We start from the raw sequence: 56,295 nt of genomic DNA on the forward strand, positions 1-56,295 counted from the left end.
GGCTCCCTCCTGCACTGGACCCGCAAAATGATCGAAATCCGCCAACGCCACCCCGTCTTCGGCGTCGGCACCTACGTCGAACTCTCCGCCTCCAACCCCTCCGTCCTCGCCTTCACCCGCGAAATCAACGGCGGGGACGGCAACCAGTGGGGCGGCATGGACACGGTCCTTTGCGTGAACAACCTGTCGCGTTTCCCGCAGCCCGTCGAGCTCGACCTTCGCCGTTTCCGGGATTCGACGCCGATCGAATGCATGGGCGGCGTCCAATTCCCCGCCATCGGTGATCTGCCGTACCTGCTGACGCTTCCGGGTCACGGTTTCTACTGGTTCCTGCTGCCGCCGCCCGCGGAGCACGTCCAGGAAAAGGAGTGAGGTAGCCGTGCCGCCGTCCGCCCCTTCCCTCGTCCGGCTGCTGGCCGGCTGGCTGCCCGCGCAGCGGTGGTTCGGCGGCAAGGACGGCCCCATCGACGACCTCACCATCGGCACCGCCACCGAACTCCGCACCGGCGAGCCCGGCCTCCACCACCTCATCCTCGACGTCCACCAGGACGGCACCGTCGACCGCTACCAGGTGCTGCTCGGCGTCCGCCGCGATCTCCCCGACCACCTACGGCATGTCGGGATCGGGCGGCTGACCGGCGAGCAGGGGATCGACGGGCACGTGTACGACGCCGTCCACGACCCCGAGCTGACCCGCCCGCTGCTCGCGCACATGGCGAACGCGAGCACCATCGGCCCCCTCCAGTTCCGCCGCGCGCCCGGCGCGGGCATCCGCACGGAGCTGGACGGCGTGCCCGGCACGGCAGAGCAGAGCAACACCTCCCTGATCTACGGCGACACCCACATCCTCAAGCTCTTCCGCCGCCTCTCCCCCGGCGTCAACCCGGACCTGGAGGTCAACCTCGCGCTCAGCCGCAAGGGCTCCGCGCACGTCCCGGCCGTGCACGGCTGGATCGAGCTGGAATCCGGGACGGACGGCGCCGCGGACGAACCGACCACCCTCGCCCTCCTCTCGGAGTACCTGCCCAGCGGGACGGACGGCTGGCAGCTCGCCCTCACCAGCGTCCGCGACTGGCTGGCGCAGCCCCCGCCGCCCCCGCCGGCCGGGCCCGGAGGCGAGACCGTCACGGCGAGCGACGCGGGCACCGCCGGCGGCGACTTCGCGGCCGAAGCCGAGCGGCTCGGCGCGGCGACCGCCGCCGTGCACCGCGACCTCGCCGCCGCGTTCGGTGTGACGCAGGCGCCGCCCACCATGGTGCGGCACACCGTCTTCGCGATGAACGAGCAGCTCGACCAGGTCAGCGCCGCCGTCCCGCAGATCCGCCCGCACGCCCACGCGCTCCGCGAGGCGTTCGACGAGGTCGCGGCCGAGGCGCGGACGCTGCCCGTCCAGCGCGTCCACGGGGACTTCCACCTGGGCCAGGTGCTGCGCACCGGCACCGGCTGGGTCCTGCTCGACTTCGAGGGCGAGCCCGCCCGCACCCCCGCCGAGCGCCGCGCCCCCGCGCACCCGCTGCGGGACGTCGCCGGGATGCTGCGGTCCTTCGAGTACGCGGCGCGGTTCCTGATCGCGCGGGACGGCGACCTGCCGCCGGGCACCGTCGACGCGCTGGAGCTGCGCGCCCGGGCCTGGGCGGAACGCAACCGGCAGGCGTTCTGCGCCGGTTACGCCGCGGCGGGCGGGCCCGACCCGGCCGCGCACGCGGCGCTGGTGCGGGCGTTCGAGTTCGACAAGGCGGTCTACGAGATCCGCTACGAGGCGCGGAACCGGCCGGCCTGGCTGCCCGTCCCGCTCAGATCCCTCGCCCACCTCACCGCGTAGGACGGATCGCCCGGGGTCGATGGCGTAGTCGATCGTCAGAGGTCGATGGAGTAGTCGAGGACGACGCGGTCGGCGGGGAGCACGATGTCGCGGCAGACCTCCATCACCTCGTCACGCGACAGCAGCCGCCGGGTGATCGCGAGGACGGGCACGCCGCGGGTCATGCGGAGCGTCTCGGCCTCCTCCGGGGTCGGCATGCGGGAGCGGACGGCCTCCTCGACGCGGGTCGGCGGGCGCCCGAGGTAGGCGAGCTGCGCGAGCGTCCCGCCGGGCCACGGCTCGCGGTCCGGGTCGGAGACGGGCGTGTCGCCGACGAGGTCCCACGGCAGGTAGTTGACGGAGATCTGCTGCGGCTCGCCGCGCGAGTAGAAGACGAACCGGCGGCGGAGCAGCTCGGTCCCGGCCGGGAGCTCGAACAGCGCGGCGAGCTCGCCGTCCGCCCGGACCCGGGTGAACATCCGGTCGAGCCGGTACTCCGCCCAGGTGATCTTCTGGTCGCGGGTGAAGGTGGTCTCGGGGACCGCCATGGGCCTGGTCACGGCGCGGTAGCGATCCATCGCCACCCGGCGCGCGGGCGGGACGACCTTGACGAGCGTGCCGCCGCCGCGGCGCGTCTCGACCAGCCCTTCGCCGCGCAGCAGCGCGACGGCCTGCCGCACGACGATCTCCGACACGCCGTGCGTCTCGCACAGCTCGGCGATGGTCGGCAGCCGGGTCCCCGGTGGAAGGCTGCCGTCCCGGATCCCCTCTCGCAGCGTGTCGGCGATGCGCAGGTAGGCGGGACGGTCCGGCACCGGCGTCACCTCCCCTTCTTCCGGGCGCGCCTACCGGCCGTTCGAGTTGGCGTTCGACGCGGCGTTCGATCCTGCTCCGCCCTCCCCTTGATCCATACCTTCTCCGCGCTATCCGCGGGGGCACGGTCCGCTTACGGACAGCTTGACACCTCTCGGCACGAGTAAGACTTTTGTATACAGAAGAGCGGCCTCGGGGAAAGGACGACCTTGATGGGCGACTTCGATGATCTGAAGGCGGCCATCGAGGGAGAGTTCCCGGGCTGGCAGGTGTGGCGCAGCGACGCGGGCCGCTGGTACGCGACGCGCAGCGGCGACCTCAGCGACGCCCAGCTCCAGGCCGGATATGCGATGACCGTGGCCGCCGACGAGCCGATCGGGCTGCGCCGGCTGCTGGTCGACCAGACGCGCGAGGAGCGCGAAGAGAAGTGACGGGACGTCATGGGGAACGGCGCGGCCCGGTCCGCGAGCGGGGGCGGACCGGGCCGGGGCGTTCCGGTACGGCAGGTACCTATGTCGCTGAGGTGACACAGGAATGGAGCCCGCGGCGGTGTGGTCGATGTCACCGCTGGGGCCAGGTAGACGTGGCCGCACGGGCGGCGCTAATCGGCGCGACCCCCTCGACAAAGAGTCGTGCCGTCCGTGCGGTCGCAACACCCGCCTTCCGAGCACACGTCTCCGCGCCCACCGGGCCGAGAACCTCCCGCCGCGGGCGTCCCGTCCCGGAAAGTTTCAAGCTCCCGGAAACAGCGTCCCCGCGGACGTGAGATCGGCGATTCTCGGGGCACCAGTCATTGCATGGCACGGGTCACGCGCGCGGAGATCGACCGGCTCGTCGGCGGCGACCACCACGATCCGCACGGCGTGCTCGGCGCGCATCCGGGCCGGGACGGTGTGACGGTCCGGGCGCTGCGGCCGCTCGCCGAGCGCGTCGAGGTGGTCCTCCCGAACGGCGACCGGCTTCCGCTCCGCCACTTTCACGAAGGTCTGTTCATCGGGACGCTGCCGGCCGGCGCGTCGCTGGCGGGCGAGGACGACGACGCGGCGCCGCTCGCCGTCCCCGACTACCGGCTCGCCGTCACCTACGGGGACGGCTCCGAGTCGATCCAGGACGATCCCTACCGGCACCTGCCCACCCTCGGCGAGCTCGATCTGCACCTGATCGGCGAGGGACGGCACGAGGAGCTGTGGCGGGCGCTCGGCGCGCAGGTCCGCAGCTACGCCTCCGCGTTCGGCACGGTCACCGGGACGGCGTTCGCGGTGTGGGCGCCGACGGCACGCGGCGTGCGCGTGGTCGGCGACTTCAACCACTGGGACGGGCGCGGGCACCCGATGCGGTCGCTCGGCTCCAGCGGGATCTGGGAGCTGTTCGTCCCCGGCGTCGGCGACGGCACCCGCTACAAGTTCGAGATCCTCGGCGCGGACGGCGTGCTGCGCGCCAAGGCCGACCCGATGGCGCGGTACACGGAACCTCCTCCGGCGACGGCGTCGCGCGTCTTCACCTCGTCCTATGAATGGGGCGACGGCGCGTGGATGGACGGCCGCAAAGAACGCGACTGGCTCCACGAGCCGATGAGCGCGTACGAGGTGCATCTCGGCTCGTGGCGTCCGGGGCTCGGCTATGCGGAACTCGCCGACGAACTGACGACGTACGTCCGCGAGATGGGCTTCACGCATGTGGAGCTCCTGCCGGTCGCCGAGCATCCGTACGGGCCGTCCTGGGGCTACCAGGTGACGTCCTATTACGCGCCGACCTCGCGGTTCGGCTCCCCCGACGACTTCCGCCTGCTGGTCGACCGCCTGCACCAGGCCGGTATCGGCGTCATCATGGACTGGGTCCCCGCCCATTTCCCCAAGGACGAATGGGCGCTGGCCCGGTTCGACGGCACCGCCCTGTACGAGCACGACGATCCGACGCGCGGCGAGCACCCCGACTGGGGGACGCTCGTGTTCAACTACGGGCGCGCTGAGGTCCGCAACTTCCTGGTGGCGAACGCGTCGTACTGGCTGGAGGAGTTCCACATCGACGGGCTCCGCGTGGACGCCGTCGCCTCCATGCTGTACCTCGACTACTCGCGCAACGAAGGCGAATGGACGCCCAACATCTACGGGGGCCGCGAGAACCTGGAGGCCATCGCGTTCCTTCAGGAGATGAACGCGACGGTCTACAAGCGCAACCCCGGCGTCATGACGATCGCGGAGGAATCGACGGCATGGCCTGGGGTGTCGCGCCCGACTCATCTCGGCGGTCTCGGGTTCGGGTTCAAGTGGAACATGGGCTGGATGCACGACACGCTCGAATACCTGCGCCACGAGCCGGTGTTCCGGCACTACCACCACAACGAGATCACGTTCTCGCTGGTGTACGCATTCTCGGAGAACTACGTCCTGCCGCTGTCGCATGACGAGGTCGTCCACGGCAAGGGTTCGCTGCTGAGCAAGATGCCGGGCGACGCGTGGCAGCAGTTCGCCGGGCTGCGCGCGCTCCTCGCCTACATGTGGTCGCATCCCGGCAAGCAACTGCTGTTCATGGGGCAGGAGTTCGGGCAGGGCGCCGAATGGGCGGAGGAGCGCCCGCTCGACTGGTGGCTGATGGACAACGCCGCCGAAGGCGCCCACCACCTGGGCATGCAGAGACTCGTCCGCGACCTGAACAGCACCTACAAGGAAGAGCCCGCCCTGTGGACGCGCGACAGCGACCACGAGGGCTTCCGCTGGATCGACGGCAACGACGCCGGCGGGAACACCCTCTCCTACCTGCGCTACGGGACGCCGGTGCCCCAGGACGGCGACCCGCCCGTCCTGGCGTGCGTCGTCAACTTCGCGGGCAATCCGCACGAGAGCTACCGGCTCGGGTTGCCGGGCGAGGGCGGCTGGCGCGAGATCCTCAACACCGACTCGTTCGAGTACGGCGGCAGCGGCGTCGGCAACCTCGGGCGCATCGAGGCGACCGCCGAACCCTGGCACGGCCTGCCCGCGTCGGCGGTGCTGCGCGTTCCGCCCTTGGGCGCGGTGTGGCTCGTCCCTGAATAATGGCGGAATGACCACCGCGCAGCGCCTGCACGTCGTCCCGTCCCAGTTCCTGGTGGAGCACCTTCCGAACGCGACATTTCCCGAGGACGACGAGTGGATCGCCCTGGTGCGCGCCCCCGAAGGGCTCACCGTGGTCAGGGACGCGTCACCGTTCGCTGAGGCGGAGCGCTGGGTCGGCTTCTACGGCGACACGAGCCATGGGCTGGACACGCCGGGAATGCTCGCCGCGATCGTCGGACCGCTCGCCGCCGCCGGGATCTCCGTTTTCGTCGCGTCCACCTTTCACGCGGACCTCGTCCTCGTCCCCGAGCACCGTTTGAAGGACGCGACCACGGCGCTCCGCGACGCAGGCCATCGGGTGGAGACGGGAGCCTGACGCTAGAGGCGTTCGAGGAGCCAGCGGGGGCCGGTGACGGCGGCTCCCGCGGCCCGGCAGCGGGCCTTCAGCTCCCGGTCGGCGGTCACCACCAGCTGGACGGTGTCGGGCCGCGCCTCCCGCACGAGTTCCACGATCCGGTCGTCGCCGCTGCCCGGAGCCGCCACGACCCGCACCCCGCCGCCGTTCCCCGGCTCGTCTGCGACGCCCCGTGCCGCGCCCTCCACCACCAGGACGATCTCCGGGAAGCAGCGGTCGAACGGGACGAGCCCGTCCGGGACGCCCTGCACGCCCGCGTTGAGGGACTTCAGGTCGTCGCGAAGCCGGGCGTTCGCGCCCGCCCGGTCCTTCCACCAGCCGTCGGCGCGGGCGCCCACGACGTTCGCCGCGTCCACGATGAGGATGAGCCCCTTCATCGCGTCCTGGAGCCGCGGCCATGACCGCGCGAACGGCGCGAAGAGCTTCCGGTCGGTGACCTCCTCCGCGCGGACCCATTCCGCGCGGCGCGTCTCCCTCGACGCGGGCTCGACGGGGACCTGCTCGGTCAGCGACCCCAGCACGGACGTGAACGACCATCCGCCGTGGTCCTCGACGCTCGTGCCGTGGACGGTCACGGCCCCGACGTCGAGCGTGCACTCCTCGGACGTCTCCCGCAGGGCCCCGGTCACGGCGTCCTCATGGCTGTGCAGGGCGCCGCCGAACATGCCCCACGTCCCGCCGCCGATCCCCCACCACGCGCGCTGCTGCAACAGGATCCACAGGTCGCCGCCCGCGTCGCGGTGGTAGGCGAGCAGCCCGGACGCGCCGAAGCGTCCCCAGTGCGTGTGCCCGAGGTCGCAGTCCGCCCACCCGTCGCCGTCGCCCATGCGACGACGATATCCGCTGGGCGAGCGGCCCCCCGCGGGTCTCCGTCGGGTGTCCGTCCGGTGGCCGTGACGAAGGGCACAGCGCCGTGCCGGTGATCACCGAATAGCATTCCAATCGTCGAGCCGAGCCGAGGGAGCGAAGTTGAGCGTCGAGGCGGGCCCTGAGGCCCACCGGCGGGCCGCCGAGCTGTGGAACACGCTGTCGGGCGCGGAGCTGATCCAGGCCATGGCGGACGGCGAGTTCCCGGAGATCTCCGACGTCAACCGGTACATCGGGCAGGTCCTGGTCTCCGCCGAGCCGGGCCGGGTCGTCATCTCCTGGACGCCGTCCGAGAAGCTCTGCAACCCCGGCGGTACCGTGCACGGCGGCTACATCGCGATGATCCTCGACAACGCGGTCTGCCTCGCCGCCGCCAGCACCTGCGAGCACTTCATGCCGATGCTGACGCTGAACCTCAACGTCGACTACCTGCGCGCCGTCCGGGCGGGCGAGACCTACACGGTCACCGGGACGTGCGTGCATTCCGGCAGTACCCGCATGGTGTCCAACGGCATGGTCGCCGACGCGCGCGGGCGCACGCTGGCGCAGGCGTCCGCGAGCGTGATCCCGAACAAGGCCTTCGCGCGCTGACGGCCCGCCTCTGCGCGACGGCCCGCCCGGCGGGGCGGCGGGCCCGGGGAGAACCGCAACCGAACGCATAGGCTGGGCCTCATGGTGGATCCCGGCAACGTCGTCAACGTCATCAAACAGGCCCGCGACCGGCGGACGGCCCCGCTGATCCTCGAGCTCGACCTCACCGAGGGCATCGTGGAGGTCGCGCCGTCCGACCCGATCTCGGCGATCATGTCCATGCGCCGGACGAGCCTGCGCGACGTCCTGGACGGGCTGCGCCGCGCCCGCTCCGACGCCCGCGTGCGCGCCCTCGTCGTGAAGGTCTCCGGCGGGATCGGGCTGGCGCTCGTCCAGGAGGTGCGCGAGGCCGTCCAGGCGCTGCGGGACGCGGGCAAGCTCACCGTCGCGTGGGCGGAAACGTTCGGCGAGAGCGGGCGCGGCACCGTCCCGTTCTACCTCGCCACCGGGTTCGACAAGGTGTACCTGCAGCCGACCGGCGAGGTCGGGCTGACCGGCATCGCGATCGAGGAGCCGTTCTTCGCGGGCGCGCTGGAGAAGGCGGGCGTGCAGCCGCGGTTCGCCAAGCGGCACGAGTACAAGACCATGGCGAACACGTTCATGGAGAAGGAGTACACGCCGGAGCACGAGGAGTCGTCGCGCCGCCTGGTCGACTCGCTCGGGGAGCAGATCACCGCCGGGATCGCCGCCGGGCGCGGCCTCACGGAGGAGAGGGTCCGCGAGCTCACCGACCGCGGCCCGCTGCTCGCCGGCGAGGCGCTGGAGGAGAACCTCGTCGACCGGCTCGGCTACCGCGACGAGGTGTACGCCGACCTGCGCGCCGAGTTCGGCGAGGAGGCGCAGCTGCGCTACGTGTCCCGCTACAACCGCGCGCACGGCCTCGCGGGGCGGCTCCCGCAGCCCGGCCGGCAGGACACCGTCGCGCTGATCAACGGGCACGGCCCGATCCGGCTCGGCCGCAGCGGCCGCGGTGGCCCGCTCCCGAACTCCGGTCCCGCGATGGGCTCGGACACGATCGGCGCCGCGTTCCGCGCCGCCGTGAAGGACGACCGGGTCAAGGCGATCGTGTTCCGCGTCAACAGCCCGGGCGGCTCCGCCGTCGCGTCCGACGCGATCTGGCGGGAGGTGGTGCTGGCCGGCCGCGCCGGCAAGCCCGTGATCGTGTCGATGGGCAACGTCGCGGCGTCCGGCGGCTACTACGTGTCGGCGGCGGCCGACACGATCGTCGCGCAGCCCGGCACGCTCACCGGCTCGATCGGCGTCGTCACCGGGAAGGCGCTGGTGAACGGGCTCCTCGACCGGGTCGGGATCGGCCTCGGCAGCGTCACGGTCGGCGACCACGCGCGCATGTCCAGCGCCACCAAGGACTTCAGCGACTCCGAGTGGGAGCGCGTCAACGCATCGCTCGACAAGATCTACGACGACTTCACCGCGCGGGTCGCGGAGGGGCGCGGGCTGTCCCGCGAGCGCGTCCACGAGCTGGCCAGGGGCCGGGTCTGGACGGGCGCCGACGCCAAGGAGCGCGGCCTCGTCGACGAGCTCGGCGGCATCGACCTCGCCCTCGACCTCGCCCGCAAGAAGTCCGGCCTCGCCGCCGACGCCCCGGTCCGCGTGTACCCGCACACCTCGCCGCTGGAGCGGCTCCGCCCGCCGGAGTCCAGCGAGGACCGCACGGCCGCGTCCGCCCGCTTCGACGCCTGGGGCTCGCTCGGCGGCCTCGCCGCCCGGCTCGGCCTGCCCGCCGCCGGGCCGCTGACGCTCCCGGGCACCTGGGAGATCCGCTGACGCCCGGCACCGACTTCGTCGAGGCGGTCGCGGGGTTCGCCACGGGCGTGGTCGTGCTGACCGTCCGCGACGGCCGCGACGACCTCGGCACTACGGTGACGTCGTTCATGTCGGTGTCGCTCGAACCGCCGCTGGTGGCCGCGAGCGTGGCGACGTCGTCGTACCTGACGGAGGTCCTGGGGCGGCGGGAGCGCTGGGCCGCGACCGTGCTGTCGTCCGGGCAGCGCGCGTTGGCCGGTCGCTTCGCCGCCGAAGGCCGCCCGAGCGCCCGCATCCTCCTGGCGAGCGCGCCGCACCACCGCGGCGCGCACTCGGACGCCCTCATCCCGGAGTCGGGCCTGGCCGCCGTCGAATGCGAGACCCGCCAGACCGTCCCGGCGGGCGATCACACCCTGTTCATCGCCGAGGTCCTCGCCGCCGACTACATCGCCCGCGACGAGACACCCCTGATCAGGGTCAACCGCCGCTACCTCACCTCCGGCTGACCGCGCTCGCGGCGGTCAGCCGATCAGCAGCGGGCTCTGCGTCACCTTGACCATGCCGCCGGGCGGGACCGTCCGCACCGTCCCGTCGAGTTGCTCGACGGTCACCGGACGCGGCCCGGCGGACGTCCAGGCCTCGCCCTCGTGCGCCCACCGGATGAAGACGGTGTCCCGGCGCCCTTCGCGCCGGACGCGGAACTCGCACTGCCAGACGTTGTGCGGCAGGCCGCTCTGGACGCCATGGCCGCAGGCGCGGATCTCGGCGTCCGCCAGCCACCGCTGGAGGCGCTCCACGTTCAGCGCCGCCCGCGTCGGCGGGCCGCCCTCCGGCTGGAGCACGATCGGCACGCGGTCGCTGCCCCAGGCGTACAGGTACATGCGCCGCAGGTTGTAGCGGTGGGCGTAGAGGCCGGTCAGGTAGAAGCGTGCGGCGTAGTCCGCGGCCGTGGCCGTGGCCGGCTTCGTCTGGAGGGGGAGGTTGTAGGTGGTGCCGGTGTTCCAGATCTCCGGGTGGACGCCCGCCCGGTGGAATTCGCGGTCCGCCAGCTCCAGCGCCTGGAGCATCAGCTCGGGCGGGTCCACCGCGCGCGGCTGGTACAGCTTGACGCCCGCCGCCGTGCAGTGCCGGTAGCCGCCGAGTTCGGCGAACCGGGCGAGGACCCGGCGGCCTTCCGCCTCCCACAACCGGCTCATGGACGGGCACACGAGCTCCGCCTCCGCGTCGTAGCGGCGGACGATGCGGGCCGCGCGGCGGGTCATCTCGACGAGGGTCTCGACGGAACCGTTGTAGAAGTGCGGGTCGTTCGCCATGACCCAGAGCTCGTAGGCGTCGATACGGCCGCGGGCATGCCGGGCCAGCGCGTCGATGAACCGGTCCCAGTCGCGCAGGTCGTCGGGCGGCGCCGCGCGGGACCCGTCGGAGTAGGCCGCCCTGGGCGCGGCCGGTGCCGCCCAGGCCGGGGTCCCGCCGAGGACGAACAGCGTCGGCAGCCCCGCCTTCCGGGCGCCGTCCAGGAGCCGGTCCAGCGTCGTCCAGTCGTAGTCGCCGCGGGACGTCTCCAGGCTCGCCCAGCGCGTCCCGCCGTCCCAGAGGCGGACGCCGCCGGTGAGGAAGGACGGCATGGCCCCGCTGCCGCTGTTCACGGTGACGCCGAACATGGTGCGGGGGACGGGGTACGGTTCCGTCGCCCAGCTGGGAGCGGGGATCGTCCGCGGTGGAGCGGCCCTGGCCTTCTCCCCCGCACCGCTGAGGTCCCGGACGGGGCCGCCGATGAGCCCGAGGAGGAGGGCGCTCGCCAGGAGCAACCACATCGGAGTGCCCCTGGCCCATCTCAGGACACCCGACCGTCCGGCGGGAGGCGACACGGCCGCCGGCTCCACGGCGGGCGATTCCATGACGGCCGATTCCGCGGCGGGCTCGGCGGAAGGCGATTCCGCGGCCGCGGCATTCCAGTACCGGAGAAGTTCGTTGAGTTCTTCCGGACCGGCACCGCATTCCTTCGCGATGGCCACGACCACCGCGTAGTCGGCCGGAATGCGCTCACCACCGCAATAGCGGTGCAACGCCGCCCGGCTGGTGAAGGTGCGGCGCGCCAGCTCCTGATAACTCAGGCCGCTCCGCTGTTTGAGATCCGCCAATAACGCGGACATGCCCCTGATGGCCGCAGCTCGATCCACGGTGCCCCCTTGATCGCGCGCCAGGGAGGAGTTTCCCACGCCGGGCCGGGCTTTGCCATGGACGTCCCCGTCGCTCCGGAAACGTCCAGTTCAGCGGTACGGCGGGCGTCCCCGCCCAGGCCGGGGACGCCGGTGCCTTGTTCCGCCACCCGGCGCCCACGACTCTGGACCGGTGTCCCGGCGGCCATCGTCCGGCCGGGCGTCAACGGGGTCCGGCCACCGCCGTTCGGACGGTGCCGGCAGGAACCACGCGGGGAGAATCCATGCGGTCGAGAACCATCAGCGCAACCGTCGCCGCCGCCGGCGCGCTCGCCTTTCTGGTGAGCACGCCGTCGCCGGCCGGCGCCGCCGTCGAGAACTGCACGAAGAACACTCTCAAGCTTTGCGGCGAAGTGCGGAACGATTCCAGTTTCACGATGCACACCACCGTCAACCTCGGCAGCGGCACCAACCGTTGTGACGTGTGGAACTACGACGGGGGCACCAAGAACAAGTGGGTGTACGCCAAGTGCACCCAGGTGAAGCTGTCGGCCGGAGACTGGCGGGGCGGCGGCACGGTCGACGTCGACGCGCTGACGTTCAACTACGACGACTACATGCTCGACTTCCACGGCACGCTGCTGTGGAAGACGAAGGGGGTCTGGACGAAGATCCACAACAACGAGACGGCGTCGTGCGGGACCGACATGGGCTTCGGCGTCCCGTTCTGCCGCATCAGCTGGGACAACGGCTAACGGCTCGCTGGGACGGGGCGCCGGCCGTACGGGGGCGGCGGCGCCTCGTCCACCCTCATGAGCGCGGTTCGACCCGGCGGCCGGCCTTCCAGACGGCGGCCGTCTGCGGGACGCCGGGGCGGTAGGCGAGGTGGATGTGGGACGGGGCGTCCAGCACGTGCACGTCCGCGCGGGCGCCGACTCCCAGGTGGCCGACGTCGGTGCGGCGGAGCGCGCGGGCGCCGCCCGCCGTCGCGGACCAGACTGCCTCGGCGGGCGTCATGTGCATGTCGCGGACGGCGACGGCGACGCAGAACGCCATGCTGGAGCTATAGCACGAGCCCGGGTTGCAGTCACAGGCGAGCGCGACGGTGGCGCCCGCGTCGAGGAGGCGGCGGGCGTCGGGGTAGGGCTGGCGGGTGGAGAACTCGACGCCCGGCAGGAGGGTCGCGACCGTGCGGGACGACGCCAGCGCGTCCACGTCGGCGTCGCTGAGGAACGTGCAGTGGTCGGCGGACGCGGCGTCCACCTCGACGGCGACCTGCACGCCGGGGCCCTCGGTGAGCTGGTTCGCGTGGACGCGGGGGCGCAGCCCGGCCGCGATGCCCGCCCGCAGGATCTCGCGGGCCTGGTCGGCGTCGAAGGCGCCGCGCTCGCAGAACACGTCCACCCAGCGGGCGTGCGGGGCGCAGACCGCGAGCATGTCGGTGGCGGCGAGGCGCGCGTAGCCCGCGGTGTCGCCCTTGTACTCGGCGGGGACGACATGCGCCCCGAGATAGGTGACCTCGTCGGCGAACTCCGCCGCGATGCGGACGGCGCGTTCCTCCTGCTCGACCGTCAGCCCGTACCCGGACTTGCATTCGACGGTCGTCGTGCCCTGCCGGGCCATCTCGCCGATGAGACGGCGGACGTTGGCGCGAAGGTCGTCGTCGGAGGCGACGCGGGTGCGTTCCACGGTCGTGCGGATGCCGCCGCCGTCGTACTTCTGGCCGCTCATCCGGGCGGCGAACTCCTCGGCGCGCTCACCGGCGAAGACGAGGTGCGCGTGGGAGTCGACGAACCCGGGGAGAACGGCGCGTCCGGCGGCGTCGAAGGACGCGTCAGCGGCGGGCGCGTCGGCGGCCGGGCCCGTCCAGGCGACCTTGCCGTCCTCGATCACCAGCGCGGCGTCGCGGAGAATGCCGAGGCCGGTGCCGGTGGCCGGGTCGTTGGTGACCAGCTCTCCGATGTTCGTGATGACGGTGCTCACCCTGGCCAGGGTCTCACGTGGCATTCGCGTCACTCCGGGTCGGGTGCGGTGACGGCGGCGATGGCCTCGGCCAGCGCGCCCGGGACGTCGTCGATCAGCAGGTGCCGCCCGTCGTGCACGATCTGCCGCCCGGACACCACCACGTGCCGGACGTCGGCCGCGGTCGCCGCGAACACGGCGGCCTCGGCGGCGTAGCCGTCGCTTCCGGCGGTGCGGGCGGAGTCGAGCGCGACGGTGACGAGGTCCGCGTACGCGCCCGGTTCCAGCCGTCCGGCCTCCGGCCAGCCGAGCCCGTAGTGGCCGTTGGACGTGGCCGCGGCGAGCAGCTCCCCGGCCGTCCAGTGCCCGCGGACTCGGGTGCGGAGCCGCTCGTCCAGCTCGACCGCGCGGGCCTCCTCGAACAGGTCGATGACGGCGTGCTGGTCGGAGCCGAGGCAGACCGGCGAGCCCGCGTTCGCGAGGTCGCGGGCCGGGCCGATGCCGTCGGCGAGGTCGCGCTCGGTGGTCGGGCACATGCACACGCCGGTCATCGTCGTCCCGAGGAGGCCGATGTCCTCGCCGGTGAGGTGCGTCGCGTGGACGGCCGTGGTCAGCGCGCCCAGCGCCCCCGACTCGGCGAGCAGGCGCGTCGGGGTCAGGCCGTAGGCGTCCAGGCACGCCTCGTTCTCGGCGGGCTGCTCGGACAGGTGGACGTGCAGCGGCGCGCGATGCTCCTTCGCCCAGGACGCGACCGCGCTGAGCTGCTCGCGCGGCACCGCCCGGACGGAGTGGATCGCGGCGCCGACGCGGGCGTGCAGCCGTCCCGCCTTGCCGGTCTCCTCGTGGAGGCTGCCGACGCGGCGCACCCAGTTCCCGGCGGTGCCGTCACCGAAGCGGAGCTGCGGGCCCTTGAGCGGCTCGCCGATGCCGCCCGCGAGGTAGCAGGTGTCGAGGAGCGTGATCCGGATGCCCGCGTCGGCGGCGGCGGCGATCAGCGCCTCGCCCATCGCGTTCGGCTCGTCGTAGGGGTCGCCGCCCGGCCGGTGGTGCAGGTAGTGGAACTCGCCGACGCAGCTGATCCCGGCGAGGGCCATCTCCGCGTACACGGCGGCGGCGAGCGCGCGGTAGGTGTCGGGGTCGAGGCGGTCGGCGACCTTGTACATGGTCTCGCGCCACGTCCAGAACGTTCCGGAGTGGGCCTGGACGCGGGAGCGGAGCGCGCGGTGGAAGGCGTGCGAGTGCGCGTTGGCGAGGCCCGGCAGCGTCAGGCCGGGCAGCCGCTGCGCGTTGCCGGGGGCGGGGACGCCGGGCGCGACGCGGGTGATCCGCTCGCCGTCGGCCTCGATGAGCACATCGGCCGCCACGCCGTCTCCGAGCCAGGCGAGCTGTGCATGCCATTGCATACCGGTTCCTTACCCGCAGGCCAGATCGTCCAGTACCGCCGTGAGCGCTTCGACTCCGGCCAGGCAGTCCGCCATTTCGGCGGACTCGGCGGGCGCGTGCGAGATCCCGGTCGGGTTGCGGACGAACAGCATCGCCGCCGGCATCCGCGCCGACAGGACGCCCGCGTCGTGCCCCGCGCCGGTCGGCAGGATGGGGACGCCGCCCAGCGTCGCGCCGATCCGGTCGCGGAGGGCGTGGTCGAAGTCCACGATCTCCGAATAGGACTCCTCTGCGAGATCGACGCTCACCCGGTGCGGGCGGGCGGCGACGCGGGCGGCCTCGTCCACCTCCGCGACCGTCCGCCGGACGGCGTCGTCCGCCGGGCCCCGGGCGTCCAGCCAGCCGGTCACGGACGAGGCGATCGCGTTCACCCCGCCCGGCACGACCCGCACCTTCCCGACCGTCGCGACGGTGCCGTTGCGCTCGGCCGCCTCCCGCGCCGCGATGACCATGGCGGCGAACGGGAGCATGGGGTCGCGCCGGTCGGGCAGCCCGGTCGTCCCGGCGTGGTTTCCTTCGCCGGTGAAGTCGAACCGCCACCGCCCATGCGGGACGATCGCGCTCGCGACCCCGACCGGCTCCCGCAGCGCCCGCCCCTGCTCGACGTGCAGCTCGACCAGGCATCCGATGCGCCCCAGCAGATCGTCGTCGGGGCCGATCGCCTCGGGGTCGAAACCGGCGTTGTGCAGGACCTCGGCGAACGTGCGGCCGTCCGCGTCCGCGAGGCCGCGGGCCCTCGCCGGGTCGATCGCCCCGGACATCAGCCGCGACCCCAGGCACGCCACCCCGAACCGCGCGCCCTCCTCCTCTGCGAACGCCGCGATCCCGATCGGCCGCGCCGGCCTTGCCCCCCGCTCGCGGAGGAGGTCGACGGCGGCGAACGCGGACACGATGCCGAGCGGCCCGTCGAACGCGCCGCCGCCGGGCACCGAGTCCAGATGGCTCCCGGTCAGGACGGCGTCGCCGCGCGTCCCGTCGTCCGGGAGCCACCAGGCGATCATGTTGCCGTTGGCGTCGTGCTCGACGTCCAGGTCGCGGCGGCGCGCCTCGTCCAGGAACCAGGCGCGGCATTCGAGTTCGGGCGGCGTCCACGCGAAGCGGTGGTAGCCGCCGGTCGGCTCGTCCCGCCCGACCGGCAGCAGCGCCGCCCACATCTCCTCGAAGCTCGTGCTCATGCCTGCATCGGGATGCGCACGCCCCGCTCTTGGGCCACCTCCTCGGCGCGCTCGTAGCCCGCGTCGACGTGCCGCATGACGCCCGTGCCCGGGTCGTTGGTCAGGACGCGCCGCAGCTTCTCGCCGGCGAGGGCCGTCCCGTCCGCGACGCAGACCTGGCCCGCGTGGATGGAGCGGCCGATCCCGACGCCGCCGCCGTGGTGGATGGACACCCACGTCGCGCCGGACGACGCGTTCAGCATCGCGTTCAGCAGCGGCCAGTCGGCGATCGCGTCCGACCCGTCCTTCATGCCCTCCGTCTCCCGGTACGGGCTCGCGACCGACCCGCAGTCGAGATGGTCGCGGCCGAGCACGATCGGCGCGCTGATCTCGCCGCGCGCGACGAGGTCGTTGAACATCTCGCCGGCCCTGTCGCGCTCGCCGTAGCCGAGCCAGCAGATCCGCGACGGCAGGCCCTGGAAGTGGACCTTCTCCTGCGCCATCCTGATCCACCTGGTCAGCGGCTCGTTGTCGGGGAACAGGTCGAGGATGGCCTGGTCGGTGCGGGCGATGTCCGCCGGGTCGCCGGACAGCGCCGCCCACCGGAACGGCCCCTTGCCCTCGCAGAACAGCGGGCGGATGTAGGCGGGCACGAAGCCGGGGAACTCGAACGCGCGCGTGTAGCCCGCGAGCTGCGCCTCACCGCGGATGGAGTTGCCGTAGTCGAAGACCTCGGCGCCCGCGTCCTGGAACCCGACCATCGCCTCGACGTGCGCGGCCATCGACGTCCGGGCCCTGTCGATGAACGCGGCCGGGTCCTTGTCGCGCTCGGCGGCCATGTCGCCGAACTCGACGCCGCGCGGCAGGTAGGCCAGCGGGTCGTGCGCGCTGGTCTGGTCGGTGACGATGTCGATCGGCGCGCCCCGGCGCAGCAGCTCCGGGACGACGTCGGCGGCGTTCCCGAGCACCGCGATCGACAGCGCGCGCCGCTCCGCCTTCGCCTCCTCCGCGAGCCGCAGCGCCTCGTCCAGGCTCGCGGCCTCGACGTCGCAGTACCGGTGCTCGACGCGCCGCTCGATCCGGGACGGGTCGCACTCGACGCAGATCGCGACGCCGCCGTTCATCGTCACGGCGAGCGGCTGCGCGCCGCCCATCCCGCCGAGCCCGGCGGTCAGCGTGATCGTTCCGGCGAGCGAGCCGCCGAACCGCTTCTCCGCGACGGCCGCGAACGTCTCGTAGGTGCCCTGGAGGATGCCCTGCGTCCCGATGTAGATCCACGACCCGGCGGTCATCTGCCCGAACATGGTCAGGCCGAGCGACTCCAGGCGGCGGAACTCCTCCCACGTCCCCCACTGCGGCACCAGGTTCGAGTTCGCGATCAGCACGCGCGGGGCCCACTCGTGCGTCCGGAAGATACCGACCGGCTTGCCGGACTGGACGAGCAGCGTCTCGTCCCCCTCCAGATCGGCCAGCGACCTGATGATGCCGTCGAACGCGTCCCAGCTCCGGGCCGCCTTCCCGGACCCGCCGTAGACGACCAGCTCGTCGGGATGCTCGGCGACCTCGGGGTCGAGGTTGTTCTGGATCATGCGGAGGGCGGCCTCCTGCGGCCAGCCCTTGGCGGCGGTCAGCGACGTGCCGCGCGGCGCGCGGACGGGACGTGGACCTGACATCGTCGGCTCCTTCGAGAGCGGGTTCAGGCGAGCGGGTTGGGCGGGCGGGTTCAGGCGGGCGGATTCAGGCGGGCGGGGCCCGCGCTCAGGTGAGCGGGCCGGTGACGGTCTCGGCGGCGGCGATCAGGGAGCCGTCGCGGACCATCTCGGTCGCGGCGGCGATCTCGGGCGCGAGGTAGCGGTCCGGACCCGGCGGCGGGACGGCCTCCCGCAGCTTCGCGACGACCGCGGCGGTCGCCGGACCGGGACGCAGCGGTGTGCGCAGGTCGAGGGCCCGCGCGGCGGTGAGGATCTCGATGGCGACGACCTGCGCGAGCCCCTCCACGGAGCGGCGCAGCTTGCGGGCCGCGTTCCAGCCCATCGACACGTGGTCTTCCTGCATGGCCGAACTCGGGATGGAGTCGGCGCTGGCGGGCGCGGCGCGCCGCTTCAGATCCGACACGATCGCCGCCTGCGTGTACTGCGCGATCATGTGCCCGGAGTCGACGCCGGGGTCGTCGGCGAGGAAGGCGGGCAGGCCGTAGGACCGTCCCTTGTCGAGCATCCGGTCGGTGCGGCGCTCCGACATCGACGCGACGTCGGCCGCGGGAACGGCGAGAAAATCGAGCACGTAGGCAATGGGTGCTCCATGGAAATTGCCGTTGGACTCGACCCGTCCGTCCGGCAGCACCACGGGATTGTCGATCGCGGACGCGAGTTCCCTCCCGGCCACCAATTCGGCATGCGCGAGCGTGTCGCGGGCGGCGCCGTTGACCTGCGGGGCGCAGCGCAGCGAATAGGCGTCCTGGACCCGCGTGCAGTCGGGCCCGCGATGCGACTCCATGATCTCCGACTCGGCGAGCAGCGCCCGCAGGTTCGCCGCCGACGCCGCCTGCCCCGGATGCGGCCGCAGCTCCTGGAGGTCGGCGGCGAAGACGCGGTCGGTGCCCAGCAGGGCCTCGACGGTCATCGCGGCGGCCAGGTCGGCGGCCGTGAGGAGGTTGCGCAGGTCCTCGATGGCGAGGACGAGCATGCCGAGCATGCCGTCCGTCCCGTTCAGGAGGGCGAGACCCTCCTTGGCACCCAGCGTGACCGGCGCGATCCCGGCCTCCTCCAGCGCCTGGGCGGCCGGCTTGAGCACCCCGCCGGCGTCCCTGACCGACCCTTCACCGATCAACGCCAGCGCCACGTGCGCGAGCGGCGCGAGGTCCCCCGAACACCCCAGGCTTCCGTGCTCGAAGACCTGAGGCGAGATGCCGGCGTTGAGGAGCGCGGCCAGCGTCCGCGCGGTGACGGGCTGGACCCCGGTGCGTCCGGTGGCGAGCGTCCGCAGCCTGAGCAGCATCAGCGCCCGGACGACCTCCCGCTCGATCTCCGGCCCCGACCCCGCCGCGTGCGACCGGACGATGTTCAGCTGCAACTGCGCCCGCATCTCCGGCGCGATGTGCCGGGTGGCCAGCGCCCCGAACCCGGTGGAGACACCGTAGACGGGCGTCGGGCGCGCGGACAGCTCCTCGATGTGCGCCCGCGACTCCCCGATCAGCTTCAGCGCCTCGTCGGTCAGCGCGACCTTGGCCCCGCCCCGCGCCACGGCCACGACCTGCGCGAACCCGAGCGCCTCGGGCCCGAGCCGAACACCGTTGTCCCCCATGTCAAACCTCATACCCACCATTCCAGCGCCTCCGCCCGGCGCGGGACGAGGGCCCGCCCGGCGAAGGTGTCTCAGATACGAGACAATGGGCGCATGTCCCAGGTACCGGCCGCCCGCCGCGCCCTGGCGGTCCTGCGCCTGCTGGCCGCCGCGCCCGGTCCCCTGCCCGCGTCCTCGATCGGCCGCTCCCTCGACCTGCCCCGGTCGAGCACCTACCACCTCCTGACCGCGATGGCCGAGGACGGCTTCGTCACCTACGTCCCCGAGGAGCGCCGCTGGGGGCTGGGCGTCGCGGCGTTCGAGATCGGCTCCGCCTACCTCCGGCACGAGCCCCTCGAACGCCTGGCCCGTCCCCTGCTCCGCCGCCTGGTCGACCGTGTCGGCGAGATCGTCCAGCTCGGCATCCTGCACGGCCCGGAGACGCTCTACCTGCTCAAGGAGCAACCGGCCCGGCACGCCGTCCTCGTCACCGACGTGGGCGTGCGGATGCCCGCCCACCTCACCGCGAGCGGCCGCGCCATGCTCGCCCACCTGCCGCCGGCCCAGATCCGCGCCCTGTTCACCGCCCCTGCCCGTGCGGCACCGTTCATCAGCCGCACCGGCCGCGGCCCGGCGACCCTCACCGACCTCCGCCGCGCCCTCTCCGAGGACGCCCGCCGGGGCTGGTCGGTCGAGGACGGCCACATCACCGAGGGCTTCGCCAGCATCGCCGCCTGCGCCTTCGACCACACGGCCCACCCCACGGCCGCCATCACCATCACCTTCCGCCGGGAGGACCACCCCGAGGAAACCTGGCCGGGCCTGGCCGGCCAGGCCCGCGCCACCGCCGCGACCCTCACCACCCGTCTGAACGGACGTCTCCCCCTCCCCTGACCCTGGATAGAGCGGGCTGGTCGATGACCCGGGGGTGCGTAGTGCATTCCTGACGAAAGTCAGGGGTGTGGGGCGGCTTCCGGGCAGTGTGGCGGGGTTTCCCGGCCGCCTAGGTTCGGGCTCGTCATGCCGGACGGCCCCGACAGGAGAACCCTTTGATCACTTTGCGCGGACTGACGAAACGGTACGGGGACAAGACCGCGGTGGACCGGCTGTCACTGGAGGTGGCGGCGGGAAAGGTGACCGGGTTCCTCGGCCCGAACGGCGCAGGGAAATCCACCACGATGCGCATGATCGTGGGCCTGGATCACCCGAGTGAGGGCGAGGCGCTGGTCGGCGGCCGTGGGTATGCGGGGATGCCGCGTCCGATACGGGAGGTCGGAGCGCTGCTGGACGCGGGCTCGGTGCACCCCGGCCGTTCGGCGAGGGCGCATCTGGTGGCCATGGCTCGCAGCAACGGAATCCCGCGGGCCCGAGTGGACGAGGTGCTGGGCCTCGTCGGGCTGGAATCCGTGGCCGGCCGACGGGTCGGCGCGTATTCGCTGGGAATGCGCCAGCGGCTGGGGATAGCGGGCGCTCTGCTCGGTGACCCGGCCGTCCTGATGTTCGACGAGCCGGTGAACGGCCTCGACCCCGACGGAGTGCTGTGGGTCCGGCGGCTCATGCGCGGCCTGGCCGCGGAGGGCCGCACGGTGTTCGTGTCGTCGCATCTGATGAGCGAGATGCAGCGCACGGCGGACCGGCTGGTGGTCCTCGGCCGCGGACGCCTTCTCACCGACGCGCCGATGGCGGAGGTCATCGCACGCGGCCCCGGCAACGCGGTCCGGGTACGCAGCCCCCGAGCGTCCGAACTCGCGGAACGGCTCGCCGCCGTCGGCGCCGAAGTCCACCGGCCGGACGAGACCGAACTGCGAGTCACCGGGCTGCCGATGGACCGGGTCGGCCTCATGGCGCACGAAGCGGGCGTCCCCGTCCTGGAGCTGAGCGCCGTCGAAGCATCGCTGGAGGAGGCGTACATGGACCTGACCGGGACGAGCGTGGAATACGGAACCGGAATGCCCGGGGCGGAGGCACTGCGATGACCACGGCAACGGAACCGGTGAGCGTCGACATCGGAAGAGCGACCGGTACCGCGTCCGGCGGCGGGATGCCGGGCGCACTCGCAGCCGAATGGACGAAGCTGTGGACGGTACGTTCCACCTGGTGGGGCCTGGCCGGCGCGGCCCTGCTCATGGCGCTGCTGTGCGCGGTCATGGCGCAGGTGACGGTGGCCAACAACACCGACGAGCGCGTGGCGGAGCACCCCGGGGTGGTCTCGGTCAGCGACATCGCCACCGGGTCGATGGACATGGTGCAATTCGTGGTCCTGGCCTTGGCGATCCTGATGATCACGGGCGAGTACGCGACGGGAAGCATCCACGCGACGCTCCAGTGGGTGCCTTCGCGGGGCCGGATGCTGTCGGCGAAGGCGGCCGTCGCGGCGGGGGTCGTCTTCCCGTCCGGCGTGCTCCTGGGCCTCGTGGGAACGGCCGTCGCGTACCCCATCCTCGGGAAATGGGGCCGCCTGGACGCCGGGGACGTGATCCACGACGCACTGATGACAGGCATCTACCTCGCGGTGCTGAGCGTCCTGATCCTGGGCGTCGGGGCAATGCTCCGCAGCACCGCCGCAACGCTCACCGTCGCTTTCCTCTTCTTCATGGTGCTGCCGATAATGCTGGCCAACAGCCGTTCGGAACTGCTCATGGACATCGCGGACGGCCTGCCGAGCAGTGCGGGCCGATACCTGCTGAACGGCGACGCCCCCTACCCTGCGGCAGTCGCGGTGGCGATCCTCGCGGCGTGGACGGCGGCGGCGCTGTGGGGCGGGGTGAGCGTCCTGCGCCACCGCGACGCCTGATCGGTCAGGCCGGGCACGAACTGCGGTCGCCACTGTGGTGAAGGCGCTGGCTCAGGATCGCCCCCTCCCATCCGTCCTGGAAGTTGGACTTTCTCCGTCCGGTCTGGACGAAACCGGCCCGCTCGTAGTAGCGGACGAGCCCTTGGTCTCCGCCCGCCCAGCACTGAAGCCTGAGCAGGCCGATTCCCCGCTCGACGGCTTCGGCCCGGGCGTGGTCCAGCAGCGCCTGTCCCACGCCGAGCCCGGCGCACCGGCGGTCGATGACGAGGGCCGACAGGAAAAGCTCCGGCTCCTCCACGGAAGGGATGAATGGAGGAGCGGGCCCCAGCCACATGGCCCCGACCACAGCGCCCTCGTTCTCGGCGACACGCATCCCGCCCGACTCGGCGAAGCGCCGGACCCGCGCCCTGAGCTCCGGCTTCTCCGACCAGGCGTCCGTCCCCCACTGTCCCGACCGGCCGGAGGCGACGAGCCATTCGACCGCCTGATCGTAGAGCGCCAGAACGGCCGGAACATCCTCCATGGTTCCCACCCGGATACGCACCGCTGCCTCCGCCGTTGCCGTGATCGCGTCCTCGCGCGACGTTAGCCGGACATCGGCCGATCTGCTGTGAAGGCGGTCACAGACCTGCGCGGGAAAGGCGGCGCGGGCAATGCGTCCCTTCGACGCCCCGGACCGCGACCGGGTGGCGGTCAGGGGGTCCCCAGCCACTGGGCGGCCAGGCCCACCAGTAGTGCCTGGCAATACGCCGTCGCAACCTGGCCGGGGCCGAAACGGCTCGGGCCCCGCTCCTCGATCGTGAAGCGGGGCCCGAACAGAGTCGAGCTGGTCAGGCCAGGCCGGACTTCTTCAGCCACTCCTCGGCGACCTTCTCCTGGTCGTCCTTGTCGATGGCGATGCGCTTCATCATGTCCAGGAGGTCCTGGGTGGTGAGCTTGGCGGAGACGGCGTTCAGGGCCGCCCGCGCCGTGTCGTTCACGGACTGCTTGTGCACCAGCGGCGTCACGTTCTGGGCGCTGAAGACGTTCTTCGGGTCTTCGAGGACGACCAGCTTGTTCTGCTCGATGGTCGGGTCGGTGGTGAACAGGTCGGCGGCCTGGATCTTGTTCTCGGTGAGGAGCTTCACCAGGGTGGCCTGGGCGCCGGCGTCGAACGGCTGGAACTTCTTGAACTCGAGGCCGTAGGCGCTCTTCAGGCCGACGAGCCCCTGCTGCCGCGTCTTGAACTCCGACGGCCCGGCGATGGTGAGTTCCTTCGCGACCGGCTGCAGGTCGGCGATCGACTTCAGGTTGTACTTCGCCGCGGTCTGCGGGTTGACGGTGACGGAGTCCTTGTCCTCGGCCTGGGCGGAGTTCAGGATCTCGACCTCGGCGGGCAGCTTGGCCCTGAGCGCCGCGTTGATCTCCTCGGTCGTCGCGGCGGTGCTGGCCTTGTCGACCGACGTCGTCAGCAGCGCGCCGTTGTACTCGGGCATGACGCTGATGCCGCCCTTGACGACCTGGTCGTAGTAGACCTCGCGGGCGCCGATGTTGAACTTGCGGGTGATCTTGAGGCCCTTGGCTTCGAGGGCCTGCGCGTACAGCTCGCCGAGGAGGTTGCTCTCGGGGAAGTTGGCGCCGCCGACGGTGATCGTGCCGCCGTCGCCGCCGCCGGCGAGCGGGTTGTCGTCGCCGGAGTCTCCGCCGCCGCAGGCGGACAGGGTCAGGGCGGCCACCAGGCCGACGACCGCGCCACGGATGAGTTTCTTCATTGTTTCTTTCCTCCGGTCAGGACGAACGGGCCGAGCCGAGCAGCCCCGGCGAGACGATGAGGCGGCGCAGGCCCGCGAAGATCAGCTGGACGATCAGCGCGAGCAGCACCACCAGGACGGTGCCGCCGATGACGAGCTGGTAGTCGTTGCGGGCCAGGCCGTCGATGATGTAGCGGCCGAGACCGCCGAAGCCCGGGTAGGCGGCGATGGTGGCGGTGGCGACGACCTGGATCGCCGACGTCCGCAGCCCGAGCAGGATCAGCGGCAGCGCCATCGGCAGCTCGGCCCGCCACAGCACGCCCCATCCGGTCATGCCCATGCCGCGGGCGGCGTCCTTGGCGTCGGCGTCGACGGCCCGGACGCCCTCGAAGGTGTTGACCAGGATCGGCGGGACGGCGAGCGCGACCAGCGCGACCAGCACCGGGGTGATGCTGTACTCGATCACGACGACGAACAGCACCAGGCCGAACGTGGGGATCGCGCGGGCGATGTTGGCGAGGCTGATCGCGAGGAACCCGCCGCGCCCGGTGTGGCCGACGATCAGGCCGAGCGCCAGCCCGATCACGGCGGCGCAGAGCAGCGACACCCCGCTGTAGTAGAGGTGCTCCAGCAGGCGGTGCGGGATCCCCTCGGCGCCCCGCCATTGGGAGGACGCGGTCAGCCACGTCCAGAACAGGTCGATCTGGTTCCAGAGGTCGTTCATGAGGCCGCCCCCCGCGCCCGCGCCCACGGTGTGAGCAGCCGCTGGACGGTGACCAGGATCGCGTCGGTGACGAGCGCCAGCAGCACGATCAGGACGGTCGCGGCGACGATCTGCGTCTGGAACTGGAGCTGGTAGCCGCGGATGATGTCGTAGCCGAGCCCGCCCTGGCCGATCAGCTGCCCGACGGCGACGAGGCTGATGGACGACACCGCGGCGACCCGCGTCCCGGCGATGACGATCGGCACGGCGATCGGCAGCTCGACCTGCATGAGGCGGCGCAGCGTGCCGAATCCCATGGCGGTGGCGGCCTGCCGGACCGGTTCGGACACTGACGCCAGGCCGTCCACCACGTTCGGGATGAGCACCGACAGGCTGTACAGGGTCAGCGGGATCATGACGGTGGCCGCGGTGAGCCCGGTGTACTGGATGAAGATCATGAACAGCGCCAGCGACGGGACCGCGTACAGCACGTTCGCGATGGTCAGCGCCGGCGGGTAGAGCCAGCCCCAGCGGCGGCACAGCACGCCGAGCGGCAGCGAGATGAGCAGCCCGAACAGCACCGGCAGCAGCGCCAGCCTGAGGTGGATGAGCGCGTGCTCGGTGAGGGTGTCCCGGTGCTCGGCGATCCAGGACCAGTCGATGTCCATCAGCCCGCGCCTCCGCCGTCGGCGCCGGTCGCGGTGTCGGCGGCGGTGTCGTGGGGGCCGTCGCCGTGGGTCGGGACGGCCAGCAGGTCGGTTCCGGCGGCGGTGCCGATGACCGCGCCCGCCTCGTCGACGCCGACCGCCAGGCCCGCCGGGGACAGGACGGCGGCGTCCAGCGCGACGCGCACGGAGTCGGCGCCGACGCGGAACGTCGCGCCGACCGGCGCGAGCCGCGCCTCCGACAGCGCGCCCTTCACCAGGGCCGGACGAGCCCAGCCCAGGGGACGGCGGCCCTCGTCGACGACGAGCACCCAGTCGAGACCGGCGGCGTCGGCGGCGGTCGCGGTCGCGGGACGGACCGCGTCGTCGCTCAGCCGCAGGTCGCCCGTCCCGGCGAAGGACAGGCTCCGGATGCCGCGGTTCTGGCCGATGAATCCGGCCACGAAATCGTCGGCCGGGTGGGCGAGCACGTTCTCGGGGCTGTCGACCTGGACGAGCTTCCCGCCGGTCCGGAAGACCGCGATCGTGTCGCCGAGCTTGATGGCCTCGTCGATGTCGTGGGTGACGAACACGATCGTCTTGTGCAGCTCGTCCTGGAGGCGGAGGAACTCGTCCTGCAGCTCGGCGCGGACGACGGGGTCGACGGCGCTGAACGGCTCGTCCATCAGCATGATCGGCGGGTCGGCGGCGAGGGCGCGGGCGACGCCGACGCGCTGCTGCTGGCCGCCGGACAGCTGGAACGGGTAGCGCTTGGCCATCGAGTGCTCGAGCCCGACCCGCTCCATCAGCTCCAGGGCCCGCTCCCGCGCCTTCTTCTTGCTCCAGCGCAGCAGGTACGGGACGGTGGCGATGTTGTCCTCGATGGTGCGGTGCGGGAACAGCCCGGCGTGCTGGATCACGTAGCCGATGCCGCGCCGCAGCTCGGCGGGCCGCTGCTCGCGGACGTCCCGCCCGTCGATGAGGACCCGTCCGGACGTGGGCTCCACCATCCGGTTGATGGTGCGCAGCGCGGTGGTCTTGCCGCCGCCGGACGTGCCGACGAACACGGTGATGCGGCCCGCCTGGCAGTCGAGGCTGACATCGTCGAGCGCGACGGTGCCGCCCGGGTAGCGCTTGGTGACGCCCTCAAAGGTGATCAACGATTCACTCCTCGCGGGGCGCCCTCGACGCCGATCTCCGACTCCGGCTTCTGCCTGCCGTAACTCACTTCTACCCAACCGTAACCAATGGGTACGGTCACCTTGGTGTTCCGGTGTGTCCGGAACCTCCGATGTTGAGCATAACGACCTGGAATGCAGGGAAAGTAGCGGTGCGCCGTGGAGGACAGCCGAATCGTTATCGACGGGGCGGCGCTGACGTGCGCGCAGGTGGTACGCGCGGCCCGCGAAGATGTGACGGTCGCCATAGCGCCGGACGGCGTCGACCGGGCCCGCGCGGCCTGGCGGACGGCCGCCGAGGTATCCGCCGCCCGGCCGGTGTACGGGCGGACGACCGGGGTCGGCGCGAACCGCGCCGTCGACGTGGAGTGGGAGGACGCCGACGCCCACGGCCTGCGGCTGCTGCGCAGCCACGCGGCGGGCGCGGGGCCGCTGGTCGCGCCGGAGATCGTCCGGGCGATGCTGACGGTCCGGCTGAACCAGCTCGCGGCGGGCGGCTCGGGCGTCGAGCCGGGGGTGCTGCACGCGCTGGCGGACGTCCTCAACCTGGGCCTGCTTCCTCCGGTGCCGGTGTACGGCGCGATCGGGACGGGTGACCTGACCGCGCTGGCCTCGACGGCGCTGTGCCTGCTCGGCGAGCGGCCCTGGCGGCCGGGGCCGGACGGCGCGGCCGAGCGCGGCCCCGGCTACCGGCTGCGGTCGGCCGACGCGCTGGCGTTCATCAGCTCGAACGCGGCGACGCTCGGCGAGGCGGCGCTCGCGGTGGCGGACCTGCGGGAGATGCTCGCCGCGTCGACGGTCGTGGCGGCGCTGTCGCACTTCGCCGTCAGAGGGTCGGAGGAGCCGTACGCGCAGGCCGTGCAGGACGCGTGCCCGCATCCAGGCCAGCAGGACGTCGCGGCGGCGATGCGGACGCTGCTCGCCTTCGACCAGCCGGCCCCGATGCGCATCCAGGACCCGTACGGGTACCGGGCGTTCCCGCAGGTGCACGGTCCGGCGCTGGAGGCGGCCGGCTACGCCGAGCAGGTCGTCACGCGGGAGATCAACGCCGCCGCGGAGAACCCGCTCGTGGACGTTCCCGGCCGGACGGTCTGGCACAACGGCAACTTCCACACCGCCTACGTCGGGCTCGCGCTCGACGCCGCCCGCGCCGCGCTGTTCCAGACGATGGCGCTGGCCGCCGCCCGGCTCGGGACGCTCGCGGAGCCGTCCTTCACCGGCCTGTATCCCTTCCAGGCCGCGACGGAGGCGTCGTCCGGGATCATGATCTTGGAGTATGTGACGCACTCGTGCCTGGCGGACGTCCGCCGCCTCGCGACCCCGGCGGCGCTCGGCAGCGCGGTGCTGTCGCGCGGCGTCGAGGAGCACGCGGGCTTCTCGACCCAGTCGGCCCGCGCGACCACCGACGCCGTCGCCGCCTACCGGCTCGGGCTCGGCTGCGAGCTGGTCGCCGCGGTGCGGGCGCTGCGGATGCAGGGCCGCGCGCCGTCCGGCGGGCCGCTCAGGTCGGCGCTCGACCTGGCGACCGGTGTGCTGGACGAGCGCGTGGAGGACCGGCCGCTGGACGCCGACATCGCCGCCGCCGCGGACCTGCTCCCCCGCCTCGCCCGCCTGCACCCGTGACCCCTACCCGGGCTCGACCCCGGGCTCGGCCCCGGGCCCCGCGCCAGGCCGATCGCCGGGCCGGTCACCGGGCTCCGCGCCAGGCCGGTCACCGGGTTCCGTGCCGGGGCGGTCGCCGGTCGAGGCGCGGATGCGCAGGGACGGCTCGCGGACGACGCGGCGCTTGCGCGGCTTGCCGTCGATGACGTCCACGATGAGGCGGACGGCGGAGTGCACGATGCCGTCGATGTCCCAGTCGACGGTGGTGAGCGGCGGCGTGAGCAGCGCGGACATCGGATGGTTGTCGTACCCGCAGACCGCGACGTCGCCGGGGACGGCGAGGCCCAGCTCGCGGGTGGCGGCGTAGACGCCGTAGGCGATCGAGTCGGCGAAGCAGAACACGGCGGACGGCCGGTCGGCGCCGCCGAGCACCCGCATGGCGACGTCGGTGGAGGCGGCGAGCGACTGCGGCACGACGACCACGTCGACCCGCAGGCCCAGCCGCTCGGCCTCGGCGTTCACGTGCACGTCGGCGGGACGGTCGGGGGTGCTGGCGCGGGTCGAGGTGAAGACGGTGACCCGCTGGTGCCCGAGGTCGCGCAGGTGCTCCAGCGCGAGCGTGACGCCGCGCCGGTTGTCGAACACGACCTCGCCCTGCGCCTGGCCGCCGTGCAGCGCGTCGCCGATGGACACCACCGGGACGGTGCCCGCCAGCTCCGTCCACAGCGCGGCGGACGGGTCGAGCGGCTGGACGATGAGGCCGTCGACCCGCTGGTCGCGCAGGCGCCGGGCGAGCGCCTTCTCCCGTTCGGGGTCGCCGCCCGCGTCGACGATGAGGGCGTAGCGGTCGCGGGCCAGCAGCGCGCGGCCGATGCCGACCGCGAGCGACTGCTGCCAATAGTCTTCAAGCGAACCGCACAGGAGCCCGACCTGGTCGGTGCGGCCGCTGGCGAGCGCCCGCGCGATCGGGTGGGCCTCGTAGCCGAGCTCGTCCGCCGCCGCGCGGACCCGCTCCTGCGTCTCCTCCGAGGTCTGGATCCCGCGCAGCGCGTATGACACGGCCGCGGGCGACAGCCCCGTCGCCTGCGCCACTTCCCGGATGGTCGCGCGCTTGCGCTTCTCCGACATCCCCCCAACCCTAGATGGCGCCGACGACAGAACAACGGACGTTACTTGACGGGACGATGTCTGAACCGATTCACTGAAACGCTTAACTGATGCGGTTCAGTAGCGGTGTCCAGCCCGTTCGCCATGCGCCCATCGACTTCAAGAAGGGATGGGCCACGACCGGGATACCGGAGAGGAGCGAGCCCGTGTCGTCAGAGGTCCTGTCCCGCCCCACCGGCTTCGAGCACCTGCCCGGCCGTCCGCTCGACAGGCGCGAGCTGCGCGCGCTCGTCGACGGCCTCGCCGGGCGGCCCGGACTGTGGCGGCAGCACGTCGCGTTCCCCGGCGGGCGGCGCCACTACGCCTCGCTCTACCGGGACGAGCACGTCGACGTCTGGCTCCTGTGCTGGACGCCCGAGAACGACACCGGCTGGCATGACCACGACGTGTCGTCGGGCGCCGTCCGCGTCGTCGCCGGGGCGATCGAGGAGAACAACCCGCGGATCGGCGGCGAGCCGCTGCGCACCGTGGTCGCCGAGGGGCGGTCGTTCTGCTTCGGCCCCGACCACATCCACCGGCTGACGGGCGTGGAGGACGCCAGCGTCTCGATCCACGCCTACTCGCCGCCGCTGAGCCGGCTCGGCCAGTACTCCATCGACGAGTCGGGCGTCATGCGCCGCCTGGCCGTCGACTACACGGAGGAACTGCGGCCGCCGGAAGAACCGCGGCCCCTGGAGGATCCGTCCTGACGAGCCCCGGAGAGTGGAGCCTCCGGTGGGCCCGACCGGGGGAGACGAGCCCACCGGAGGCGGTGCGTCCGGCCGAAGCCCGCTCACATCGGCCGGACGCCCACAACTCCTTAAGCGCACGTCGCCGCAGACGTGTCACACCCCCGGCCTCGGGCGGATCCAACGGTCGCTCCAGGCGCACACCGCGATGACCACCGCGAAGGACACGCCCGCCCCTCGCAGAAGCCCGGCTTCGTAGTAGGTGTCGGTCACCAGGTTCACGGCGAGGTATCCGGTTACTCCTGCGGCGAAGAGTGCCGCGCATGCTTGTACGGCCCAGAGCGCGATGCGTTTCGCCTGCGCCCCGGCCAGTTCTTCCCGTAGCGCGCAGACGGTGGCGGTCAGGCAGACGAGGAGTCCTGCCAGGACGGCGACGAGCGGCGTTCCGAAGTTCACGCCGTAGCGGATCGCCAAGGCGGGCACGAAGAAGAGCACCAGCGTCCAGCGCAATCCGCCCGCTATGGACGACAGTCCTATGTCGGCGTCCCGACCCGGGCTCAGGCGTGACGACGTCCAGCGCGACACCACGAGGATGCACAACGCGACCGCCGCGCCTGGGAGGCGTCCGTTCAGATGGCCGAGGTTGTAGAGGAGGGCGGTGTCGTACACGGTGAGGACGAGATGCCCCAGGGCCCACACGGAGACGGCGAAGAGGAGCATCTGCACGAATGACACCGTCGTCTTAGGCGTGTCCTCCTCCGGCTCTTGCGCGGCCAGCCAGCGGAGAAGGAGAGGCGTCGCCAGGGCCGAGCAGATCCGGATGACGATGTCGTCCGTCGTGTAGGGGTTGCGCAGATCCCATTCGACCGTGCAGAAGACGAAGGTGTAGGACGCCGACGCCGCCCACACGAGCCAGGAACGGCCCACACGCCGGTACAGGCCGCGGTCCAGCCAGCGCAGCACGGTGACGTACGCCAGGAGCACGAGTGGCAGTTCCAGGAACGCCTGCACCCGCAGGACGGAGGGCGCGAGCACCTCGGGCCAGGGAAAGTGTTCCGTGAGGCTGCGCATGGCCGGGCCGTCGGCGATAGCGAACCAGCCCTCCGGCAGGTATTTCGCGATGAACGACGGGTCGCCGCCATGCACGCGCGTCACGTAGACCGTGAACAGCACCTGGTTGACGTAGACGAGCGCGACCGTCAGCAGGAGGAAGGCTTCCGGACGCGCCCACCAGCGCCTCCCGCGCCTCTCGGCTCGCGCGTCTTCAGCTCTGCATCGCATCAGCCGGGGTGCGATCGCGAGGCTCACCGCCGTTGAGGCCATCGCCGCCGCGTCCACCCCGATCGCCATGATCGACCAACCTAGTCACGGGCGGGGCCGCCGACGACCGGATCGGTTCCAGCGCCGCGCGCAGGCGGGCCCGCATCCAGGCGGCGCCCGGACGTTCGACGAGCCGGTGCACTGCATACGCGGCCAGCAACGACGCGGCGATGACGAGCGCGAGCGCCGCCCACCTGTTGAGCCCCGGATAGATCGCGTCCAGCAAGGGCAGCGCCAGCTGCGAATGGACGAGATACAGCGGATACGTGAGCGCCCCGAGCACGGTCAGGCCCTTCCACCGCAGCCGGCGCAGCCGGCCCGTCGCGACGAGCGCCATCACGACGAAGATGCCGGTGATGACGGCGCTGACCACGACCTCGTCCGCGTTCCGGAACGCGTTCTCCGCGCGCCAGGCGCCCCAGCGCAGCGCCAGCAGGTACGAGGCGGCCACGTATCCCCAGAGCAGGAGCGTCGACCCGAACCTGTGGATCAGGAAGAACGCCATTCCGGCGATGAAGTACGGGCTCCACGTCGGGACCAGCATCACCTGGAGGAGTTCGTGTCCGGCCTCGTCCGCGAACAGGCCGCCGAACATCCAGACCGCCATGAAGACGAGGCAGGAGCGGTAGGTGATGCCGATCGCCGCCAGGATCGCGGCGAGGACGTAGAAGTGGAGTTCGACCCAGAGCGTCCAGTAGACGGCGTCCACGTTCCGCAGGCCGAGCCCGCCCTGCAGCATCGTGAGGTTCGGCAGGACCAGCCCGGGGACGCCGTTCCCCTGCCGGAAGATCCCGTAGATGGCGGCGCCGAGCAGCACGCTCACCCAGTACGCGGGCATCAGCCGGACGAGCCGCGAGATCCCGAACTCCCCCGGCCCGCGCCCCCACGCGCTCATCAGGATCACGAACCCGCTGATGACGAAGAACAGGTCGACGCCGAGGTAGCCGAACCGGGCGAGCGGCGCGAGCTCCGGGAACACCTCGCGCGCCGGGTCCGGCCACGCGCCCTTGCCCCAGAAGCCGGCGAAGTGGAACAGCACCACGGCCATCGCGGCCAGGAAGCGCAGGAGGTCGAGTTCGCGGAGCCGTTCCGGTCGGGTCACCGCGGAACCCTTTCGGCGCCAGGTTTCCCGCCCCGAGCCGGAAAGTGAACGGCGGATGTAGGCGAGGCCGCGATTCCCTGACGCGAGCCCGACGCGAGGCTCGGCACCGGACTCGCCGCGCCGTGCCCAGACCGGCCCCCCGGCGCGTGCCGGATCAGTAGGATGCGGTGCAACCTCCGAGACTCTGAATGCTCCCCGGGCGACTGATGTTCTTTGACAATCTGATGGGCTGGAAAGAATCGTCCTGGACGATGGGTGGTTCTCGATGACATCTCGCCGCGCCCGACGCGGCGCGGCGACTCTCGTGCTGTGCCTGAGCCTGGCCGCGGCCCTGTCCGCGTCCGGCTGCTCGGTGTTCCGGGGTTCGGTGCACCGGCAGGCGGTGGCGGACGGCCCCGGGCAGGGTGAGAAGGGGGAGCCCGCCACCCCGAAGAACCCGTCCGTGGTGATGTTCCTCGGCGACAGCTACACGGTCGGCGACCGGGGCGTCGAGCCGGAGGAGACGTTCGCGTCCGCGACGGCCCGGCTGCTGGGCTGGCAGGTCTTCGTCGGCGGGCGCGCGGGCGCCGGGTTCGTCAAGACGAGCGGCGGCGCCGCCTACCTCGGGCTGTTCGAGAGCCAGCTCGGCTGGCGTCCCGCGCCGGACATGCTGATCGTGTCCGGCGGGCACAACGACTGGCGCGTCCCGGCGCCGCAGGTCGCGGCGGCGGCGCATCTGCTGATCGAGCGGGCGCGGCAGCGCTGGCCGGGCACGCACATCGTGCTGATGGGCCCGCTGTGGGGCTCGGACACGCCCTATCCGGGCGCGGTCGCCATCCGCGACGCGCTGCGCAACCTCGCCGCGCAGCTCGGCGTCCCGTTCGTCGACCCGATCGGCGAGCGGTGGATCACCGGGGACCGGACGGCGGGCACGGGCAACGCGGTGCAGTACATCAAGCGTGACCGCACCCATCCGAGCCCGGCGGGCCACCGCTACGTGGCGACCCGCCTGGTCTCGGACCTGACGCGGTTCGGCCTCGACCGCCCCGCCCGGAAGTCCTGACCGCCCGGAAGTCCTGGCCGCCCGGAAGTCCTGGCCGCTCGTCCGTAACTCCTAACCGTCCGCGGGGCGGGCCAGGGTCAGGGAGAAGTCGGCGGCCTCGTCCGTCCAGAACTCGGCGAGCTCCAATCCGGCCGCGGCGAGCTCGGCTTCGAGGCGTTCGCGCCGGAACTTGGCGGAGATCTCGGTGCGCATCTCCTCCCCGGCCGCGAACGACACCGCCAGGTCGAGGCCGCGAACGCGGACGTCCTGGTCGCGGACGGACCGCAGCCGCATCTCGATCCACTCCTCCGCCTCGTCCCAGCGGGCGACGTGCTCGAACGCGTCCGGGTCGAAGTCGGCGTCCAGCTCCCGGTTGATGACGCGCAGGACGTTCCGGTTGAACTCGGCGGTGACCCCGGCGTCGTCGTCGTAGGCGCGGACGAGCCGCCCGGCGTCCTTGACGAGGTCGGCGCCGAGCAGCAGGAAGTCGCCGCCGGACATGGTGGCGCGGACGCCGCCGAGGAACCCGATCCGGTCGGCGGGCGGCATGTTCCCGATCGTCCCGCCGAGGAAGGCGACGAGGCGGCGCTCGCCGGCGGGCAGCAGGTGCAGGTGCTGCTCGTAGTCGGCGACGACGGCCCGGACGGTCAGCCCCGGATGGTCGGCCGCGATGCCCGCCGCGGCCTCCGCCAGGAAGTCGCCGCTGACGTCGACCGGAACGTAGGAGCGGAGCGTGCCGGAGAGGGCGCCGAGCAGCAGCCGGGTCTTCTCGCCCGACCCCGCGCCGAGTTCCAGGAGCGTCCGCGCGCCGGTGGCGGCGGCGATGTCGGGCGCCCGCGCGAGCAGGATCTCCCGCTCGCGCCGGGTCGGGTAGTACTCCTCCAGCTTGGTGATCTCCTCGAAGAGCGCGCTGCCGCGCTCGTCGTAGAACCACTTGGGCGGCAGGGTCTTGGGCGTGCCGGCGAGCCCGTCCCGGACGTCCTGGCGGAGCGTCTTGGCGAGGTCGTCGGCGGTCAGGAACCGGTCCACGTGGTTCTCCTTCAGAGCGGGTCGATGCGGACGCCGGAGGCGAGGCCGGCGGTGACGAGCGAGCGGTCGGGGACGGGCGTCCAGCCGGGGCCGCCGTCGAGCGGTTCGGACGCGATCCATATCTCGCCGCCGCCCTCCCGGACGAACAGCGAGTCGCCCCATGTCGTGGCGGCGAGGGACGTCCTGTCGGAGGCGAGCAGGTTGTAGCGGCCGGGCGAGAGCGCGGTGACGGCGGCGACGACGGCGGCCAGCCCGTCGCCGAGCGGGCGGCCCTCCCGCCAGTGCCGGACGGCGAGCGCGAACAGCGGCGCGGAGTCGACCGGGGCGCGGGCGTCCGGGACATCGGAGACGTCCCCGGTGAGGTCGCGGAGCTTGGACTCGACCGCGCCGTAGTCCTCGACCTTGCCGTTGTGGCTGAACAGCCACGTCCCGGCGCGGAACGGCTGCGCGCACGACTCGTCCACGGGAAACCCGACCGTCGCCGACCTGAGGGCGGCGACCGCGCAGGAAGCCCGGACGGCACCGGCGACCTCGCGGAACGACGCGTCGGTCCAGAGCGGCTGGGCGCGGCGGAACCGGACGGCCTCCGCCTCCCCGTCCTGGTACCAGCCGACGCCGAACCCGTCCGCGTTGAGCAGGTTCCCCTGGGTCATGCGCGGCGCGTACGCCTGCGTCTCCAGGGAGTACTCGCCGTCGTAGATGAGGGAGTGCAGCGTACGGTCAGGGCCCAGGTAGCCGAGGTGGCGGCACATGTCAGGCTCCTTCCCGTGGGGTCCGGGCACAGCGGAAGCCGGAGAAGATCTGCCTGCGGATGGGGTAGTCCCAGTTGCGGAACGACCCGCGTATCGCGAGCGGGTGCGTCGCCCACGAACCGCCGCGCAGCACCTTGTACTCGGGACCGAAGAAGACCTCCGAGTACTCCTTGTAGGGGAACGACCGGAAGCCGGGATAGCCGTGGAAGTCGGACGACGTCCACTCCCACACGTCGCCCAGCATCCGCCTCACCCCGTACGCCGACGCACCCGACGCGTAGGCCCCGGTCTCCGACGGGCGGAGCATCTGCTGCCCGAGGTTGGCGTGGCCCTCCCCGTAGTGCTCGCCCCACGGGAACGTGCGGGAACGCTCTGCGACGGGGTCCCAGCGCGCGGCCTTCTCCCACTCGGCCTCGGTCGGGAGCCGCTTTCCGGCCCAGCGCGCGTAGGCGTCGGCCTCGTACCAGCACACGTGCTGGACGGGTTCGCCAGGCGGGACGGGTTCCGTCCGCCCGAACCGGCGCCGCAGCCACTGCCCGCCCTGCCCGCCCTCGCGGGACCAGAACGCGGGGGCGCGTTTGCCGCTGCCGTTGCGCCATTCCCATCCGGCGGGATCCCACCAGCGCGGGTCGTCGTATCCGCCGGCTTCGATGAACGCGATATAGGCTGCGTTGGTCACGGGCTCTACGTCGATGTAGTACGCGGGAACGTCCACCATGTGCGCCGGACGCTCATTGTCGTAGGCCCACGGGTGATCGGACGTCCCCATCTGGAATGGACCGGCCTCGATCAGCACCTCGTCCGCTCCAGAACCCGGACCGGTACCCGGACCGCCGTTCCGCAATGGCTCGGCCAAGGGATCCAGGAGCGCGGGGGCGCCTTTGCGCAACTGGTGGGTGGCCAGCATGGTCTCGTCGTGCATGTGCTCGTGCTGGACGACCATCCCGTACACGAACCCGCCCGAGGTCAGCGGATTCGCCGTGTCGAACCGCACCGACGCCAGCGAGTCGAGCACCTTGGCGCGGACCGTCCCGATGTAGGAACGCGCCTCCTCCGGCGGCAGCAGCGGCAGCGACGGCCGTTCGGCGCGCGGATGCTCGAACGCGTCGTACAGGTCGTCGATCTCGGGACGCATGGCCTCGATGCCCGCCGCCGCGCGCAGCAGCCACAGCTCCTCGTAGTTGCCGACGTGCGCCAGGTCCCACACCAGGGGCGACATCAGCGGCGACACCTGGCCGGTGAGGTCGTCCCCGGCGAGGACGTCGGTGGTGAGGCCGAAGCTGCGGTCCCGCACCGCGCCGAGCTCGGCGGCGATCAGCTCTTTCAGATCGTCTTCCGCGATCGAGCCGGGGGCGCTCATCGGAGCCATGAAGAGTCCTCCTCCTGAAGAGACGGTGACGGGGACGGGGACGGCGGGTCGTCGGCGGGGGTGCGGCCGCGCTCGACGTACCGGCGGGCGTACTCCTCGACCGGCGGGGCGAGCCCGGACGCGCCGAGCCGGGGCAGCGCGTCCAGCGCCGCGGTGAAGCAGGCCCGCGCGGCCGCGGCCAGGGGGGCGTCGGAGAGGCCGCGGCGGGCGGCCTGCGCCCAGCGGTCCGCCACCGGTTCGGCGGCGGCCTCCGCGGCGCGCGATGCGGCGGGGTCGTCCAGCAGCGCGGTCGCGACCGCGACGGGGACGGGCCAGTACGGCGGGGGCAGCGCGTCGATCATGCGCAGCTCCAGCCAGCCGCGCGGCCGGACGGGCGGGAACAGCGTGGACAGGTGGTAGGCGAGGTCCTCCTCGCCGGGCTCGCCCTTGGCCAGCCACTCCAGGAACGACATTCCGGGGTCGGTGACCCATTCGCCCTCCGCGGTGTGGAGGAGCATGACGCGGGCGTCGAGCGCGTACCGCGTCCACGCCTCGGCGGGGTCGCCGTCCTCGCCGTCGCGCAGGACGGGCAGGGTGCGGCAGGGGTCGAGCTCGGTCCAGATGCCCTGCCGCGTCGAGCGCATCCCGGTGCGGCGCCCGGCGCGCAGCGGCGAGTTCGCGAACGCGGCGACCAGCACCGGGCCGAGCGCGTGCACGAGCCGCCAGCGCCGGGCCGCGTCCGGGTCGTCGGCGCCGATGTCCAGGTTGACCTGGACGGACGCGGTCGAGCACATCATCGCCATGCCCGCGTCGGTGAAGCCGCCGGAGTGGAAGTAGTCGCGCATGCAGGCGTAGCGCGGATGGTCGGCCTGGAACACGGGCCGCCGGACGGGGTCGACGCCGTGCCCGGCGAGGACGAGGCCGTCCGGCGCGAGCGCGTCCCGGACGTGCGCGATGTCGCCGTCGAGGGCGGTGTGCAGCTCGGCGAGCTTGCCGAACGGCGCGGAGCTGAGCTCGACCTGCCCGCCCGGCTCGTAGGTCACCCGGCTCCCGCCGGAGGGCGGCCCGGCGCCGTCGACGAGCGCGCGCACCCGGTCGCCCGCCACATGGGCGGCGGGATCGGCGTGGTCGACGACGAGCCACTCGGTCTCGGCACCGACGGTCCCGGGCGGGCCTGTCTTGAAGCAGACGCCGCGAATGTGCTGGTAGACATCGTCGACGGTCATCCGGGTCACGATCACTCCCCGCGTAATTCGATAACGAGTTCGACTCTTCCCTGCTTAACCGGATCAGGAATCCGGTGATTTTCGTGAACTTCCTTAAATCTCCGTGAACGTCACCGTCCGCATGCGGCTCCGTTACCTTCCGTACTTAATCGACGTTTCGTTCAAACCCTGACTTCTCAGGCATTGACCGGAGGCGCTAGAGTCCCGTCAGCCGGGCTGTGTGATCAGGGTGTGAACAGGGAGAGGAGGCCGAGATGCGCGGGGACATGGGCTCGCTCTACGACGCGCACGCCGACCGCCTGTACGCGTACTGCTGGTCGCTCGTCGGCGACAGGCTGGCGGCCTCGGGCGTCGGCGACACCTTCACCGCGGCGGTGCACCATCCGCCGCGCGGTGACAAGGTGCTCTGGCTGTACTCGCTGGCGCGGACGGCCTGCGCCGAGCGCGGCGCCTTCACCGGGACCGGTCCGCCGGGCGGCCCGAGCGGCGCGCCGCTGTTCTCCGGCTCCGACCCGCTGCTGCGCGCCGCCGCGAACCTGCGCTCCGACCACCGCGAGGTGCTGCTGCTGTGGGCGGGCGAATGGCTCGAACCGCACGACATCGCCCTCGTCCTCGGCATCGCGCCGGACACGGTCGCACAGCTGCTCAACGCCGCGCGGACGCGGCTGGAGCGCTCCGTCCTCGACATCCTCATGCGCGGGACGAGCGAGCCGCGGCTCGACCTCATCTCCGCGTTCGAGAAGGGCCGGCTGCCGCAGCTCCTCGCCCGGCGCGCACCGTCCGGGGCGCCCGGCTGGCTGCGCGAGCGGGTCCTCGCCGCGTGCGAGGAGGAGGCCGCCCGGCCGCTGCCGAGCATCGTCACCCCGAGCCCGCTCGTGGTGATCAGCGCGGAGAAGGCCCGTTCCGCGAACGGCCGCTCGCGCGGCGGCGCGGACGCCGCCAGGCGCGGGCTGACCGGCGGCATGTCAAAGGGCTCCGGCCTGTCCAAGGGCCTGGGCGCGGCGGCGGGCGTCGCCGCCTCCGCCGCCGCGGTCGTCGGCCTGCTCACCACCTGGTCCTCGGGCAAGGAGGGCGGGTCGGCCACCTCGCTCGTCCCCACGGCGAGCAACGCCCTCACGGACACGACGTCGGTGAGCACCGGTCCCGCCCCGCAGCACCCGGTGCCCGGCCTCACCGGGACCGAGCGCGTGGTGAGCTCCCCGGACACGGCGGCCATGCACGCGAACGCCGATCCGCGCCGGGACCGCGGCGTCCCGGGCGCGACGACTTCGCCCACGGCCTCGCCCTCGACGTCCCCGTCCGAGACGCCGTCCGAGCCCGGGGACAGGGAGCCGACCGACCCGACCACTCCCCCGACCGACCCGACGACCCCGCCGACCGACCCGCCGACCGATCCCCCCACGGACCCGCCGACGGATCCTCCGACGGAGGAGCCGCCGACGGACCCGCCCACGTCCACGGATCCGCCGGCGGGGGACCCGGGCACCCCGACCCCGAACCCCACGGCCAACCCGGCCCCGTCCCCGAACACCGGCCAGGGCTGACGCGCCTCCGCCAGAGCGGTCCTCCGTCACACCGCGGCGGCGCCGTCGACCGGGGTGTTGCCGCGCCGGACGAGCAGCGCCGCGAGCACGGCGGCGACCGCGACCGCGCCGGCGACGGTCAGCGCGTTCTGGAAGCCGTCCATGAACGCGAGGTGGCTGCCCGTGGTGATGGCCTCGGCGGCCGGGCCGGAGGTTCCGGGCGGGACGGGCGCGACGCCCTGCGAGACGATCCCGCCCTGGCCCGCGAGCTGCTCCGCGGCGGGACCGGGGACGCCCGCGGCGGTCAGGCGGCCGAACAGCACGTCGCCCACCTTGGTGGACAGCAGCACGCCCAGCACGGACGTGCCGAGGACGCCGCCGAGCTGCGCGGCCGTCTGCTGGAGCCCGCCCGCGACCCCGGCGAGGTGCGCGGGCGCGTTGCCGACGATGGCCTCCGTCCCGGCGACGATGACCATCCCGAACGCGAGCCCGACGAGCACGAACCACGGCCACAGCTCGACGTAGGGCGCGTCCACCCCGATGCGCGACAGCCCGAACATCGCGGCGGCGGTGAACACCATGCCGAGCACGAGTGGCACCCGCGGCCCGAACCGGCTGGTCAGCGCGCCCGCCAGCGGTGAGGCGACGATGAACACGCCGGTCATCGGCAGCATCCGGACGCCCGCGTCCACCGGGCTCATGCCGTGCACCTGCTGCAGGTAGAGGGTGATGAAGAAGACCGTCCCGAACATCCCGAAGAAGCCGAGCACGATGAGCCCGGTCGCCGCCGACAGCGACACCGAGCGGAACAGCCCGAGCGGCAGCAGCGGGCGCTCGACCCGCAGCTCGTTCCAGACGAACGCGGCGAACAGCACGACCGACACGGCGAACGACACCAGCGGGACCGCGTCGCCGAAGCCGTCCTCACCGGCCTTGATCAGGCCCCAGACCAGCGCGAACAGCGCGCCGGTGAGCAGCGCGACGCCGGGCAGGTCGAACGAGCCGGCGGCCTCCTCGTCCTTGGACTCGCGGATCACCCACAGGCCGACGAGCAGCGCGACGAGACCGAGCGGGGCGTTCAGGAAGAACACCGACTCCCAGCTGACGTTCTCGACCAGCACGCCGGCGACGATCGGGCCGCCCGCGATGGAGATGCCGACCGTGGAGCCCCAGACGCCGATGGCGGTGTTGAGCTTGTCGGCGGGGAACGTGTTGCGCAGGATGGCGAGGCTGGCCGGTTGCAGGAGCGCCCCCGCGAAGCCCTGCACGACGCGCCAGAAGATGACCATCCCGAGGCCGCCGGACAACCCGATCAGCACCGAGGAGATGGCGAAGCCGATCACGCCGGCGAGGAACGTCCGCTTGCGGCCGAACCGGTCGGCGATCTTCCCGGCCGGGATCAGCGAGACGGCGAGCGCCAGCAGGTAGGCGTTGGTGACCCACTGCAGCCCGGACAGGCTGGCGCCGAGGTCCTTGGCGATGGCGGGGTTGGCGATGGCCACGACGGTGGCGTCCAGGCCGACCATCATGACGCCGAGCGCGACGGCGACGAGCGTGAGCCAGGGATGGCCGTGGCCGGATCTCGCGGAACGGCCGCGCGCCCCATCGCGCGGCGGTGCGTGGACGGCGCCCGGTTCGAGGGTCTCGGCGCCCTTGGACTGACTCATCAGCGACCTTCCTGATGGCTTGGAGGCGAGCTTGGTTGCGATGAGCGTCAAACTGTCACGAGATGACACTTGTCGTCAAATGGCGCACGTCACAGCAAGACATGATTCATCTCACGACATCGGTCACCTGGTGACACTTGGCTGGGGTGCACCGGCTGGCTACACTTCGCACATGACCGCGACCGCCCCCGAGACCGGTTCCGCCGGTCCCGGACCCCAGCCCCCGGGCCGGCGCGAACGCAAGAAGCAGCGCACCCGCGAGGCGCTCGTCGACGCCGCGTTCGCCCTCTTCGCCGAGAAGGGCTTCGACGCGACGACCGTCGAGGAGATCGCGGACGCCGTGGACGTCTCGTCCCGCACGTTCTTCCGCTACTTCGCCTCGAAGGAGGACGTCGCGCTCACCTTCCAGGAGGAGCAGCTCCGCGCCGTCCTGGCGGCGCTGGCCGCGCGCCCCGCCGACGAACCGATCATGACGGCGCTGCGCCGCACCGTGGTGGAGATCGCCAGCGCCAGCGAGCGCGGCGAACTCGGCTTCGACCCCGAGCGGTTCACCTGCATGTTCGACATGGTGAACGAGAGCCCGGCCCTCATGGCGGGCAGCCTGGAGCGCGCGCAGAAGAAGCAGGCGCTGATGACCGAGGTCATCGCCGAGCGGCTCGGCATCGACCCCGCCACCGACCTGCGCCCCCATGTCATCGCCGCCGCCGCGACCTGCGGCTTCCAGGCCGCCACCGACGCGTTGCGCCGCTACCCCCGCGCGTACGGCTCGATCTCCGAGACCGTCGACCGGTGCTTCGCCATCCTGGAGAACGGCTTCGAGGAACCGCCGCGGTCCTGACGGGCGCGGCGGGGGTCAGCGGGGTGCGCGGGGCAGGCCGAGGCCGATCATCGCGATCAGCTCGCGCTGGATCTCGTTGACGCCGCCGCCGAACGTCAGCACCAGCGCGCCCTTCGCGAGCCGGTCGGCCGCCTCGATGAACTCCGCGGTCTCCGGGTCGCCGGGGTCACCGTGCCGGGCGAGGACGTCGCCGACGATCCGGCCCACCTCCTGCACCCGCTCCGAGGCGTAGATCTTGGTGGCGGACGCGTCCGGGGCGCCGAGCCAGCCGAGATCCTGGTTCGCGGCGACCTGCCAGTTCAGCAGCTCGTTCACGCGCAGGTAGGCGTGCACCCGCGCGACCGCGCGGCGGACGCCGGGCGTCTCGATCAGCGGCGCCCCGTCCGGCCCGGCGGTGCCGCGGGCCCAGCGCTCCAGCCGGACGTGCACGTGCCCGATGTTCCCGGCCGGGCCGAGCGTGACCCGCTCGTGGTTGAGCTGGCTGACGATGAGGTCCCAGCCCTTGTTCAGCTCGCCGATCAGCATGTCCGCCGGGACGCGGACGTCCTGGAAGTAGGTCGAGTTGGTGTGGTGGCGGCCGTCCATCGTGATGATCGGCGTCCAGGAGAAGCCGGGGTCGGCGCAGTCGACGATGAACATCGAGATGCCCTTGTGCTTCTTCGCGTCCGGGTCGGTGCGGGCGGCGAGCCACACGTGGTCGGCGGTGTGCGCGGCGGAGGTGAAGATCTTCTGGCCGTTGACGAGGTAGTGGTCGCCGTCCCGGACGGCGGTGGTGCGCAGCGCGGCGAGGTCGGTGCCCGCGCCCGGCTCGCTGTAGCCGACCGCGAAATGGCACTCCCCCGCGAGGATGCGCGGGATGAATCGCTCCTTCTGCGCGTCCGTCCCGTACTGCAGGATCGTCGGCGCGACGGAGTTCAGCGTGATGAGCGGGTAGGTGACCTCGGCGCGGGCGATCTCGGTCGCGAAGATCGTCTGCTCGACCGGGCCGTAGCCGCGGCCGCCGTACTCCTTCGGCAGCGCGACGCCGAGCATCCCGTCGCGGCCGAGGCGGCGGCAGTGCTCCAGGTAGGCGGGGCCGAACGGGTCGTCCATGATGGCGGCGCGCTGCTCCGCGTCCAGGCAGTTCTCGAAGTACTCGCGCAGCTCTGCGCGCAGCTTCTTCTGCTCGTCGGTCAGGTCGATGAACATCACGCCTCCTGCAAATAGAGCTCGCCGAGAGCGTCGAGGGTGTCGTCGGCGCCGCCGAGCAGGTGCGCGCACTGCTTGCCCCAGGCGAAGTAGCGGTGCAGCGGATACGTGACGTCCAGGCCGATGCCGCCGTGAAGGTGCTGGCACGTGTAGAGCGCCTCCACGACGGGGCCGCAGGCGTTGAACGAGGCGACGGCGAGGACCTCGTCGGTGTCGGCGGCGCCCTCTGCGAGCCGCCACACGCCCGCCCAGACGGCCACGTCCAGCGCGCGCTTGGCGATGTAGACGTCGCCGATCTGCATGGTGACCGCCTGGAACTGCGCGAGGACGCGGTCGAACTGCTCGCGCGTCTTGACGTACTCCTTCGTCAGCTCCAGCGCGCCTTCGATGACGCCGGACGCGAGCGACACCGCCCCGGCGACGGCGGTGCGGCGCAGGGTGTCCCAGGCGGCGCCGTCGGCGGTCCCGCCGAGCAGGGCGTCCGGCCCGACGCGGACGCCGTCGAGCGCGACGCGCGACAGCGGCTCGGTCGTCGCGGACGGCTGCCGCGTGATCGTGACCGCCGCGGGCTCCACGAGGAACACGCCGATCCCGTCGCCCTCGACACGGGCGGGGATAAGGATGCGTGATGCCTCCCGCGCGTACGGCACGAACGTTTTCACACCGTCGAGGACGAACCCGTCGCCGTCCGGTCGCGGCCGTGCCGCCGCCGTGACCCGGCCGGGCGGGCCGAGCTCGCGGTAGGCGCCCGTCAGGACCGTCTCCCCTTCGATGAGCGGGCCGAGCAGTTCGCGCTGCCCGGCGGTGCCGTGCCGCGCGATCGGGACGGCCGCGAGCGCGAGCGACGCGTACACCGGAACGGGAGCGACCGTCGCGCCCACCTCCCGCAGGAGGACGGCGAGCCCGACCGGCCCGAGTCCCGCGCCGCCGGCTTCCTCCGGCAGGACGGCGCCGAGCAGCCCGGCGCGGGCGAGGGCCGTCCAGGTCGCGGCGTCGTACGGCGCGCCGCCCCGCTCGAACGCCTCCAGCCGCTCCCGCGCCGCCTCGCGGGCCAGCAGGCCGGCCGCGAGGCCCTGGAGCTCCCGCCTGGGCTCGTCGAGGTTGAAGTCCACGCAACCGCCCCCTTCCGGACAACGCGAAAGTAGAACAGATTCTAGTCTGTGTCCAGGGGGCGGGCATTAGGTGACGCGGGCACGCCAGGTCGGTTTGATAACACGTTCTTGTGCGGGTTGTATCCTTGGGGGGACGCGCCGGATGATCGACCGACCGCTGAGAAGGGAACGCCCGTGACCGCAGAGCCGACAATGCCCGGGGACGAGGCCCGGGGGCAGGCGGCCGGCCCCGCGCGGCAGGCGGGGGTGCGCTCCCGCAGCCAGCACCAGCGGCGCAAGCGTATCGTCCAGGCCGCCGCGGCGCTCGCGTCGCGCGGCGGCATCGAGGCCATGCAGATGCGCACCGTGTCCGAGCGGGCCGGCGTCGCGCTCGGCACCCTCTACCGCTACTTCCCGTCCAAGATGGACCTGGTCGTCGCCGTCGTCGGCGAGGAGCTCGACCTCCTCGAAGGCAGCATCGAGCGCCGCCCGCCGCGCGCCGGGGACCCGCCGCAGCGCGCGGTCGAGGTGCTGATGCGCGCCACCCGCGGGCTGATGCGCGAGCCCGAGCTGGCGGAGGCGCTGATCCGCTCGCTGCTGCTGTCGGACGTCAAGACCGACTTCGGCGAGCGGATGACCGGCCTGCTGCTGCGCGCCGCGTCCGCCTCCCCGGACGGCGGTGTCGATATCCCCGCCGACGACCCGCGCCGCCTCGTCGCCCGCGCGCTCGCCGGGATCTGGACGATGGAGATGATCGAGATGCTGCGCGGCAACGCCACCGCCGAGGAGATCCAGGCCCGGCTGGAGATCTCCGCCGCCCGCCTGCTCATCGACGCCTGAGCGCGTTCGAGTCCAACAGAATCAACATTGAAATACCACTTGTAAGCGATTTATTGCTGCGGTTTATACGCCGCTCTACAGTCCCGGCATTGGGCGCCCAAACCTCTCCCAACCCCCACCCCCAAACAGGAGAGCCACATGGCCCGCAAACACCTGCTGCTGGGCATCACGGCCGGGACCTGCCTGGCCGCGGCGCTGGCGACCCCAGCGCTCGCGGACACGGCGTCCCCGGCGGCTCGGCAGCAGCCCGCGGCAACGACGCCGCGGCCCGCCGGACCGATCGGAAAGACAGCCGCCATCCAGAAGAACCTCCGTGTGTCGCTCGGAGCCGAGTTCGGCGGCGCCTGGGTGAAGAACGGTTCCCAGGTCGTCGTCGCCACCACCGACGCCTCCACCGCCACCGCGATCAAGGCGGCGGGTGCCCAGCCCAAGGTGGTGAAGTACAGCGAACGCCAGCTCGGCGGCGAGCTGGCGAAGCTGAACAGGCACTCCCGCTCCGCCGCGAAGTCCGTGACCTCGTGGTACGTCGACGCCGAGAGCAACACCGTCGTCGTCAACACCTCCAGCCCGGCCGCGGCGAAGCGCTTCCTGAAGACCAGCGGCGTCAACGCGTCCGCGGTCCGGATCGTCCGGTCGGCGGAGAAGCCCCGCCTCGTCCACGACATCATCGGCGGCGAGCGGTACTGGACGACCCAGTACGGCTGCTCCGTCGCGTTCGCCGTCACCGGCGGATTCATGACGGCCGGGCACTGCGGCGGCACCGGCGAGACGACGGAGGGCGCCAACCGGGTCGCGCAGGGCACGTTCGGCGGCTCCTCGTTCCCCGGCAACGACTACGCATGGGTCGACACCAACAGCCAGTGGACGCCGACCCCCAAGGTCAACAGGTACGACGGGACCTACGAGACGATCCTCGGCGCGACCGAGGCGCCCGTCGGCACGCAGGTGTGCCGGTCGGGCGGCACGACCAGCACGCGGATCTGGTGCGGCCCCATCCAGCAGCGGAACGCGACCGTCAACTACCCCGAGGGCACCGTCACCGGCCTGATCCGCGCCAACGTCTGCGCCGACCCCGGCGACTCCGGCGGCGCGCTGTTCACCCAGACGGGCGGGCAGGCGCAGGGCATCACGTCCGGCACGTCCGGCAGCTGCAACAACGGCCAGGACAGCGGTGACCAGACCTGGTTCAACCCCGTCGGCGAGGTCCTGCAGATCCTCGCGCAGAACGGCCGCGAGCTCATCACCGAGGACGACGGCGGTCCGGGCCCCGGCACCTGCGACGGCTACCAGACCCGGGTGACCGACTCGCTGACGTCCGGCGCCAGCGACTACCAGCCCTCCGGCGACTACACCACGACGGCGACCGGCGCGCACACCGCGTGCCTCGACGGCCCCGACGGCGTCGACTTCGACGTCTACCTCCAGAAGCTGAACGGGACCACCTGGCAGACCGTCGCCTTCTCGATCAGCCCGACCCCCGACGAGACCATCAACTACACCGGCACCGCCGGCACCTACCGGTACCGCGTGCACGCCTACAGCGGAGCCGGCGACTACACCTTCGGATTCAGCAAGCCATAACCACACTGTCGCCAGCCTGATCTTCCCCGGCCGTCCCTCCCCAATCTGGACGGCCGGGGATGCCTTCGTTAGTACCCTGATGCATCGTCAGCGCCAGGACGATCCCCGGCCGGCGCCGGGTGCGAATCGGCCGGATCCAGGACGAGCCGGCCGGATCCAGGATGAGAAGGTGTGCCAGTGACCGAGCAGGAACCGATCCTCAGCGACGGGGTCATCATCGAGTTCGTCGATGGCAAGGACGTCCCCGTCCAGCACAAGGACTTCGGTGAGCGGGCCGTCGTCATGCGCGACGCGAAGAACCCCGAGGGCCCGATCCTCTACTTCACCGAGGCCGAGTGGGACGCCTTCATCGCGGGCGTCAAGGACGGCGAGTTCGACGACCTTCTGGAAGACCCCACCGAGGCTTCCTGAACCAGGATGTGCATGCCCCCGGCGCTGTTCTCGCCCGGGGGCATGCTCATGCGCGGGGTCGCGGGCCGCTGGTGAGCGCGTCCCAGCGGGCGGTGAGGTCGCGTTCGGCGTCCGGGGCGAGGTCGCCGAGGAGGCGGAGCCGGGCGATGCCGCCGTCCGGGTGGATGTCGAGCCGGACGCTGGTGACCTCGGGCGACGGCGACGCGAGCCGGAAGCGGTGCCGGGTGTCGGGCTGCAGGCGGGTGCGCGGGATGAGCGTCAGCGGCGGCGCGGACGGGCTACGGTCGTCGAAGCCGGACAGCGCGAACTCGGCCGGGGCGTTGAACTTGAGGTTCGTGGTGTCGATCTCGGCCAGCCTGATGACGCCGGGAGCGGCGAGGCGGATCAGGGCCCAGTCGTGGCCGCCGTCGCGCCGCCGCGCGGTCTCCCAGCCCTCGGCCTGATTGCGCGCCTTCCCGGGATGCAGCATGTTGTCCGGCGACGAGTAGAACATGTCGGAGCATTCGACGACGCGGGCGCCGTTCTCCAGCGCGGCCAGGTCGACCGTCAGCCCGGTCAGGAACTCGGGGTTCGGGACGACGTCGCCATGGACGCGGAGCCGCGCGATGCCGCCGTCCGGGAACATCGCGAGCCGGACGTGGGTGAACACGCGACCGGTCTCGGCTGCGGGGAACGCGTGGGCGGTGTCGCCTTCCAAAGGGCTCCTGGGGACGATCTCGACCCAGTCGGCGTCCAGCAGCTCGGCGGGTGACGGGTGGCCGTCCGCGAAGCACGCCTCGACGGAGGCGTGCGGCGGGAAGTTGCCCTTGAACCAGGCGGTGTCGATGACGACCCCGGCGATCCTGCCCGGGAGGCCGAGGCGGATCAGCGCCCAGTCGTGACCGCCGCCGCGCCGCCGGGCGGTCTCCCAGCCGTCGTACTCCTGCCCCTTCGGCCCGAACGTCTCCGGCCTGAACGCGGGCGCCCACGGGTTGAGAAGGTTCTCCTTGGCCGCGAACGACTCGTCGCTCGCGGCGATCACCGAGCCGCCGAGGGTGCGGACGGCCAGGTCGGGCAGTGCGGTGAAGCCGGTCATGACGCGTCCGGCCGGCTGAGGAGGCGCCCGGCGGGCGCGTCCGTGACGGGCGCGCCCCGCAGCCAGGTGGCCTGGACGACCCCGGCCAGCGTCCGGCCCTCGTAGGGGGTGATGGGATGGCGGTGGTGGAGGGCGGCGGGGTCGACGGTGAAGGTCTCGTCGGCGGCGAACGCGACGAGGTCGGCGTCGTTCCCTGCGACGATCCCGCCCTTGCCGGGGACGCCCGCGAGCGCCGCCGGGCCTTCGGACATCCAGCGGACGACGTCGTGCAGGCCGTGGCCGCGTGCGCGCGCCGCCGTCCAGACGGCGGGCAGGCCCAGCTGGAGCGACGAGATCCCGCCCCACGCGGTGGCGAAGTCGCCGCGCTTCAGCTCGGGTGTGCAGGGCGAGTGGTCGGTGACGACGCAGGAGATGACGCCCGAGGCGAGGCCCTGCCAGAGCAGTTCGCGGTTGGCGGCGTCGCGGATGGGCGGGCAGCATTTGTGCGCCGGATTCCGGGCGTCGTCCGCGGAGAGGGTTAGGTAGTGCGGGCAGGTCTCGGCGGTGACGGGGAGCCCGTCCGCCCGGGCCTTCGCCAGGACGTCCAGGCAGTCGGCGGCGGACAGGTGCAGGATGTGGGCGCGCACGCCCGTCTCCTCCGCCAGCCGGACGACCTGCTCCACGGCGAGGCGTTCGGAGGACGCCGGACGGGAGGCCAGGAATTCCGCGTACCCGCCGCCGGACGGCGCCGTCAGCGACGCCGGGTCTTCTGCATGAACGATGACCAGACCACCAAAAGCGGCGATCTCGCGGAACGCCGCCCGCATCTCCTCGTGTCCGAGCGGCGGGAACTCCGGGACACCGGAGTCGGAGGTGAAGCACTTGAACCCGAACACGCCCCGGTCGTGAAGCTCGCGCAGCGAGGCGAGGTTGCCGGGGACGGCACCGCCCCAGAACCCGACGTCCACCCTGCACGCGCCCTCCGCCGCCTCGCGTTTCGCCGCGAGCGCGGCCGGGTCGACGGTCGGCGGAAGCGAGTTGAGCGGCATGTCGATCAGCGCGGTGACACCGCCCGCCGCGGCGGCGCGGGTCGCGGTGGCGAAGCCCTCCCATTCGGTGCGGCCCGGCTCGTTGACGTGCACATGGGTGTCGACCAGGCCGGGCAGCAGCGCGACATCGCCCAGGTCGATCCCGGTGCCCGCGTAGGGGGTGATCGCGGTGATGCGGCCGTCGCGGGCGGAGACCGTGGCGGGACGCTCGCCGTCCGGCAGCACCGCCCGGCGCGAGCTGATCACGAGATCGTCCACGTCAGGCCCCCTGGACGATGTGCTCCGGCCGGACGGGCACGCGCCCGAGCGCCCGGCCCGTCGCGGCGCGGAGCGCGGCGACGATCGCGGGCGTGGACGACAGCGTCGGCGGCTCGCCCGCCCCGCGCAGCCCGTACGGCGCCTCCGGATCGGGGTTCTCCAGGATGTCGAGCCGCATCGGCGGCATGTCGAGGATCGTGGGGATCAGGTAGTCGGTGAAGGACGGGTTCCGGACGACGCCGTCCGACACGACGATCTCCTCCATCACCGCGAGCCCGAGGCCCTGCGCGGAGCCGCCGTGGATCTGCCCCTCCACGCCCGTCCGGTTGATGATCTTGCCGACGTCCTGGACGGCGGCCAGCTCGACGACCTTGACGAGCCCGAGGTCGACGTCCACGTCCACGACGGCGCGGTGGACGCACAGCGCGAGCTGGGTGTGGCTGCGTCCCTGCCCGGTGACCGGGTCCATCGCGGTGGTGGGCCGGTGGTGGTACTCGCGGGTCTCCTCGATGACGGCGTCGCCGAGGACGTCCTCGATCGTGCCGAGCACGCCGCCCGCCCGCGAGACGATCTTCCCGCCGGCGACGGCGAGGTCGGTGCGGCCGCCGAAGCGCCGGGCCGCGAGGGCGAGCAGCTCCGCGCGCACCGCCTCGCAGGCCGTCTTGACCGCGCCGCCCGACATGTACGACTGGCGGGACGCGCTGGACGACCCCGCGTCGCCGACCCGGTTGTCGGCGGGCGCGATCGTGACCTTCTGGACGCCCAGCTCCGTCCGCGCGATCTGCGCCTGGATCGTGACGAGCCCCTGCCCGACCTCCGCCGCCGCGGTGTGCACCAGCGCGGTCGCCTCGCCGCCGATGACCTCCAATCGGACGCGGGCCGTGGAGTAGTCGTCGAACCCCTCCGAGAAGCAGATGTTCTTGATCCCGACGCCGTATCCGATGCCCCGCACGACGCCCTCGCCGTGCGTCGTCTGCGACACCCCGCCCGGCAGGTTCCGCAGGTCGGACGGGTCGAGCGGCGGCGGCAGCGGCATCGCCTCCAGCCGGGTCAGCATGTCGGCGAGCGGCGCCGGGGACTCGATGACCTGCCCGGTCGCGAGCCTCGAACCGCGCGAGACGGCGTTGCGGCGGCGGATCTCGACCGGGCCGAGCCCGCAGGCCGCGCCGAGCCGGTCCATCATCGACTCGTAGGCGAAGCACGCCTGGACGGCCCCGAACCCGCGCATCGCGCCGCACGGCGGGTTGTTGGTGTAGACGCCGTACGCGTCGATCCTGATGTTGGGGATCTCGTACGGGCCGACGCCGAGGGAGGCCGCGTTCCCGACGACGTTCTTCGTGGACGAGGTGTACGCGCCGCCGTCCAGGACGATCTCGACGTCGGCGTAGAGCAGGCGTCCGTCGGCCGTGGCGCCGTACTCGTACCGCATCAGCGCGGGATGCCGGTGGACGTGCCCGAAGAACGACTCGTACCGGTTGTACGACATCTTCACCGGTTTGCCGGTGTGCAGCGCCAGCATCGCCGCGTGGATCTGCATCGACAGGTCCTCGCGCCCGCCGAACGCGCCGCCCACGCCCGCGAGCGTCATGTGGACCTGCTCTTCGGCGAGGCCGAGGCACGGCGCGATCTGCTTGAGGTCGTTGTGGATCCACTGCGTCGACACGTACAGGTCGATGCCGCCGTCGTCGGACGGGATCGCGAGCCCGGCCTCCGGCCCGAGGAACGCCTGGTCCTGGATGCCGACCTCGTACTCGGCCGTGACGACGACCTCGGCGCCGGCCTTCGCCGCGTCGACGTCCCCGACACGGACGGGCTGGTGGCGGGTGATGCCGCCGAGATCCTGGACCTTCAGCCGCTCCGGGTCGGCGATCACGGCGCGCGGGTCGGTGATCGGCTCCAGGACCTCGTAGTCGACGCCTATCTTCGCCATCGCCCGGCGGGCCGTCTCGGGATGGTCGGCGGCGACCAGCGCGACCGGCTCGCCCTGGTGCCTCACCTGGTCGATCGCCAGGACGGGCTGGTCCTCGGTGTGGTCGATGCCGAACATCTTCCGGCCCGGGACGTCCTCGTGGGTGAGGACGGCGCGGACGCCGGGCAGCGCGAGCGCCGGGCCGATGTCGATCGAGCGGATCAGGGCCCGGGGATGCGGGCTGCGGAGCGTCGCGCCCCACAGCATCCCGTCCATCCACAGGTCGGACGCGTAGGCGAACTCGCCGGCGACCTTGAGGGTCCCGTCCGGGCGCAGCGGGCTCTCGCCCACCCCGCCCAGCCCCGGCGCGGCCACGTGACCTGGGGTTTTCACCGGTGCGGCCATCAGAGCACCTCCTCGGCGAGCTGCATCAGGCGGCGGTGGGCGGCGGCGCCGCGGCGGGCGGCCTCGTCCTGCGGGACGGTGACGAGCGTGTCGCCGTCGACGATCGTCCGGCCGCCGATGAGGAGGCGCCGCAGCGGCGGCGCCGGCCCGAACGCGAACGCGACGACCGGGTCGTCGACGGCGGCGCGGAAGCCGTCCATCCGCCACAGCGCGATGTCGGCGAGCTTGCCCGGTTCGAGGGAGCCGAGCTCGCCGTCGCGGCCGAGGCAGCGGGCCCCGCCGAGCGTCGCCATCTCCAGCGCCTGCCGCGCGGACAGCGCGGTCGGCCCGTAGCGGGCGCGCTGCATGTAGATCGCCTGGCGCAGCTCCCCCGCCAGCGGGACGAGTTCCGCCGACGCCGACCCGTCCACGCCGAGGCCGACCGCCGCGCCCTCCGCGAGGAGGTGCGACACGCGGGCGATCCCGGCACCGAGGCGGGCGTTGGAGCTGGGGCAGTGCGCCGTGCCGGTGCGGGTCTCGGCGAGCCGCTTGACGTCGGCGTCGTGCAGGTGGACGCAGTGCGCGAGCCACACGTCCGGGCCGAGCCAGCCGATCGACTCCATGTACTCGGCCGGGGTCATGCCGAACTGCTCCGCCGTGTGCTCCTCCTCGTCCAGCGTCTCGGCGAGGTGGGTGTGGAGCCTGACCCCCTTGGCACGCGCCAGTTCCGCCGATTCCAGCATCAGCTCTCGGGTGACGCTGAACGGCGAGCAGGGCGCGACGGCCACGCGCAGCATGGAGCCGGGCGACGGGTCGTGGTACCGGTCGATCGCGGCCTCGGTCTCGGCGAGGATCGTGTCGAGGTCCTCGACCACCTCGTCCGGCGGGAGGCCGCCCTGCGAGGCGCCCCGGTCCATCGAGCCCCGGCACGGGTGGAACCGGACGCCGATCTCCCGCGCCGCCTCGACCTCCGCCGCGAACAGGTCGCCGCGTCCCTTCGGGAACAGGTAGTGGTGGTCGCTGGAGGTGGTGCAGCCCGACTTGGCGAGCCAGCCGAGGCCCGCGCTCGCCGCACCGGACACGACCTCGGCGTCCATCCTCGACCACGGCTTGTAGAGCGTCGTCAGCCACTCGAACAGCGTGCTGTCGACGGCGAGGCCCTGGCTCGCCCACTGGTAGAGGTGGTGGTGCGTGTTGATCAGGCCGGGGGTGGCGAGGCAGCCGGTCCCGTCGATCCGCTCGCCGTCGCGGGCGGGGGCCTTGCCGGGGCCGACGGCCGTGATGCGGTCGCCGTCGATGACGATGTGGCCGTCCGGGTACTCGTCGCCGGAGACGGTGACGACATGCGCGTTCTCGATGATCGTCATCGCGCGGCCGCCTTCCGCTCCGCCGCCAGGCGCACCGCGTCCAGGATCTTCTCGTAGCCGGTGCAGCGGCACAGGTTGCCCGCGAGCGCCTCGCGAATCTCGGCGTCGGTCGGTGCGGGGTTCCGCTCGATCAGGTCGTGCGTCTGGACGATCAGCCCCGGCGTGCAGAACCCGCACTGCACGGCCCCGGTCTCCAGGAACGCCTCCTGGACGGGGTCGAGCCGCTCATCGCCCGGCGTACCTTCGGCCAGGCCCTCGACCGTCCGGACGTCCCGTCCCTCCGCCTGACCGGCCGCGACCAGGCACGCGCAGGCCGGAACGCCGTCCAGGTAGACGGTGCAGGAGCCGCATTCGCCCTGCTCACAGGCGTTCTTGGAGCCGGGCAGGCCCATCCGCTCGCGCAGCATGTAGAGCAGGCTCTCGCCCTCCCACACGTCGTCCACGACCTCGTGCGAGCCGTTGACCGTGACGTTCACGCGCATCACGAGGCCTCCTTCCCTGTCATCCCGCCGGTGTGGTCGCGCCAGGCCCAGGTCAGGGTGCGGCGGGCCATCACCGACAGGGCGTGCCTTCGGTAGTCGCCCGTCCCGCGGACGTCGTCGATCGGCGAGGCCGCTTCGGCGACCAGCTCCCCGAACCGCCGCGCCGCCGATTCGCGGAGCGGGCCGAGGCCGTCCCAGTCCAGTTCCCGTGCGATGAACTCTTCGGCGGCCGGGGCGCGGCGCGGTGTCGGCGCGGCGGAGCCGAGGCCCGTCCCGACGCGGCGCTCGGCCGGATGCAGCGCGATCGCGAACGAGCACACGGCGATCACCATCGCGTTCCGGGTGCCGATCTTGGCGAAGTACTGCGGGCCGGACGCGGGCGCCGTCCAGAACGCGCGGATCAGCTCGTCCGGTTCGAGGGCGTTGCGCTTCACGCCGGTGAAGAACTCCGCGACCGGGATCATCCGGACGCCGCGCGCCGCCGACTCCGCCTCGATCACCGCGCCGGCGGCCAGGAGCGGCGGATGGCCGTCCCCGGCGGGCGAGGCCGCGCCGAGGTTGCCGCCGATCGTGCCGCGGTTGCGGATCTGCGGCGAGCCCACCGTCCGGGACGCCTGCGCAAGGCCGGGCAGGGTCCCGCCCAGTTCCGTGATCAGGCGGGCGTACGGGACGGCGGCGCCTACGCGGAGCCGTCCGTCCGCCATGTCCCAGGCCGTGAGCTCGCGGATGCTCGTCAGGTCGAGCAGCGCCTCCGGCCGCCGCTCGTCGAAGTTGATCTCGACCATGACGTCGGTGCCGCCCTGGAGCGGCAGCGCGCCCGGCAGTTCCGCCTTCGCGTCGAGCGCTTCGCGCCAGGTCGCCGGTCGCAGGAATTCCATCGCTCTCGATCCCTATTCCCAGGCGGACGCCGCGTGCGGCGCGTCGTCGGTGAGGACGGTGCCCTCGATCAGCCCGTACGGGCGGTCCGCCACGAAGTACACCTCGTTGTCGTTGTCCATTCCGAAGGGCTCCAGATCGACGAGGAAATGATGCTTGTTGGGCATCGACAGGCGTATCTCGCACAGCTCGGGCCGTTCGTCCAGGACCCGGCGGCCCATCTGGAAGAGCGTCTGCTGAAGGGACAGGCTGTGCATTTCGGCGAACGTGTGCAGCAGGTGGTGGCGAGCGGCGCGATAGGAGTCGTCCCAGTTGCCGGTTCCGGTGCTGCGGTGGCGCCATCGGGCGGTGACGGCCGTCGCGAGGATGCGGTCGCCGGTCGGTTCGAGCGTCGTGTACTCGTCCCGTACGAACCCGTGGAATTCGCTGCCCGTCGATTTGAGGACCACCAGGTCTTCCAGGCCGGAGACGACCGATTCGGCGCCGCCGTCGCCGTCGCTGTGGACCAGCGCCGTCCGGACCTCGCCGCCGTTCCGGACGAACGAATGCCCGCCCGTGATGCGATCCCACGAATACTCGTGGATCTCCACGCGGGCGTGAGTGATCGTCGGCTGGGAGTCCACGAAATGGCGGGCCAGCAGGAGCCCGAAGTCCTCGATCGTTTCGATGCCGTGCTTCCTGGCGAACGCGAACACGGTGTTCTTCTGGCTGTCGGTCGGCAGGACGGCCGCGTTGTCGCCGGTCAGGTGCGTGTCCTCCATCGCGCCGGAGAGGGCGATGCTGACGTTCACGTCCTTGATCCGGTGCAGCGCGTCCGGCGTTCCGGAACGGGTGACGCGGACGACGCGCGTCTCCGCCTTCCCGTAGCGGTTGGGTCCCAGCACGATGCCCATGGCGCTAGCTCCCTCGGTAGGTCGAGTAGGCGAACGGGCTGATCAGCAGCGGGACGTGCAGGTGCCGCCCGGGGTCGGTGATCGTGAACGCCACGGTGACCTCGGGATAGAAGTCCGACAGTCCGGACGTGTCGAACACCAGGCGGTAGATCCCGGCGCTCGGCTCGGTGCCCCATTCCCTGATGCGGCCGTCGTCATCGGTGCGGGCGGCGGCGAGCGTCGTCCACCCGGTGCCGTCCGCGTCGCGGCGCTCCAGCCGGACGGTCGTCCCCGCCGCGGGCAGCCCCTTCGCCGCGTCCAGCACGTGCGTCGAAAGACTCACGGTCTCCACTCCCCCGCCAGCTTGGCCAACCGAAGATCCACGATCTTCGCCAGTTCCCTCCGGACGACGGCCCGCTCGGCCTCGACGTCGTTGCCCAGGCGCTCCCGGAGGTCGCCGAGCATGGCGCCGGCGGTGCGGCCCGTCGCGCAGATCAGGAACACGTGGCCGAAACGGTCCTCATAGGCTCGGTTCCCCTCGATGAGGGCGGCACGCACGTCCAGCGCCGCGTCGTCCATGCCTGATTGTTCGGCCCGTGACCAGCCGCCGACGCGGTCGCCGATGCGGGGATGGGCGGCGAGTGCCTCCTCCACGTCGGGCCATTCGAGGTCGTCCAGCGCCGCGGCCCCGGCGTCGCGCAGTTCGGTCAGGTCGCGATAGCGCCGTCCGGCGACCGCCTTCACCCAGCGGTGGGACGCGCAGCACGCGAACAGGTCCGCCTCCGTGAATCGCACCGCGCCTCCCTCGTTGCATGCAGTACACACAGTCGCCCGTGCGCTGGTCGAGAGACAGGACGTCCGAACTGTGCTGCCCTCCGGCCCCGACCCTTTGTAGGTTGCTACATGTGAAGCTGCGCGCCCTGCTCGCCATGCCCGAACTGCGGCTCGAAGTCGTCGTCGGGGATGACGCGGGGCTGGACCGGCCGATCCGCTGGGTCGTCACCACCGACCTCCTCTACCCCGGCCGCTACCTGCGCGGACGGGAACTGGTCCTCACCGGGCTGGTCTGGCGGTCGGGCCCCGCGGACTCCGAGACCTTCGTCCGCGCCCTCGCCGACGCCGGCGTGTCGGGCCTCGCGGCCGGGGAGTTCGCCCTCGGCACCATTCCGGACGATCTCGTCGACGCCTGCCGCCGGCACCGGCTCCCGCTGTTCACGGTCCCCGAGGACGTGGCGTTCGCGACGGTCACTGAGGAGGTCGTCCGGCACCTGTCCGGTGCCCGTGCCGCCGATCTGACCGCCGTCCTGGACCGGCACCGGCGGCTCGTGGAGGGCACCG

At 72.3% G+C, this 56,295-nt stretch carries 54 protein-coding genes (1 of these 54 only partly in view); 21 read left to right on the plus strand and 33 right to left on the minus strand.

The window, feature by feature from the left end; genetic code table 11:
- Both ACH34S_RS36330 and ACH34S_RS36335 read left to right on the plus strand, forming a co-directional pair.
- Positions 1–372 (plus strand): alpha-glucosidase C-terminal domain-containing protein (locus tag ACH34S_RS36330; RefSeq protein WP_395957435.1); only part of this gene is annotated, 372 nt, incomplete at its 5' end.
- 7 nt (positions 373–379) lie between these two features.
- Entirely contained in the window at positions 380–1,822 is a 1,443-nt protein-coding gene (locus ACH34S_RS36335) for an aminoglycoside phosphotransferase (RefSeq protein ID WP_395957436.1), read from the plus strand.
- Positions 1,823–1,857: 35 nt separating this feature from the next.
- Here ACH34S_RS36335 and ACH34S_RS36340 read toward each other — a convergent pair whose 3' ends face one another.
- Entirely contained in the window at positions 1,858–2,625 is a 768-nt protein-coding gene (locus ACH34S_RS36340; protein WP_395957437.1) for a GntR family transcriptional regulator, read from the minus strand.
- Positions 2,626–2,826: 201 nt separating this feature from the next.
- Between ACH34S_RS36340 and ACH34S_RS36345 the strand changes: the two genes are divergently transcribed.
- The 3 genes from ACH34S_RS36345 to ACH34S_RS36355 all read left to right on the plus strand — a co-directional run bounded on the left by ACH34S_RS36345 (position 2,827) and on the right by ACH34S_RS36355 (position 6,022).
- Positions 2,827–3,045: a hypothetical protein gene (locus tag ACH34S_RS36345; protein WP_395957438.1), complete on the plus strand. Its 219-nt coding sequence runs from the start codon at positions 2,827–2,829 to the stop codon at positions 3,043–3,045.
- Between the two features lie 366 nt (positions 3,046–3,411).
- Complete coding sequence (gene glgB / locus ACH34S_RS36350; protein WP_395957439.1) at positions 3,412–5,646, plus strand: 1,4-alpha-glucan branching protein GlgB; 2,235 nt, start codon at positions 3,412–3,414, stop codon at positions 5,644–5,646.
- A gap of 7 nt (positions 5,647–5,653) precedes the next feature.
- Entirely contained in the window at positions 5,654–6,022 is a 369-nt protein-coding gene (locus ACH34S_RS36355; protein ID WP_395957440.1) for an ACT domain-containing protein, read from the plus strand.
- A gap of 2 nt (positions 6,023–6,024) precedes the next feature.
- Here ACH34S_RS36355 and ACH34S_RS36360 read toward each other — a convergent pair whose 3' ends face one another.
- On the minus strand, positions 6,025–6,888 hold the full coding sequence (locus tag ACH34S_RS36360; RefSeq protein WP_395957441.1) for an NUDIX domain-containing protein: 864 nt from the start codon (positions 6,886–6,888) through the stop codon (positions 6,025–6,027).
- Between the two features lie 142 nt (positions 6,889–7,030).
- Between ACH34S_RS36360 and ACH34S_RS36365 the strand changes: the two genes are divergently transcribed.
- From ACH34S_RS36365 to ACH34S_RS36375, 3 genes are all read left to right on the plus strand, one after another.
- Complete coding sequence (locus tag ACH34S_RS36365) at positions 7,031–7,519, plus strand: PaaI family thioesterase (RefSeq protein WP_395957442.1); 489 nt, start codon at positions 7,031–7,033, stop codon at positions 7,517–7,519.
- An 81-nt stretch (positions 7,520–7,600) separates the two neighbouring features.
- A complete protein-coding gene (gene sppA / locus ACH34S_RS36370; protein WP_395957443.1) occupies positions 7,601–9,304 on the plus strand; it encodes a signal peptide peptidase SppA in 1,704 nt (567 codons plus the stop codon).
- Entirely contained in the window at positions 9,289–9,789 is a 501-nt protein-coding gene (locus ACH34S_RS36375) for a flavin reductase family protein (RefSeq protein ID WP_395957628.1), read from the plus strand. Before sppA ends, ACH34S_RS36375 begins: the two co-directional genes overlap by 16 nt.
- Before the next feature lie 15 nt (positions 9,790–9,804).
- Here ACH34S_RS36375 and ACH34S_RS36380 read toward each other — a convergent pair whose 3' ends face one another.
- Both ACH34S_RS36380 and ACH34S_RS36385 read right to left on the minus strand, forming a co-directional pair.
- Complete coding sequence (locus ACH34S_RS36380) at positions 9,805–11,436, minus strand: helix-turn-helix domain-containing protein (protein WP_395957444.1); 1,632 nt, start codon at positions 11,434–11,436, stop codon at positions 9,805–9,807.
- A 229-nt stretch (positions 11,437–11,665) separates the two neighbouring features.
- Positions 11,666–11,878 (minus strand): hypothetical protein, encoded by a 213-nt coding sequence (locus ACH34S_RS36385; protein WP_395957445.1) that lies wholly within the window; start codon positions 11,876–11,878, stop codon positions 11,666–11,668.
- 1 nt (position 11,879) lies between these two features.
- Between ACH34S_RS36385 and ACH34S_RS36390 the strand changes: the two genes are divergently transcribed.
- Positions 11,880–12,197 (plus strand): hypothetical protein, encoded by a 318-nt coding sequence (locus tag ACH34S_RS36390; protein ID WP_395957446.1) that lies wholly within the window; start codon positions 11,880–11,882, stop codon positions 12,195–12,197.
- Between the two features lie 55 nt (positions 12,198–12,252).
- On the opposite strand, the gene hutI is transcribed toward ACH34S_RS36390, so the two are convergent.
- The 5 genes from hutI to hutH all read right to left on the minus strand — a co-directional run bounded on the left by hutI (position 12,253) and on the right by hutH (position 19,304).
- The gene (hutI, locus tag ACH34S_RS36395; protein WP_395957447.1) at positions 12,253–13,449 is read right to left on the minus strand and encodes an imidazolonepropionase; all 1,197 of its coding nucleotides are present in this window, start codon (positions 13,447–13,449) and stop codon (positions 12,253–12,255) included.
- 5 nt (positions 13,450–13,454) lie between these two features.
- Positions 13,455–14,807 carry a formimidoylglutamate deiminase gene (locus ACH34S_RS36400; RefSeq protein WP_395957448.1) on the minus strand — a complete coding sequence of 451 codons (1,353 nt, stop codon included), beginning with the start codon at positions 14,805–14,807 and terminating at the stop codon, positions 13,455–13,457.
- A 9-nt stretch (positions 14,808–14,816) separates the two neighbouring features.
- On the minus strand, positions 14,817–16,022 hold the full coding sequence (locus ACH34S_RS36405; protein ID WP_395957449.1) for an allantoate amidohydrolase: 1,206 nt from the start codon (positions 16,020–16,022) through the stop codon (positions 14,817–14,819).
- Positions 16,019–17,674, minus strand: a complete 1,656-nt coding sequence (gene hutU / locus ACH34S_RS36410; RefSeq protein WP_395957450.1) for a urocanate hydratase — start codon at positions 17,672–17,674, stop codon at positions 16,019–16,021. Before hutU ends, ACH34S_RS36405 begins: the two co-directional genes overlap by 4 nt.
- Positions 17,675–17,759: 85 nt before the next feature.
- On the minus strand, positions 17,760–19,304 hold the full coding sequence (gene hutH, locus ACH34S_RS36415) for a histidine ammonia-lyase (protein ID WP_395957629.1): 1,545 nt from the start codon (positions 19,302–19,304) through the stop codon (positions 17,760–17,762).
- 93 nt (positions 19,305–19,397) lie between these two features.
- Between hutH and ACH34S_RS36420 the strand changes: the two genes are divergently transcribed.
- The 3 genes from ACH34S_RS36420 to ACH34S_RS36430 all read left to right on the plus strand — a co-directional run bounded on the left by ACH34S_RS36420 (position 19,398) and on the right by ACH34S_RS36430 (position 22,077).
- Positions 19,398–20,177, plus strand: a complete 780-nt coding sequence (locus tag ACH34S_RS36420; RefSeq protein ID WP_395957451.1) for an IclR family transcriptional regulator — start codon at positions 19,398–19,400, stop codon at positions 20,175–20,177.
- 155 nt (positions 20,178–20,332) lie between these two features.
- Positions 20,333–21,259: an ABC transporter ATP-binding protein gene (locus ACH34S_RS36425; RefSeq protein WP_395957452.1), complete on the plus strand. Its 927-nt coding sequence runs from the start codon at positions 20,333–20,335 to the stop codon at positions 21,257–21,259.
- Positions 21,256–22,077, plus strand: coding sequence for an ABC transporter permease (locus ACH34S_RS36430; protein WP_395957453.1), 822 nt, complete (start codon positions 21,256–21,258; stop codon positions 22,075–22,077). Before ACH34S_RS36425 ends, ACH34S_RS36430 begins: the two co-directional genes overlap by 4 nt.
- 4 nt (positions 22,078–22,081) lie before the next feature.
- Here ACH34S_RS36430 and ACH34S_RS36435 read toward each other — a convergent pair whose 3' ends face one another.
- The 5 genes from ACH34S_RS36435 to ACH34S_RS36455 all read right to left on the minus strand — a co-directional run bounded on the left by ACH34S_RS36435 (position 22,082) and on the right by ACH34S_RS36455 (position 26,314).
- Positions 22,082–22,600: a GNAT family N-acetyltransferase gene (locus ACH34S_RS36435; RefSeq protein WP_395957454.1), complete on the minus strand. Its 519-nt coding sequence runs from the start codon at positions 22,598–22,600 to the stop codon at positions 22,082–22,084.
- A 307-nt stretch (positions 22,601–22,907) separates the two neighbouring features.
- Positions 22,908–23,828, minus strand: a complete 921-nt coding sequence (locus tag ACH34S_RS36440; RefSeq protein ID WP_395957455.1) for a glycine betaine ABC transporter substrate-binding protein — start codon at positions 23,826–23,828, stop codon at positions 22,908–22,910.
- A 16-nt stretch (positions 23,829–23,844) separates the two neighbouring features.
- Positions 23,845–24,531: an ABC transporter permease gene (locus tag ACH34S_RS36445; protein ID WP_395957456.1), complete on the minus strand. Its 687-nt coding sequence runs from the start codon at positions 24,529–24,531 to the stop codon at positions 23,845–23,847.
- The gene (locus tag ACH34S_RS36450) at positions 24,528–25,178 is read right to left on the minus strand and encodes an ABC transporter permease (RefSeq protein ID WP_395957457.1); all 651 of its coding nucleotides are present in this window, start codon (positions 25,176–25,178) and stop codon (positions 24,528–24,530) included. Before ACH34S_RS36450 ends, ACH34S_RS36445 begins: the two co-directional genes overlap by 4 nt.
- Positions 25,178–26,314 (minus strand): ABC transporter ATP-binding protein, encoded by a 1,137-nt coding sequence (locus ACH34S_RS36455; RefSeq protein ID WP_395957458.1) that lies wholly within the window; start codon positions 26,312–26,314, stop codon positions 25,178–25,180. The genes ACH34S_RS36450 and ACH34S_RS36455 overlap by 1 nt, the downstream gene beginning before the upstream one ends.
- A gap of 177 nt (positions 26,315–26,491) precedes the next feature.
- On the opposite strand from ACH34S_RS36455, the gene ACH34S_RS36460 reads away from it, so the two are divergent.
- The gene (locus ACH34S_RS36460; protein ID WP_395957459.1) at positions 26,492–27,955 is read left to right on the plus strand and encodes an aromatic amino acid ammonia-lyase; all 1,464 of its coding nucleotides are present in this window, start codon (positions 26,492–26,494) and stop codon (positions 27,953–27,955) included.
- A gap of 3 nt (positions 27,956–27,958) precedes the next feature.
- Here the strand turns inward: ACH34S_RS36460 and ACH34S_RS36465 are convergent, their stop codons facing one another.
- The gene (locus tag ACH34S_RS36465) at positions 27,959–29,062 is read right to left on the minus strand and encodes a LacI family DNA-binding transcriptional regulator (RefSeq protein WP_395957460.1); all 1,104 of its coding nucleotides are present in this window, start codon (positions 29,060–29,062) and stop codon (positions 27,959–27,961) included.
- Positions 29,063–29,247: 185 nt separating this feature from the next.
- Here ACH34S_RS36465 and ACH34S_RS36470 point away from each other — a divergent pair, with 185 nt between their 5' ends.
- Positions 29,248–29,790: a cysteine dioxygenase gene (locus tag ACH34S_RS36470; protein WP_395957461.1), complete on the plus strand. Its 543-nt coding sequence runs from the start codon at positions 29,248–29,250 to the stop codon at positions 29,788–29,790.
- Between the two features lie 135 nt (positions 29,791–29,925).
- On the opposite strand, the gene ACH34S_RS36475 is transcribed toward ACH34S_RS36470, so the two are convergent.
- Together ACH34S_RS36475 and ACH34S_RS36480 are read right to left on the minus strand one after the other, a co-directional pair.
- Complete coding sequence (locus ACH34S_RS36475) at positions 29,926–31,119, minus strand: hypothetical protein (protein WP_395957462.1); 1,194 nt, start codon at positions 31,117–31,119, stop codon at positions 29,926–29,928.
- Positions 31,034–32,191: an acyltransferase family protein gene (locus ACH34S_RS36480; protein ID WP_395957463.1), complete on the minus strand. Its 1,158-nt coding sequence runs from the start codon at positions 32,189–32,191 to the stop codon at positions 31,034–31,036. Before ACH34S_RS36480 ends, ACH34S_RS36475 begins: the two co-directional genes overlap by 86 nt.
- 265 nt (positions 32,192–32,456) lie before the next feature.
- Here ACH34S_RS36480 and ACH34S_RS36485 point away from each other — a divergent pair, with 265 nt between their 5' ends.
- Positions 32,457–33,233 carry an SGNH/GDSL hydrolase family protein gene (locus ACH34S_RS36485; RefSeq protein ID WP_395957464.1) on the plus strand — a complete coding sequence of 259 codons (777 nt, stop codon included), beginning with the start codon at positions 32,457–32,459 and terminating at the stop codon, positions 33,231–33,233.
- 51 nt (positions 33,234–33,284) lie between these two features.
- Here ACH34S_RS36485 and egtD read toward each other — a convergent pair whose 3' ends face one another.
- From egtD to egtA, 4 genes are read right to left on the minus strand one after another with little or no spacing between them, the layout of a single operon-like run.
- Positions 33,285–34,241: an L-histidine N(alpha)-methyltransferase gene (gene egtD / locus ACH34S_RS36490; protein ID WP_395957465.1), complete on the minus strand. Its 957-nt coding sequence runs from the start codon at positions 34,239–34,241 to the stop codon at positions 33,285–33,287.
- An 11-nt stretch (positions 34,242–34,252) separates the two neighbouring features.
- On the minus strand, positions 34,253–34,993 hold the full coding sequence (egtC, locus tag ACH34S_RS36495) for an ergothioneine biosynthesis protein EgtC (RefSeq protein ID WP_395957466.1): 741 nt from the start codon (positions 34,991–34,993) through the stop codon (positions 34,253–34,255).
- Between the two features lies 1 nt (position 34,994).
- Positions 34,995–36,362, minus strand: a complete 1,368-nt coding sequence (egtB, locus tag ACH34S_RS36500; protein ID WP_395957467.1) for an ergothioneine biosynthesis protein EgtB — start codon at positions 36,360–36,362, stop codon at positions 34,995–34,997.
- Complete coding sequence (gene egtA, locus ACH34S_RS36505; protein WP_395957468.1) at positions 36,350–37,576, minus strand: ergothioneine biosynthesis glutamate--cysteine ligase EgtA; 1,227 nt, start codon at positions 37,574–37,576, stop codon at positions 36,350–36,352. Before egtA ends, egtB begins: the two co-directional genes overlap by 13 nt.
- Before the next feature lie 245 nt (positions 37,577–37,821).
- On the opposite strand from egtA, the gene ACH34S_RS36510 reads away from it, so the two are divergent.
- Positions 37,822–39,111, plus strand: coding sequence for an RNA polymerase sigma factor (locus ACH34S_RS36510; RefSeq protein WP_395957469.1), 1,290 nt, complete (start codon positions 37,822–37,824; stop codon positions 39,109–39,111).
- A 26-nt stretch (positions 39,112–39,137) separates the two neighbouring features.
- Here the strand turns inward: ACH34S_RS36510 and ACH34S_RS36515 are convergent, their stop codons facing one another.
- The gene (locus tag ACH34S_RS36515) at positions 39,138–40,757 is read right to left on the minus strand and encodes an MFS transporter (protein WP_395957470.1); all 1,620 of its coding nucleotides are present in this window, start codon (positions 40,755–40,757) and stop codon (positions 39,138–39,140) included.
- A 172-nt stretch (positions 40,758–40,929) separates the two neighbouring features.
- Between ACH34S_RS36515 and ACH34S_RS36520 the strand changes: the two genes are divergently transcribed.
- Positions 40,930–41,595, plus strand: coding sequence for a TetR family transcriptional regulator (locus tag ACH34S_RS36520; RefSeq protein ID WP_395957471.1), 666 nt, complete (start codon positions 40,930–40,932; stop codon positions 41,593–41,595).
- 15 nt (positions 41,596–41,610) lie between these two features.
- Here the strand turns inward: ACH34S_RS36520 and ACH34S_RS36525 are convergent, their stop codons facing one another.
- Together ACH34S_RS36525 and ACH34S_RS36530 are read right to left on the minus strand one after the other, a co-directional pair.
- Positions 41,611–42,783, minus strand: a complete 1,173-nt coding sequence (locus ACH34S_RS36525) for an acyl-CoA dehydrogenase family protein (RefSeq protein ID WP_395957472.1) — start codon at positions 42,781–42,783, stop codon at positions 41,611–41,613.
- On the minus strand, positions 42,783–43,895 hold the full coding sequence (locus ACH34S_RS36530) for an acyl-CoA dehydrogenase family protein (RefSeq protein WP_395957473.1): 1,113 nt from the start codon (positions 43,893–43,895) through the stop codon (positions 42,783–42,785). The genes ACH34S_RS36525 and ACH34S_RS36530 overlap by 1 nt, the downstream gene beginning before the upstream one ends.
- A gap of 192 nt (positions 43,896–44,087) precedes the next feature.
- Between ACH34S_RS36530 and ACH34S_RS36535 the strand changes: the two genes are divergently transcribed.
- From ACH34S_RS36535 to ACH34S_RS36545, 3 genes are all read left to right on the plus strand, one after another.
- A complete protein-coding gene (locus ACH34S_RS36535) occupies positions 44,088–44,714 on the plus strand; it encodes a TetR family transcriptional regulator (protein WP_395957630.1) in 627 nt (208 codons plus the stop codon).
- A 138-nt stretch (positions 44,715–44,852) separates the two neighbouring features.
- Positions 44,853–46,295, plus strand: a complete 1,443-nt coding sequence (locus tag ACH34S_RS36540; protein WP_395957474.1) for a S1 family peptidase — start codon at positions 44,853–44,855, stop codon at positions 46,293–46,295.
- Between the two features lie 177 nt (positions 46,296–46,472).
- Complete coding sequence (locus ACH34S_RS36545) at positions 46,473–46,706, plus strand: DUF397 domain-containing protein (RefSeq protein ID WP_207934073.1); 234 nt, start codon at positions 46,473–46,475, stop codon at positions 46,704–46,706.
- A gap of 46 nt (positions 46,707–46,752) precedes the next feature.
- Here ACH34S_RS36545 and alc read toward each other — a convergent pair whose 3' ends face one another.
- The 9 genes from alc to uraD are packed head-to-tail and all read right to left on the minus strand — an operon-like array spanning position 46,753 to position 55,752.
- A complete protein-coding gene (gene alc / locus ACH34S_RS36550; protein WP_395957475.1) occupies positions 46,753–47,781 on the minus strand; it encodes an allantoicase in 1,029 nt (342 codons plus the stop codon).
- Complete coding sequence (gene allB, locus ACH34S_RS36555) at positions 47,778–49,067, minus strand: allantoinase AllB (protein ID WP_395957476.1); 1,290 nt, start codon at positions 49,065–49,067, stop codon at positions 47,778–47,780. The genes alc and allB overlap by 4 nt, the downstream gene beginning before the upstream one ends.
- A gap of 1 nt (position 49,068) precedes the next feature.
- Positions 49,069–51,381 (minus strand): xanthine dehydrogenase subunit D, encoded by a 2,313-nt coding sequence (gene pucD / locus ACH34S_RS36560; RefSeq protein ID WP_395957477.1) that lies wholly within the window; start codon positions 51,379–51,381, stop codon positions 49,069–49,071.
- Positions 51,381–52,727, minus strand: a complete 1,347-nt coding sequence (locus ACH34S_RS36565) for an 8-oxoguanine deaminase (RefSeq protein WP_395957478.1) — start codon at positions 52,725–52,727, stop codon at positions 51,381–51,383. The genes pucD and ACH34S_RS36565 overlap by 1 nt, the downstream gene beginning before the upstream one ends.
- A complete protein-coding gene (locus ACH34S_RS36570; RefSeq protein WP_395957479.1) occupies positions 52,724–53,209 on the minus strand; it encodes a (2Fe-2S)-binding protein in 486 nt (161 codons plus the stop codon). Before ACH34S_RS36570 ends, ACH34S_RS36565 begins: the two co-directional genes overlap by 4 nt.
- Positions 53,209–54,087, minus strand: coding sequence for an FAD binding domain-containing protein (locus tag ACH34S_RS36575; protein WP_395957480.1), 879 nt, complete (start codon positions 54,085–54,087; stop codon positions 53,209–53,211). Before ACH34S_RS36575 ends, ACH34S_RS36570 begins: the two co-directional genes overlap by 1 nt.
- Before the next feature lie 12 nt (positions 54,088–54,099).
- Positions 54,100–54,978 (minus strand): factor-independent urate hydroxylase, encoded by an 879-nt coding sequence (gene pucL, locus ACH34S_RS36580; RefSeq protein ID WP_395957481.1) that lies wholly within the window; start codon positions 54,976–54,978, stop codon positions 54,100–54,102.
- A 4-nt stretch (positions 54,979–54,982) separates the two neighbouring features.
- Positions 54,983–55,300, minus strand: coding sequence for a hydroxyisourate hydrolase (uraH, locus tag ACH34S_RS36585; protein ID WP_395957482.1), 318 nt, complete (start codon positions 55,298–55,300; stop codon positions 54,983–54,985).
- Positions 55,297–55,752 carry a 2-oxo-4-hydroxy-4-carboxy-5-ureidoimidazoline decarboxylase gene (gene uraD / locus ACH34S_RS36590; protein WP_395957483.1) on the minus strand — a complete coding sequence of 152 codons (456 nt, stop codon included), beginning with the start codon at positions 55,750–55,752 and terminating at the stop codon, positions 55,297–55,299. The genes uraH and uraD overlap by 4 nt, the downstream gene beginning before the upstream one ends.
- 110 nt (positions 55,753–55,862) lie before the next feature.
- Here uraD and ACH34S_RS36595 point away from each other — a divergent pair, with 110 nt between their 5' ends.
- Positions 55,863–56,295 carry the 5' end (the start) of a PucR family transcriptional regulator gene (locus tag ACH34S_RS36595; protein ID WP_395957484.1) on the plus strand. The gene runs 1,067 nt beyond the window's last position, so 433 of the gene's 1,500 nt are visible here — the first part of the coding sequence; its start codon is at positions 55,863–55,865; the stop codon falls past the right edge of the window.

It is taken from the genome of Actinomadura sp. 3N508 (genome assembly GCF_044326375.1).
GTDB lineage: Bacteria > Actinomycetota > Actinomycetes > Streptosporangiales > Streptosporangiaceae > Spirillospora.

Coding starts and splice junctions, on each gene's coding strand:
- ACH34S_RS36450 (WP_395957457.1), bottom strand. CDS start 25,178: ATGGACATCGACTGGTCCTGGATCGCCGAGCACCGGGACACCCTCACC.
- ACH34S_RS36525 (WP_395957472.1), bottom strand. CDS start 42,783: ATGTTCATCGACCTGACCGACGAGCAGAAGAAGCTGCGCGCAGAGCTG.
- ACH34S_RS36405 (WP_395957449.1), bottom strand. CDS start 16,022: ATGAGCACGAGCTTCGAGGAGATGTGGGCGGCGCTGCTGCCGGTCGGG.
- ACH34S_RS36475 (WP_395957462.1), bottom strand. CDS start 31,119: ATGGCGATCGGGGTGGACGCGGCGGCGATGGCCTCAACGGCGGTGAGC.
- ACH34S_RS36435 (WP_395957454.1), bottom strand. CDS start 22,600: ATGGAGGATGTTCCGGCCGTTCTGGCGCTCTACGATCAGGCGGTCGAA.
- ACH34S_RS36360 (WP_395957441.1), bottom strand. CDS start 6,888: ATGGGCGACGGCGACGGGTGGGCGGACTGCGACCTCGGGCACACGCAC.
- ACH34S_RS36355 (WP_395957440.1), top strand. CDS start 5,654: ATGACCACCGCGCAGCGCCTGCACGTCGTCCCGTCCCAGTTCCTGGTG.
- ACH34S_RS36520 (WP_395957471.1), top strand. CDS start 40,930: ATGACCGCGACCGCCCCCGAGACCGGTTCCGCCGGTCCCGGACCCCAG.
- pucD (WP_395957477.1), bottom strand. CDS start 51,381: ATGGCCGCACCGGTGAAAACCCCAGGTCACGTGGCCGCGCCGGGGCTG.
- ACH34S_RS36430 (WP_395957453.1), top strand. CDS start 21,256: ATGACCACGGCAACGGAACCGGTGAGCGTCGACATCGGAAGAGCGACC.
- hutH (WP_395957629.1), bottom strand. CDS start 19,304: ATGGGGGACAACGGTGTTCGGCTCGGGCCCGAGGCGCTCGGGTTCGCG.
- ACH34S_RS36575 (WP_395957480.1), bottom strand. CDS start 54,087: ATGGAATTCCTGCGACCGGCGACCTGGCGCGAAGCGCTCGACGCGAAG.
- ACH34S_RS36390 (WP_395957446.1), top strand. CDS start 11,880: ATGCACACCACCGTCAACCTCGGCAGCGGCACCAACCGTTGTGACGTG.
- ACH34S_RS36420 (WP_395957451.1), top strand. CDS start 19,398: ATGTCCCAGGTACCGGCCGCCCGCCGCGCCCTGGCGGTCCTGCGCCTG.
- hutU (WP_395957450.1), bottom strand. CDS start 17,674: ATGTCAGGTCCACGTCCCGTCCGCGCGCCGCGCGGCACGTCGCTGACC.
- ACH34S_RS36485 (WP_395957464.1), top strand. CDS start 32,457: ATGACATCTCGCCGCGCCCGACGCGGCGCGGCGACTCTCGTGCTGTGC.
- pucL (WP_395957481.1), bottom strand. CDS start 54,978: ATGGGCATCGTGCTGGGACCCAACCGCTACGGGAAGGCGGAGACGCGC.
- egtC (WP_395957466.1), bottom strand. CDS start 34,993: ATGTGCCGCCACCTCGGCTACCTGGGCCCTGACCGTACGCTGCACTCC.
- ACH34S_RS36380 (WP_395957444.1), bottom strand. CDS start 11,436: ATGTCCGCGTTATTGGCGGATCTCAAACAGCGGAGCGGCCTGAGTTAT.
- alc (WP_395957475.1), bottom strand. CDS start 47,781: ATGACCGGCTTCACCGCACTGCCCGACCTGGCCGTCCGCACCCTCGGC.
- glgB (WP_395957439.1), top strand. CDS start 3,412: ATGGCACGGGTCACGCGCGCGGAGATCGACCGGCTCGTCGGCGGCGAC.
- ACH34S_RS36445 (WP_395957456.1), bottom strand. CDS start 24,531: ATGAACGACCTCTGGAACCAGATCGACCTGTTCTGGACGTGGCTGACC.
- sppA (WP_395957443.1), top strand. CDS start 7,601: ATGGTGGATCCCGGCAACGTCGTCAACGTCATCAAACAGGCCCGCGAC.
- ACH34S_RS36400 (WP_395957448.1), bottom strand. CDS start 14,807: ATGCAATGGCATGCACAGCTCGCCTGGCTCGGAGACGGCGTGGCGGCC.
- ACH34S_RS36345 (WP_395957438.1), top strand. CDS start 2,827: ATGGGCGACTTCGATGATCTGAAGGCGGCCATCGAGGGAGAGTTCCCG.
- ACH34S_RS36510 (WP_395957469.1), top strand. CDS start 37,822: ATGCGCGGGGACATGGGCTCGCTCTACGACGCGCACGCCGACCGCCTG.
- ACH34S_RS36465 (WP_395957460.1), bottom strand. CDS start 29,062: ATGTCGGAGAAGCGCAAGCGCGCGACCATCCGGGAAGTGGCGCAGGCG.
- ACH34S_RS36535 (WP_395957630.1), top strand. CDS start 44,088: ATGCCCGGGGACGAGGCCCGGGGGCAGGCGGCCGGCCCCGCGCGGCAG.
- ACH34S_RS36515 (WP_395957470.1), bottom strand. CDS start 40,757: ATGAGTCAGTCCAAGGGCGCCGAGACCCTCGAACCGGGCGCCGTCCAC.
- ACH34S_RS36540 (WP_395957474.1), top strand. CDS start 44,853: ATGGCCCGCAAACACCTGCTGCTGGGCATCACGGCCGGGACCTGCCTG.
- ACH34S_RS36440 (WP_395957455.1), bottom strand. CDS start 23,828: ATGAAGAAACTCATCCGTGGCGCGGTCGTCGGCCTGGTGGCCGCCCTG.
- hutI (WP_395957447.1), bottom strand. CDS start 13,449: ATGCCACGTGAGACCCTGGCCAGGGTGAGCACCGTCATCACGAACATC.
- ACH34S_RS36570 (WP_395957479.1), bottom strand. CDS start 53,209: ATGCGCGTGAACGTCACGGTCAACGGCTCGCACGAGGTCGTGGACGAC.
- ACH34S_RS36565 (WP_395957478.1), bottom strand. CDS start 52,727: ATGACGATCATCGAGAACGCGCATGTCGTCACCGTCTCCGGCGACGAG.
- egtB (WP_395957467.1), bottom strand. CDS start 36,362: ATGGCTCCGATGAGCGCCCCCGGCTCGATCGCGGAAGACGATCTGAAA.